The 55,521-nt window shown below is 63.9% G+C and carries 54 protein-coding genes and 7 tRNA genes (1 of these 61 cut by a window edge); 34 read left to right on the forward strand and 27 right to left on the reverse strand.

Features of this window, described 5'->3' with window-relative positions; translation table 11 throughout:
• The 3 genes from CCZ28_RS01165 to CCZ28_RS01175 all read right to left on the reverse strand — a co-directional run.
• Positions 1-98, reverse strand: the 5' portion of a protein-coding gene (locus CCZ28_RS01165; protein ID WP_140215217.1) for a response regulator. 2,005 nt of this gene lie to the left of the window's left edge; 98 of the gene's 2,103 nt are visible here — the first part of the coding sequence; it begins with the start codon at positions 96-98; its stop codon lies off the left edge, out of view.
• A complete protein-coding gene (locus CCZ28_RS01170; RefSeq protein WP_140215219.1) occupies positions 95-1,588 on the reverse strand; it encodes an ATPase domain-containing protein in 1,494 nt (497 codons plus the stop codon). The genes CCZ28_RS01165 and CCZ28_RS01170 overlap by 4 nt, the downstream gene beginning before the upstream one ends.
• Before the next feature lie 261 nt (positions 1,589-1,849).
• Complete coding sequence (locus CCZ28_RS01175; protein ID WP_140215221.1) at positions 1,850-3,454, reverse strand: hybrid sensor histidine kinase/response regulator; 1,605 nt, start codon at positions 3,452-3,454, stop codon at positions 1,850-1,852.
• 239 nt (positions 3,455-3,693) lie between these two features.
• Between CCZ28_RS01175 and CCZ28_RS01180 the strand changes: the two genes are divergently transcribed.
• From CCZ28_RS01180 to CCZ28_RS01190, 3 genes are all read left to right on the forward strand, one after another.
• Entirely contained in the window at positions 3,694-4,080 is a 387-nt protein-coding gene (locus CCZ28_RS01180) for a response regulator (protein WP_058767244.1), read from the forward strand.
• A gap of 207 nt (positions 4,081-4,287) precedes the next feature.
• Positions 4,288-4,776 (forward strand): hypothetical protein, encoded by a 489-nt coding sequence (locus CCZ28_RS01185; RefSeq protein ID WP_140215223.1) that lies wholly within the window; start codon positions 4,288-4,290, stop codon positions 4,774-4,776.
• A gap of 108 nt (positions 4,777-4,884) precedes the next feature.
• Positions 4,885-5,505, forward strand: coding sequence for a LysE family translocator (locus tag CCZ28_RS01190; RefSeq protein ID WP_140215225.1), 621 nt, complete (start codon positions 4,885-4,887; stop codon positions 5,503-5,505).
• A gap of 245 nt (positions 5,506-5,750) precedes the next feature.
• Here CCZ28_RS01190 and CCZ28_RS01195 read toward each other — a convergent pair whose 3' ends face one another.
• The 5 genes from CCZ28_RS01195 to mobA all read right to left on the reverse strand — a co-directional run bounded on the left by CCZ28_RS01195 (position 5,751) and on the right by mobA (position 10,452).
• The gene (locus CCZ28_RS01195) at positions 5,751-6,428 is read right to left on the reverse strand and encodes a DUF2290 domain-containing protein (protein WP_140215227.1); all 678 of its coding nucleotides are present in this window, start codon (positions 6,426-6,428) and stop codon (positions 5,751-5,753) included.
• Positions 6,429-6,436: 8 nt separating this feature from the next.
• Positions 6,437-8,632, reverse strand: a complete 2,196-nt coding sequence (locus CCZ28_RS01200; RefSeq protein ID WP_167509193.1) for a DEAD/DEAH box helicase — start codon at positions 8,630-8,632, stop codon at positions 6,437-6,439.
• Positions 8,633-9,369: 737 nt separating this feature from the next.
• Positions 9,370-9,446: transfer RNA gene (locus CCZ28_RS01205), tRNA-Pro, on the reverse strand.
• A gap of 76 nt (positions 9,447-9,522) precedes the next feature.
• Positions 9,523-9,744, reverse strand: a complete 222-nt coding sequence (locus tag CCZ28_RS01210; RefSeq protein WP_058761025.1) for a YgdI/YgdR family lipoprotein — start codon at positions 9,742-9,744, stop codon at positions 9,523-9,525.
• A gap of 132 nt (positions 9,745-9,876) precedes the next feature.
• Positions 9,877-10,452 (reverse strand): molybdenum cofactor guanylyltransferase MobA, encoded by a 576-nt coding sequence (gene mobA, locus CCZ28_RS01215; RefSeq protein ID WP_140215231.1) that lies wholly within the window; start codon positions 10,450-10,452, stop codon positions 9,877-9,879.
• Positions 10,453-10,673: 221 nt separating this feature from the next.
• Between mobA and CCZ28_RS01220 the strand changes: the two genes are divergently transcribed.
• The 5 genes from CCZ28_RS01220 (at position 10,674) to CCZ28_RS01240 (ending at position 14,789) form a co-directional block, all read left to right on the forward strand.
• Complete coding sequence (locus CCZ28_RS01220) at positions 10,674-11,165, forward strand: hypothetical protein (RefSeq protein WP_140215232.1); 492 nt, start codon at positions 10,674-10,676, stop codon at positions 11,163-11,165.
• Between the two features lie 228 nt (positions 11,166-11,393).
• On the forward strand, positions 11,394-11,933 hold the full coding sequence (gene moaB / locus CCZ28_RS01225) for a molybdenum cofactor biosynthesis protein B (protein WP_058788146.1): 540 nt from the start codon (positions 11,394-11,396) through the stop codon (positions 11,931-11,933).
• Positions 11,930-13,126 carry a molybdopterin molybdotransferase MoeA gene (locus CCZ28_RS01230; protein WP_140215234.1) on the forward strand — a complete coding sequence of 399 codons (1,197 nt, stop codon included), beginning with the start codon at positions 11,930-11,932 and terminating at the stop codon, positions 13,124-13,126. Before moaB ends, CCZ28_RS01230 begins: the two co-directional genes overlap by 4 nt.
• A gap of 177 nt (positions 13,127-13,303) precedes the next feature.
• The gene (gene yegS / locus CCZ28_RS01235) at positions 13,304-14,248 is read left to right on the forward strand and encodes a lipid kinase YegS (RefSeq protein WP_140215236.1); all 945 of its coding nucleotides are present in this window, start codon (positions 13,304-13,306) and stop codon (positions 14,246-14,248) included.
• Between the two features lie 22 nt (positions 14,249-14,270).
• Positions 14,271-14,789, forward strand: a complete 519-nt coding sequence (locus tag CCZ28_RS01240; RefSeq protein ID WP_140215237.1) for a sterol desaturase family protein — start codon at positions 14,271-14,273, stop codon at positions 14,787-14,789.
• 41 nt (positions 14,790-14,830) lie between these two features.
• Here the strand turns inward: CCZ28_RS01240 and CCZ28_RS01245 are convergent, their stop codons facing one another.
• The 6 genes from CCZ28_RS01245 to fni form a co-directional block, all read right to left on the reverse strand.
• Entirely contained in the window at positions 14,831-15,361 is a 531-nt protein-coding gene (locus CCZ28_RS01245) for a gluconate 2-dehydrogenase subunit 3 family protein (RefSeq protein ID WP_140215239.1), read from the reverse strand.
• A 172-nt stretch (positions 15,362-15,533) separates the two neighbouring features.
• The gene (locus CCZ28_RS01250; RefSeq protein ID WP_140215241.1) at positions 15,534-16,469 is read right to left on the reverse strand and encodes a phytoene/squalene synthase family protein; all 936 of its coding nucleotides are present in this window, start codon (positions 16,467-16,469) and stop codon (positions 15,534-15,536) included.
• Complete coding sequence (locus CCZ28_RS01255) at positions 16,466-17,968, reverse strand: phytoene desaturase (protein WP_140215243.1); 1,503 nt, start codon at positions 17,966-17,968, stop codon at positions 16,466-16,468. The genes CCZ28_RS01250 and CCZ28_RS01255 overlap by 4 nt, the downstream gene beginning before the upstream one ends.
• The gene (gene crtY, locus CCZ28_RS01260) at positions 17,965-19,131 is read right to left on the reverse strand and encodes a lycopene beta-cyclase CrtY (protein ID WP_205894626.1); all 1,167 of its coding nucleotides are present in this window, start codon (positions 19,129-19,131) and stop codon (positions 17,965-17,967) included. Before crtY ends, CCZ28_RS01255 begins: the two co-directional genes overlap by 4 nt.
• Entirely contained in the window at positions 19,121-20,389 is a 1,269-nt protein-coding gene (locus CCZ28_RS01265; RefSeq protein WP_240795212.1) for a glycosyltransferase, read from the reverse strand. Before CCZ28_RS01265 ends, crtY begins: the two co-directional genes overlap by 11 nt.
• A 26-nt stretch (positions 20,390-20,415) precedes the next feature.
• A complete protein-coding gene (fni, locus tag CCZ28_RS01270; protein WP_140215249.1) occupies positions 20,416-21,465 on the reverse strand; it encodes a type 2 isopentenyl-diphosphate Delta-isomerase in 1,050 nt (349 codons plus the stop codon).
• A gap of 136 nt (positions 21,466-21,601) precedes the next feature.
• On the opposite strand from fni, the gene CCZ28_RS01275 reads away from it, so the two are divergent.
• A complete protein-coding gene (locus tag CCZ28_RS01275) occupies positions 21,602-22,483 on the forward strand; it encodes a polyprenyl synthetase family protein (protein WP_140215251.1) in 882 nt (293 codons plus the stop codon).
• 64 nt (positions 22,484-22,547) lie between these two features.
• Entirely contained in the window at positions 22,548-22,772 is a 225-nt protein-coding gene (locus tag CCZ28_RS01280) for a hypothetical protein (protein ID WP_058761015.1), read from the forward strand.
• A gap of 18 nt (positions 22,773-22,790) precedes the next feature.
• Here the strand turns inward: CCZ28_RS01280 and pdeM are convergent, their stop codons facing one another.
• Complete coding sequence (pdeM, locus tag CCZ28_RS01285; protein WP_140215253.1) at positions 22,791-23,450, reverse strand: ligase-associated DNA damage response endonuclease PdeM; 660 nt, start codon at positions 23,448-23,450, stop codon at positions 22,791-22,793.
• A 160-nt stretch (positions 23,451-23,610) separates the two neighbouring features.
• Between pdeM and CCZ28_RS01290 the strand changes: the two genes are divergently transcribed.
• The 8 genes from CCZ28_RS01290 to CCZ28_RS01325 all read left to right on the forward strand — a co-directional run bounded on the left by CCZ28_RS01290 (position 23,611) and on the right by CCZ28_RS01325 (position 32,393).
• Entirely contained in the window at positions 23,611-24,369 is a 759-nt protein-coding gene (locus CCZ28_RS01290; RefSeq protein ID WP_140215255.1) for a serine O-acetyltransferase, read from the forward strand.
• The gene (locus CCZ28_RS01295; RefSeq protein ID WP_140215257.1) at positions 24,369-25,256 is read left to right on the forward strand and encodes a VOC family protein; all 888 of its coding nucleotides are present in this window, start codon (positions 24,369-24,371) and stop codon (positions 25,254-25,256) included. Before CCZ28_RS01290 ends, CCZ28_RS01295 begins: the two co-directional genes overlap by 1 nt.
• A 210-nt stretch (positions 25,257-25,466) precedes the next feature.
• On the forward strand, positions 25,467-25,730 hold the full coding sequence (locus CCZ28_RS01300) for a YeaC family protein (protein ID WP_007162881.1): 264 nt from the start codon (positions 25,467-25,469) through the stop codon (positions 25,728-25,730).
• A gap of 85 nt (positions 25,731-25,815) precedes the next feature.
• On the forward strand, positions 25,816-26,658 hold the full coding sequence (locus CCZ28_RS01305; protein ID WP_140221255.1) for a DUF2797 domain-containing protein: 843 nt from the start codon (positions 25,816-25,818) through the stop codon (positions 26,656-26,658).
• A gap of 11 nt (positions 26,659-26,669) precedes the next feature.
• On the forward strand, positions 26,670-29,309 hold the full coding sequence (gene pepN / locus CCZ28_RS01310) for an aminopeptidase N (RefSeq protein WP_140215258.1): 2,640 nt from the start codon (positions 26,670-26,672) through the stop codon (positions 29,307-29,309).
• Positions 29,310-29,733: 424 nt separating this feature from the next.
• Positions 29,734-30,291, forward strand: coding sequence for a hypothetical protein (locus CCZ28_RS01315; RefSeq protein WP_140215260.1), 558 nt, complete (start codon positions 29,734-29,736; stop codon positions 30,289-30,291).
• A gap of 351 nt (positions 30,292-30,642) precedes the next feature.
• Positions 30,643-31,545, forward strand: a complete 903-nt coding sequence (locus tag CCZ28_RS01320; RefSeq protein WP_140215262.1) for a response regulator — start codon at positions 30,643-30,645, stop codon at positions 31,543-31,545.
• Positions 31,546-31,550: 5 nt separating this feature from the next.
• Positions 31,551-32,393: a hypothetical protein gene (locus CCZ28_RS01325; RefSeq protein ID WP_140215264.1), complete on the forward strand. Its 843-nt coding sequence runs from the start codon at positions 31,551-31,553 to the stop codon at positions 32,391-32,393.
• On the opposite strand, the gene CCZ28_RS01330 is transcribed toward CCZ28_RS01325, so the two are convergent.
• Positions 32,381-33,571, reverse strand: a complete 1,191-nt coding sequence (locus CCZ28_RS01330) for a serine hydrolase domain-containing protein (RefSeq protein WP_140215266.1) — start codon at positions 33,569-33,571, stop codon at positions 32,381-32,383. The genes CCZ28_RS01325 and CCZ28_RS01330 overlap by 13 nt on opposite strands.
• Positions 33,572-33,625: 54 nt before the next feature.
• Between CCZ28_RS01330 and def the strand changes: the two genes are divergently transcribed.
• Complete coding sequence (def, locus tag CCZ28_RS01335; protein WP_140215268.1) at positions 33,626-34,165, forward strand: peptide deformylase; 540 nt, start codon at positions 33,626-33,628, stop codon at positions 34,163-34,165.
• Here def and CCZ28_RS01340 read toward each other — a convergent pair.
• Entirely contained in the window at positions 34,162-34,791 is a 630-nt protein-coding gene (locus CCZ28_RS01340; protein ID WP_140215270.1) for a DsbA family oxidoreductase, read from the reverse strand. The two genes, def and CCZ28_RS01340, sit on opposite strands and share 4 nt — an antisense overlap.
• Positions 34,792-35,079: 288 nt before the next feature.
• On the opposite strand from CCZ28_RS01340, the gene CCZ28_RS01345 reads away from it, so the two are divergent.
• The gene (locus CCZ28_RS01345) at positions 35,080-36,018 is read left to right on the forward strand and encodes a bestrophin family protein (protein ID WP_140215271.1); all 939 of its coding nucleotides are present in this window, start codon (positions 35,080-35,082) and stop codon (positions 36,016-36,018) included.
• Between the two features lie 57 nt (positions 36,019-36,075).
• On the opposite strand, the gene cprA is transcribed toward CCZ28_RS01345, so the two are convergent.
• Positions 36,076-37,236, reverse strand: a complete 1,161-nt coding sequence (gene cprA / locus CCZ28_RS01350) for a cationic peptide resistance protein CprA (RefSeq protein ID WP_205894627.1) — start codon at positions 37,234-37,236, stop codon at positions 36,076-36,078.
• 141 nt (positions 37,237-37,377) lie between these two features.
• Between cprA and CCZ28_RS01355 the strand changes: the two genes are divergently transcribed.
• The 13 genes from CCZ28_RS01355 (at position 37,378) to CCZ28_RS01410 (ending at position 43,659) form a co-directional block, all read left to right on the forward strand.
• Entirely contained in the window at positions 37,378-37,617 is a 240-nt protein-coding gene (locus CCZ28_RS01355) for a DUF2789 domain-containing protein (RefSeq protein WP_140215273.1), read from the forward strand.
• Positions 37,618-37,677: 60 nt separating this feature from the next.
• A complete protein-coding gene (locus CCZ28_RS24810) occupies positions 37,678-37,809 on the forward strand; it encodes a hypothetical protein (RefSeq protein ID WP_276613559.1) in 132 nt (43 codons plus the stop codon).
• A 190-nt stretch (positions 37,810-37,999) separates the two neighbouring features.
• A complete protein-coding gene (locus CCZ28_RS01360) occupies positions 38,000-38,989 on the forward strand; it encodes a DctP family TRAP transporter solute-binding subunit (RefSeq protein WP_140215275.1) in 990 nt (329 codons plus the stop codon).
• 73 nt (positions 38,990-39,062) lie between these two features.
• Positions 39,063-40,184 (forward strand): beta-ketoacyl-ACP synthase III, encoded by a 1,122-nt coding sequence (locus tag CCZ28_RS01365; RefSeq protein WP_140215277.1) that lies wholly within the window; start codon positions 39,063-39,065, stop codon positions 40,182-40,184.
• A 70-nt stretch (positions 40,185-40,254) separates the two neighbouring features.
• On the forward strand, positions 40,255-41,133 hold the full coding sequence (locus tag CCZ28_RS01370; RefSeq protein WP_140215279.1) for a ParB/Srx family N-terminal domain-containing protein: 879 nt from the start codon (positions 40,255-40,257) through the stop codon (positions 41,131-41,133).
• Between the two features lie 99 nt (positions 41,134-41,232).
• Positions 41,233-41,308, forward strand: a tRNA-Ala gene (locus CCZ28_RS01375).
• 41 nt (positions 41,309-41,349) lie between these two features.
• Positions 41,350-41,425, forward strand: a tRNA-Glu gene (locus CCZ28_RS01380).
• Positions 41,426-41,464: 39 nt separating this feature from the next.
• Positions 41,465-41,540 (forward strand) — tRNA-Ala (locus tag CCZ28_RS01385).
• A 34-nt stretch (positions 41,541-41,574) separates the two neighbouring features.
• Positions 41,575-41,650, forward strand: a tRNA-Glu gene (locus CCZ28_RS01390).
• A gap of 40 nt (positions 41,651-41,690) precedes the next feature.
• A tRNA-Ala gene (locus CCZ28_RS01395) sits at positions 41,691-41,766 on the forward strand.
• A 34-nt stretch (positions 41,767-41,800) separates the two neighbouring features.
• Positions 41,801-41,876: transfer RNA gene (locus CCZ28_RS01400), tRNA-Glu, on the forward strand.
• Positions 41,877-42,193: 317 nt separating this feature from the next.
• Complete coding sequence (locus CCZ28_RS01405; protein ID WP_140215281.1) at positions 42,194-43,336, forward strand: GNAT family N-acetyltransferase; 1,143 nt, start codon at positions 42,194-42,196, stop codon at positions 43,334-43,336.
• Positions 43,330-43,659, forward strand: coding sequence for a YnfA family protein (locus CCZ28_RS01410; RefSeq protein ID WP_140215282.1), 330 nt, complete (start codon positions 43,330-43,332; stop codon positions 43,657-43,659). Before CCZ28_RS01405 ends, CCZ28_RS01410 begins: the two co-directional genes overlap by 7 nt.
• 12 nt (positions 43,660-43,671) lie before the next feature.
• Here CCZ28_RS01410 and CCZ28_RS01415 read toward each other — a convergent pair whose 3' ends face one another.
• From CCZ28_RS01415 to CCZ28_RS01430, 4 genes are read right to left on the reverse strand one after another with little or no spacing between them, the layout of a single operon-like run.
• The gene (locus tag CCZ28_RS01415; RefSeq protein ID WP_058760991.1) at positions 43,672-43,902 is read right to left on the reverse strand and encodes a YheU family protein; all 231 of its coding nucleotides are present in this window, start codon (positions 43,900-43,902) and stop codon (positions 43,672-43,674) included.
• 54 nt (positions 43,903-43,956) lie between these two features.
• Positions 43,957-45,144: an osmoprotectant NAGGN system M42 family peptidase gene (locus CCZ28_RS01420; protein ID WP_058760990.1), complete on the reverse strand. Its 1,188-nt coding sequence runs from the start codon at positions 45,142-45,144 to the stop codon at positions 43,957-43,959.
• Positions 45,141-46,880 carry an N-acetylglutaminylglutamine synthetase gene (gene ngg / locus CCZ28_RS01425; RefSeq protein ID WP_140215284.1) on the reverse strand — a complete coding sequence of 580 codons (1,740 nt, stop codon included), beginning with the start codon at positions 46,878-46,880 and terminating at the stop codon, positions 45,141-45,143. The genes CCZ28_RS01420 and ngg overlap by 4 nt, the downstream gene beginning before the upstream one ends.
• Before the next feature lie 13 nt (positions 46,881-46,893).
• On the reverse strand, positions 46,894-48,666 hold the full coding sequence (locus CCZ28_RS01430) for an N-acetylglutaminylglutamine amidotransferase (RefSeq protein WP_140215286.1): 1,773 nt from the start codon (positions 48,664-48,666) through the stop codon (positions 46,894-46,896).
• Between the two features lie 397 nt (positions 48,667-49,063).
• Here CCZ28_RS01430 and CCZ28_RS01435 point away from each other — a divergent pair, with 397 nt between their 5' ends.
• Complete coding sequence (locus CCZ28_RS01435) at positions 49,064-49,324, forward strand: type B 50S ribosomal protein L31 (protein WP_058760987.1); 261 nt, start codon at positions 49,064-49,066, stop codon at positions 49,322-49,324.
• 23 nt (positions 49,325-49,347) lie between these two features.
• Here CCZ28_RS01435 and metR read toward each other — a convergent pair whose 3' ends face one another.
• From metR to CCZ28_RS01460, 5 genes are all read right to left on the reverse strand, one after another.
• Positions 49,348-50,265 carry a transcriptional regulator MetR gene (metR, locus tag CCZ28_RS01440; RefSeq protein WP_058760986.1) on the reverse strand — a complete coding sequence of 306 codons (918 nt, stop codon included), beginning with the start codon at positions 50,263-50,265 and terminating at the stop codon, positions 49,348-49,350.
• Positions 50,266-50,447: 182 nt separating this feature from the next.
• On the reverse strand, positions 50,448-51,974 hold the full coding sequence (gene glpD / locus CCZ28_RS01445) for a glycerol-3-phosphate dehydrogenase (RefSeq protein ID WP_140215288.1): 1,527 nt from the start codon (positions 51,972-51,974) through the stop codon (positions 50,448-50,450).
• Between the two features lie 154 nt (positions 51,975-52,128).
• Positions 52,129-52,893: a DeoR/GlpR family DNA-binding transcription regulator gene (locus CCZ28_RS01450; protein ID WP_058767274.1), complete on the reverse strand. Its 765-nt coding sequence runs from the start codon at positions 52,891-52,893 to the stop codon at positions 52,129-52,131.
• 171 nt (positions 52,894-53,064) lie between these two features.
• Positions 53,065-54,573, reverse strand: coding sequence for a glycerol kinase GlpK (gene glpK, locus CCZ28_RS01455; protein ID WP_140215290.1), 1,509 nt, complete (start codon positions 54,571-54,573; stop codon positions 53,065-53,067).
• Positions 54,574-54,603: 30 nt separating this feature from the next.
• Positions 54,604-55,476, reverse strand: a complete 873-nt coding sequence (locus tag CCZ28_RS01460) for an MIP/aquaporin family protein (protein ID WP_140215292.1) — start codon at positions 55,474-55,476, stop codon at positions 54,604-54,606.
• Positions 55,477-55,521 lie beyond the last annotated feature (45 nt).

Genomic DNA, 55,521 nt, shown 5'->3' on the forward strand with positions numbered 1-55,521 from the left:
TGGTAACCCTGGGTGAATAGCCGCTGCAGGCTGGCTGCGTCACCCCGTAGCGGTGCGCAGATGATGAGCTCGCAGGACGGCGCCGCTGTCTCGGTCAATCGCGCTGTTCCATCAGGGGTTGCGTGGCACCGAAGTATTCCGGCGTACCGGTGAGGACGCCGCGGAATTCCACCAGGGGTTGGCCCACCCGGATTCCTCGGGTATCGATGCGCAGTTCCCGGATCGCATCTTCGTGACCGCCACCGCGGTGCTTGAGGATGGAAATCGCCTTGCGCAGGCGCCCGTGGGCTTCGAAGAAGCGAATCAGTACCACGGTGTCGGCGATGTAGGAGATATCGAGATTGGTGGTCATCGAACCGACCAGGCCGTGCTGGGGATTGAGGAGAAAGGTCACCACCCCGGATTGACTGAGGTAGGAGAGCAGCTCATGCATCTGCAGGATTAGCTGCTGTTCCTGCGGCATGGCGGCGAGGTAGCCATTGAGACTGTCCAGCACCAGCATGCGGCAGTCGTGCTCTTCGACGTCCCGCCGCACGCGCCAGGCGAATTCGCCGGGAGAGAGCTCGGCGGGATCGATCTGGTGGACCACCAGCAGGCCCTCCTCGATATAGCGCAGCAGCGGCATCCCCATACTTTCCGCCCGCTTCATCAGGGTACCGATGCGCTCGTCGAACTCATAGACGGCGCAGCGCTCGCCCCGGGCGCAAGCGGCCACTACGTACTGCAGGGCCAGGGTGGTCTTGCCGGTACCGGCCGGGCCGGTGATCAGGGTGCTGGTGCCGCGCAACGGTCCGCCATGCAGCAGGGCATCCAGGTCGGGAATATCGCTGGGTACCGGGGCGCCGACGAAGTCTTGGTGGCGCCCCGCCGCGATCATGCGCGGATAGACTTCCAGGCCCCCACGGCGGATGGTGAAGTCGTGATAGCCGGCGATGAAGTCCACGCCGCGCAGCTTCTGCACCTGCAGGCGCCGGCGGGCGGCGCCGAAGTCCAGGGTCAGGCGCTCCAGGGTCAGTACCCCATGGCAGAGGCTGTGCAGGTGATTGTCCCGCTCGCCGCCGCTGGTGGTCAGGTCATCCACCAGCAGCACGGTCAGGCCACGCCCGGCGAAGAAATGCTTGAGCGCCAGCACCTGGCGCCGATAGCGCAGCGGGTCCTGGGCCAGCAGGCGCATCTCGGACAGGCTGTCGAATACCAGGCGGCTGGGCTTGATTTCATCCACCCGGGCCTGGATCAGCTCGATGGTATCGCCCAGTTCCGACTCCCAGGGATGCAGGATGGTCTGCTCCTGCGCGCCCCCGAGTACCGCGTCGGCAGCCGACAACTCGAACAGGTGCACGCCCTCCAGGCTCCAGCCATGGGATTCGGCCACGCTCTGCAACTCTTCGCTGGTTTCCGAGAGGGTGATGTAGAGCACCGACTCGCCCTGGCGCACCCCTTCGAAGAGAAACTGCAGGCCCAGGGTCGTCTTGCCCGAGCCCGGAGTGCCTTCCAGCAGATAGAGACGATCTCTCGGCAGGCCGCCGCGCAACACCCCGTCCAGGCCGGGATTGCCGGTCGCGATGATTGAGTGACTGGGGGAGTTCATGGCTGAGCGGACCTCGCGGCGGCGCAAACGAAAGGGCAGGAAACGCCGGGTGGCGAGGCCTTGGTGCCGACTCGCAACGTGCGGCGGCAACCTGCAGGACCCGCTGGAGCTTGGCCTGAGGACGACGACAGGGTAGGTGAAGGGCCTTCCCGTGCCGCAACAATCGTCAGTCTAATACGCTAGATCGCTCCAGGCCACTTTGGTACACCGGCGGTAACCTTTGCCGCTATCTTCCGCCATCCGCGCCAGGCACCGCCCCGCTCAGGTGACGCCGCTCGGACCGTCCAGTACCCGCCGCACCTTGCGCGCCAGATCGTTGGGAATATAGGGCTTGGAGATCACCTCGAATTCCGAGCCGCCGATATCGGTGCGCTCCAGGGAATTTTCCGCGTAGCCGGTGGTGAGCAGCACCCTGGTGTCCGGGTACAGCCGCTTGACCTCGCGGGCCAGCATCACGCCGTTCATGCCCCCCGGCATGATCAGGTCGGTGAACACCAGGTCGAACGGCTGCTCGGTCTCGCGCAGGATGCGCAAGGCTTCGCTGGCATTGATGGCGATCTGCGCGGTGTAGCCATAGTCTTCCAGCACCAGCTTGGCCAGGTCGGCGACATCCGGCCGATCTTCCACCACCAGGATGCGTTCGGTGCCGCTGCGTCGGTCGGAGCGCTGTTCCTGTTGCTGATAGGTGATGTGGCTATCGTCCACCGGGAAATACAGACGCAGGGTAGTGCCGACGTCTTCCTCCGAATAGATGCGCACCGTCCCGCCGGATTGCTTGGCGAAGCCATAGACCATCGACAGCCCCAGGCCCGACCCCTTGCCTTCCTCCTTGGTGGTGAAGAAGGGGTCCATCACCCGATCGCGGATGCTGGCCGGCATGCCATGGCCGTTGTCGGTGATGGCCAGGCTGACGTAGCGACCTGGCATCAGGCCGTCATAGGACATATTGGCCAGCTCGCGGACCTCGACGTTGCGCGTCTCGATCCCCACGCTGGCCTTAGGGCGATCCGCCAGAGCATCGCGGGCGTTGATCAGGATGTTTAGCAGCGCCACCTCGGCCTGGGTCGGGTCGATCCGGCAGTTCCACAAGTGGGGGTCCAACTGGGTGCGGATTTCCACGTCGCCCAGGGTGCGTTCGGCCAGCTCGTGGGAGGTACGGATCAGGTTGTTCAGATTGAGCACCCGACCCTCCAGCTTCTGCTTGCGCGAGAAGGCGAGCAGCTGCTGGGTGAGGGTGCTGGCCCGTTCGGCGGCCGACTTGGCATGGGTGGCGCTGCGCAGGATGCGCTCCTGATCAAAGCTGGGCTTCTCCGCGGTGCGCTGGATGATGTCGATGTAGCCCATCATCACCTGCAGCAGGTTGTTGAAGTCGTGGGCGATACCACCGGTGAGCTGCCCCAGGGCCTCCATTTTTTGTGCCTGGCGCAAGGCATCCTCGGCATCGCGGCGCCGGCTGACGTCGAGTTGGGAGGCGAAGAAATAGATCAGCTCGCCCGCATCGTTGTACACCGGCGAGATGAACAGCGCGTTCCAGAAGCTCGAGCCATCCTTGCGGTAGTTGATGATCTCCACCGACAACTCGCGCTTCTGCTCCACCGCCTCGCGAATCTGGCTGACCACCGCGCGATCGGTCTCCGGGCCCTGCAGAAAGCGGCAGTTCTGCCCGATCAGCTCGTCCACCTGGTAGCCGGTCATCTCGATGAAGGCGTTGTTGGCGAAGATGATCGGATTGTCCGGCTGCGACGGGTCGGTCACCAGCATCGGCATCCGCGTGGTTTCCACGGCGGCGAAGAAAATGTTCTTGCCCTGGTGCGAAATATCGCCTGTCGCTGAATTGTCGACCCGCGCCTTGCGGGACTTGGGCATCTGGCTCACGTATGCGGGATCCTTGCGCGGCAAATGGGCGTCTTGGCCCTCAGACAACCCAGCGGCAAAAAAACTTCATCGACGTCGCGCTTGAGCCTCTCTAGGGCGGCCCTTGTCGGGCTGTAAGCCAGGCGGAGTGCGGCTTTGGCGGCCAGTGGCCAGCGTACCGCTCACCCGCCTCAGGTGACCGTTAAGGAAGTCCGCGGAGAATCTCGCACTCATCCGATGTCTGAGCTGCCATGAAGCCGAGAAGCCTTGATATACAAAGACAAATCCTTGTTCTGGAAGACGATCCGGGGCAGCGCGAGCTGCTGACCGAAGTCCTTACCGAACAGGGACTGGATGTCGTCGCCGTCGCCTCCAGCGACGAGGCCCTGGCTCACATGGACGCACACAGCGGTGACACCAAGCTGGTCATCGCCGATGTGAACGTACCGGGCATCCTGGATGGCCTGGCCTTCGCGCAACTGGCCGCGGCCAGCTGGCCAACGGTGCCCTTCATCATCATCTCCGGCTACATCGACCAGGATCTCGCCGTCCTGCCACGCCGCGCCGCCTTCCTGCCCAAGCCCTGGGGTGTTGCCGATCTGCGCCAGTTGGTCGAGAGCCTGCTGCCGCGTCGCTAGCCTCCCGCCGCCAACGGGCGTCTTTTCCCCCGCGATTACCTCCTCGCAAAACGGTGCGATCGCCCCGTTCGGGTGCCTTTCGTGCGCTACACCGGGGCAACAATGGCCAAATGATATGACGTTCGTCGGCAAGTTCTTCGAGCCTGGAACCAAATGCCCTGAACACTATCAATGTGCCATCTATTCCCGACTGGCAAGGAGCGCTTCATGGACGCAGTCATCACCCAGATTACTCAGATCACCGATTGGGAATTCCTCATCGCGCTGGAGCGCAGCCTGGAAAGTCGCGGGCGCCTGGACATGGCGGCGCGCGAAGCCCTCGAACGCCAGGGGCATCTGCTCTCCCGGCGTTACCTGCAGCAGAAGTGCAAGCTCGGCAACGGCCCCTTCAGCCCGGTCGAGGACGAAATCCTCGACGTCCTGACCACCGCCACCGCAGCCCTGCGCCGTAGTCGCCGCCTGCCGCACAACATCGTCAAGAGCGTGCGCCTGGGCGGCCTGATCGAGGCGGTCGAGCGCAATGTCTGCCATGCCGGCGCCTTGCTCTGCCGTACCGACTTCGAAGCCGATGGCATTCCGCGCGGCACCCTGGAACGCCTCGTCGACCGCAATCCCCAGGCGTTCGAACTGGAAGCGCGCCGCGCCGCTGCCCGCTACATCGCCGAGAACGAACCCGCCTTCCGCGCCGCGGGTTGAAGCCACCTCCAGGCCGCCTAAGGGCAGCCTGATGGGCTAGGCGCCTAGGTTCGAGCTGCCGCTATCCCGTGCTACCGTTGCGGCGTCACCGCCGCAACGAGCCCCGCCATGTCCATCGTCGACAATCTCTTCGCCTTCACCCTCGCGGCCGCGCTGCTTACCCTCACGCCGGGCTTGGATACCGCGCTGGTACTGCGCACCGCCGCCGTCGAAGGCCGCGCCCAGGCCTGGAGGGCGGCCCTGGGCATCAACCTGGGCTGCCTGCTCTGGGGCGCCGCGGTGGCCTTCGGCCTGGGCGCGCTACTGGCCGTATCGGAGCTGGCCTACACCCTGCTCAAATACTGCGGCGCCGCCTACCTCTGCTGGTTGGGCCTGAATCTGTTGCTGCGTCCGCGTACCACCTTCACCAGCGCCTCGGCGGAGCAGGGCACCTCTTCCAAGTGGTTGCTCAAGGGCATGCTGGGCAACGTGCTCAATCCCAAGGTCGGCATCTTCTACGTCTCCTTCCTGCCGCAATTCATTCCCCAAGGCCAACCCCTGATCGCCTGGACCTTCGGCCTGGTCGCTATCCATGTGGTGTTGGGGCTGCTCTGGTCCCTCACCCTGATCGGCGCTACCCGCGCGCTGGGGGAGGTGTTGCGCAAGGCTGCGGTGATCCGCTGGCTGGATCGGACGACGGGGGTGGTCTTTCTAGCGTTTGCGGCGCGGTTGGTGGTGAGTAGGAGGTAGGGGGCTCCTAGCAGGAGTGCAGAAGAAGTCTTCAGAAACGACGAGGCGCGCACTAAGCGTGCCTTGAGGTGATCCTGGTAGATCGGATTTGGTCGAGCGACTACGTCAAGCCTAAGCGCTGCAGGCCGCATGAGAGTTGAGATTTGAGGCCGTGGTGGCTTGTCGGCATACAAGCTGGCATACACGGTGCTTAACCTGCGCCCTGGCTGAGGCCATTCGATCCATTTGGCCGGCGGTTCAATTCCCTATTCTGGCCAGTTGATGAGATGGATCAGGGAGCCCGGTTTATCTAGGTTCAAAGAATGTCTTCGCTCAAAGGACAGATCGGCCATTCGCATTGGTGAGAGGCCATGAACCACAGCCTCGCAAATTTGTACGAAGGCTAACGGTTGAGGGAAGAAATCAGCTGCAATGCGGAGCTCTTGAACACCGCTAATTTGCATGTGGGATTGACAGTGAGCTGTCACCGCAGCGTCAAAATCAAACCTAATATGAGATGTATTGCATGGGCTGTGACCCTGGCTTTCCATAAGCTCGGTCCAGTTGTAAAGGTGATTATAGAGGTCAAGATCTTCTCTATCGAGAGCCTCTTCTGCTGCTACAAAGATCTCGTCTTGACTTGATGAGCTTTTTATCGGTGAAGGGTAAAAGGCTAATCTCCCTTTTTGTAGTTTCTCTGTAGCATCAAAGCCATAATAAAACTGGAAAAATGATCCGTCCGATAAAAGAACTGAATATTGTTGGCTGTCTAATAGCTTTTGATACTCAATCGGGTAGTACGAGTTTTTGTAGATACCTGGCTTTCTGCCTTGCCAAGTTATTTGAAGCTCATCATGGATTATACAAGAGTTCTGAACTTGGGTATGCGATGCAAGATGCCGAATCGCATTTCGTATGCCTTGCTCTGCATGTGCAAATTTCATATGGCATCCTACTTGCGTCGCTCGATGTTTATCGAAAGTTCCGGATGCTTCTCAATAATCTCAAGGGCACGTTGTAACTCATCAAGCTCTTTGTCGGTTTTGTTCAGGAACGTTTTGTTGCTATTAACAATCGCTGGGTCGGGGCAGGCAAACTTAAATCTAGGGAAGTCCTGCTTGATGGCTTCAATTTCATTTGTAAGTGATGCCATATTAGTGCCGTAGCCAGTGATGTAGCACCATCCCCTAGATCGAGTGACTGCCACAAAGAAAGCGTTTCTCATTCTCAGTGTAAAATCGCTCACAACTAGTTGGGCATTTAGCACAAATACTATATTTGCCTCATTTCCTTTTGCTCGGAAAGGAGTGGTGATTGTGACAAAGCCTTTTGGCTTGAAAACATCGGCACTTTCCACATAGCCAGGAAGTACGGATTTCACTCCGGCATTAGTGAGGGCTCTTTGAATTGCCAGCATTGCGCTCTTGTTATTTCCTGAGCGGAGATTGATTACTATTATTTCTTCTGGTGCAACGGCATGTTCGTCTATCAGACGTTTAACGCTTTGGCTTATGTACGTAAGCTGATCATCTTCGTTTTCAGCTGTGTGAGTTTGTATAAGGTTCAGCGGTTTGCGTCGGTTGTCATTTAGAATTCCTTCAAGAAGGTTTTTACTGTTTTCGTCCGGTCTTTCTATGTCAACTTGATCGCCTTGATGAATTTCCAAGGTTCTTGGTTCGTTTACTCTGTAGCCAATGGCATTCCATTCGGCAGCGTAATAGAACATTTCGCTGGGCTGCTTAGAGTAAATGCCCATTGCGACCCCATGTGCAGTCATCAGAACAGGTCGTGGAGTTCGATAGCAGTTTGGTAGAACGAAGTCTTTGGGAATCCCGCCCTCATACGATCCATTGAGTATCGTGTCAGGTAGGTTTGGTTTTCCGTCAGTGCCTGACCCGAACAATTCTGACGGCCCTTTAATGAAAGAGTCACGAAGAGATTGGAATTCGTCGTATGCCCATATAATACGCTTTTGTTGGCCCTCACCCTTGGCCAACTTGTAAGCTACTTGGAAGATTTCATTTGAAAAATCCTGTGCCTCATCTATTAGTACCAAGTCGTATTCAGGCTGTATCTTGTCTCCAACTTTTAGGAGAAGATCTCTATAGATGGATCCCAAAGCGTCGCTCGATCCTCTTACATCTTGAAATGTTAGAGGCGTGATGCCCATTTTTTGGCATAGGCTTGAGTAAAGTCCAGGTCTCTGTCTTCCACCCCATGCATGGTAGACATCTATCCTTGTATCAAAGTCGGGTGCTTTTTTCGCTTCTAAGGTATAGTACCTCGAGATTAAGCTCTGAACATGCTGGTAAAGACTTTGGGTATTAAAAAGATAAAGTATTTTAAAATCTGGAAACTTTTTGTGTGTGATGGCTGCTTTCAAGCAGAGGACAATGGTTTTTCCTGTTCCTGCTAGCCCCCGTATCCTTTGTGGGCCAGGAGGTAGCTGCATCGCTGCCCTTCTTTGTGCATCGTCCTGTTTGAAAGTCGTCTGTAATGATTTTTGGATGTAGTCATTTATGGTGGTGAGCGGCTTTTCTTCTATCGGTATATCTTTGTTTTCATATACAAAGGTTCCCTCAATTAAAGAGTATATTTTTCCTAAATCTTCCTCGGAGCAGTTGTAATCGAGAGGTATGTTGTCTAGATATGCATCGATCTCATCGAAGCTTAAATTTTCTATTGAAGTTAATTCGATATTAACCAAGTCTGATTGCTCAGCCTTGTCATTTGCACAGAAAACTATAACGCTTCGGACTGGTACTTTAGAGCGGCGTGTTTTTCGATCATAGAGTGCTAAGTCGTTTTTAAGGCGGCTTTGTACTTCTTCTTCGTATATTTCGTTAATTATAACTCGAGAAGTTGTTATATGTCCGGACTCTGCCCTCCAGTAATCTGCGTCTCTGCGTTCTATTACGTCGATTATCCTGTCCTCAACAACATCGATTAGCAGTATGCCAATTTGCTGAGAAACTACTATGAAAGATGGTACGTCTTGGTCTGAGGATCTGCCAAGAGTAGTAAGTTTATAGCCTACATACCCCTTGTGGTCTTTAAGCTTGTTTTGGATGGTTCCAGCTATTTGAAAATGAAATGGCTTATTCTCAAGCGCTAATGATCCGGATAGAAATGAAAATTTGTCGTCCATACGTGCGCCCGAGTGAATTGGTGGAAAAAAGGCCATGGTGACGATGAAATGGCCTACCAGCGTGCCTAGGATAGCTAGGAATACGTACTATTTTAGCTCGACTACCGGTTGCCAGATAGCAACTGACCAAAATGCTTGGGGGGGCAAGGATCCGCAGGGAAATTCCAGGCTGCCATCTGCCTTCCTAGGCTGCGACTGGCGCAGCTTAAGGGCGAATACAGGGGTACAGAAAAAGCGACACGTTTAGCCCGCAGGTGTGGCGGGGTGACAACGGCGCGCGCCTGGTGCAGAGCCCTCCGGCGCGGCCTCTGGCGGCCAAGGTGTGGGGCCGGTTGCCCCGACACTGCCGCGCCGCCACGCCGCCCGTCGTCGGCCTTTCGCTGGCCAGGGAGGGCTGATCGGTGCGGTTGGTCGGCTGCACACCCTGTGGCCCTCTAAAGGCAGGAAGATTTAGGCGCTGCTAGTCCCTGGGGCTTCGGCGTGCTCGCGGTTCAGTATACAAGAGGGAGTGCAGGGCGTCTCCGTCAAAACAGGGCAGACGGTAATCGCGTCCAGCGATGAAAAGGAGAATGAAGAGGGGGAAGGGAGCCTGCTTTTGGCCTTTCCGTTACCTGGCTAGGGCAAGCATTTCCCAACGCAGGAATCAAGGCTCGGAAAGAGCGGCGCCCACACAAAACACCCAGAAACGACAAGGCCCGCACTAGGCGGGCCTTGGGGTGATCCTGCTGGATCGGATTTGGTCGGAGCGACTGGATTCGAACCAGCGACCTTCTCGTCCCGAACGAGACGCGCTACCAAACTGCGCTACGCTCCGTAATGGATGGCGCGCATTCTACCTAAAACTCATGCAAGCACAAGGGGTTAGGCGAAAAAAACGCGCCGGGCAGGAATCACAGTTCCTTGATGGTACGGATCTGGTCCTTGTTGATGCGGGTCGGCTTGCCGTCGAGCTGCTTGAAGGTATAGAAGCCCGAGTCTTCGTCGTATTTCGGCGTGTCGGTGGCCTGGATCTCGCGGCCATCGTTGAGGGTGATGACGCTGGGCGTGGAGCAGCCGGCGAGCAGGGCGCTGGCAACGACCAGCAGGGCGGCGGGGAGCAGATGCTTGTTCATGGGGCGGTCTCCTTTCTTGGCAACCAAGCGGGCTTAGGACCGCGGGTGAGGGGGTGAGTTCGTCCGGGAACCGGGCGGTCACGCAACCATTGTGGAAAGGACCCGCCTGCGCCCAGGTGAAGGCGCGAGCCTTTAGACGGGTCTTTCCAGCGCCGTGGGGTCGTTGAAGTTGGCCAGGCGTGGGTCGTCCTCGGCGAAGTCGACGGCAGTGAGCCCCAGGGGCAGCAGCGCTCCGCGCGGGCTGCGTTCGCCCTGGGCCCAGGCGCTGCGCAGTGCGGGCAGCAGGTGCCGGGGCAGGGCGGTGAACAACGGCTGCCAGTAGCCGCCCTGGCGGGCCATGACCGGTCCCTGGCTCGCCTGGGCGGCCGCCAGCAGTTGCTGGGCGAGAGCCGCATCGATACGGGGCGCATCGCAGGGTAGCAGCAGGACCCAGTCATGCCGGCTCGCGGTGATTCCGGCTAGGATGCCGGCCAGGGGGCCGGGATAGTCCGGTTCCTCGTCGGCCACTACCTGGTCGGCCCATTGGGCGTAGCGCTCGGCGTTGCGGTTGCAGGAGATGACCAGATCGTCGGTGAGCGCCCGTACCGCGCGCTGCACGTGGGCGACCAAGGGCTGGCCCTGCCATTCCACCATGCCCTTGTCGCGCCCACCCATGCGTTGCCCGCGGCCGCCGGCGAGGATGAGGATGGAGGCGGGCGGGAGCGGCATGCAGGAGACCTCGGCTGGGCGCCTGGGCGCAGGCCCAGGGCGGAATCGGGTCGTCATGCTAGCCCAGTTCAGGTTGGCTTGCTGGCAGGGGAGCGGGTTGGTCCTGGGCAGGACCCTGGGCTAGACTCGGGCGCGCTCGCTTAAAATCGGCGTGCTAGACACCTTTGATCCCGCTCCAGCTGCGAGTGGGAGTCCCTGCCCAGAAAGGAGTTTGTGTCACGATGAAGACGATGCTGCTGTCCATCCTCACCCTTGCGGCACTGCCCGCCTTCGCCGCAGGCGGCGGTGAGCCTCCCTCGGTCAAGGTCGAATTCGGCAAGCCGACCATCCGGCAGAAGCTCTTCTACGAAAAGATGTATGAGAAGAAGCCCTATCCCGACGCCACCCTCTATTACTACGACAATGGCGTGTACAAGATCATCTCGCCGGGTGAGGAGCATTACGGCGTCTACGTGGTACACGGCAAGCTGACCGACGATAAGTACGAGGTGGTTTTCATCTCCCTGCCATCCTCGGACTGGGGCAACAAGACGGCCCAGCACGTCCTCAAGTTCGACCGCAAGGCTGGCACCTTCACCCAGCAGGCGACCTGGGCGGATGATCCGAACATCGCGCCGCAATACGGCCGCTTCTCTCAGGACGCCAATACCATCGCCGATCCGCGGCCGATCAAGTGGGACACCCACGCCGAAGGCGAGCAGCGCCAGCGCTGAGCCCAGCAGCGGCGCCCCTTCGGTTGAAGGGGCGTCGGCTTTTCCTCTAGGCTGTACCCATGCAGATCCCGCGGACCCTCCGGCAGAGCCACGCCGGTCAGCGCCACCGGCACGGTCGCCCTCCTGGCCGCTGCCGATCCGGGTAACGGCGCTGCCGGGAAACCCAAGGTCCTTCCGGTGGTCTTCCGCTGCACTCCTTCTTTCCTCGCACTTCGGAAACCCAAGCAGATGAGCCACAAAGCCGAGGCGGTTTTCGTACCGCTGAACATCGCCGTGCTGACGGTCAGCGACACCCGCACCTTCGAGACCGATACCTCGGGGCAGTTGTTCGTCGACCGCCTGGAGTCCGCCGGCCATTTCCTCGCCGCGCGTGTGCTGCTCAAGGACGACCTCTATAAGATCCGCGCCCAGGTCGCCCAGTGGATCGCCGACGAGCAGGTCCAGGTGGTGCTGATCACCGGCGGCACCGGCTTCACCGGCCGCGACAGCACCCCCGAAGCCGTGGCCTGCCTGCTGGACAAGCAGGTGGATGGCTTCGGCGAGCTGTTCCGGCAGATTTCCGTGGCCGACATCGGCACCTCCACCGTGCAGTCCCGCGCCCTGGCCGGGCTCGCCAACGGCACCCTGGTCTGCTGCCTGCCCGGTTCCACCAATGCCTGCCGCACCGCCTGGGACGGCATCCTCGGCGAGCAGCTGGATAATCGTCATCGCCCGTGCAACTTCGTGCCCCATCTCAAGCAGGCCGAGCCCTGCGGGCCGCGCGGATGAGCCTGCTGTCCCTCGAAGAGGCGCTGGCCCGGCTGCTGGCCCTGGCCGCCGAAGACGGCCCCTTGCCCCAGGAGCGCGTCGCCCTGGAAGAGGCCGACGGCCGCATCCTGGCCGCGCCGCTGATCGCCGACCTGGACCTGCCGCCCTGGGACAACAGTGCCATGGACGGCTACGCCCTGCGGCTGGACGACTGGCAAGGCGAGCCGCTGCGGGTCTCCCAACGCATCTTCGCCGGCCAGGCGCCTGCGCCGCTGGAGCCGGGCACCTGCGCCCGGATCTTTACCGGCGCGCCGATACCGGCGGGTGCCGACTGCGTGGAGATGCAGGAAAACACCGAGGTACAGGACGACGGCCGGGTGCGCTTTCTCGAAACCTTGCGTCCGGCGCGCAACATCCGGCGCCGTGGCAACGAGGTGAAGGTCGGGGACGAGGTGCTGTCGGCCGGTACTGCCCTGGGGCCGGTCGAGCTGGGCGTTGCCGCCTCCCTCGGTCGCGCCCGGCTCGACGTCTATCGACGCCCCAGGGTCGCGGTACTCTCGACCGGTGACGAACTGGTCGTGCCCGGCCAGCCCTTAGGGCCGGGGCAGATCTACAACAGCAATCGGGCCCTGCTCATCAGCTGGCTGAAGCGCCTGGGCTGCGAGGTGTCGGACCAGGGCATCCTGCCGGATGACCTGGAGCATACCCGTACCCGGCTGGCGTCGCTGCAGGCCGATCTCATCCTCTCCACCGGCGGCGTTTCGGTGGGCGAAGCCGATTTTCTCGGCCAGGCGTTGCGCGAAGCGGGCGAGCTGACCCTCTGGAAGCTGGCGCTCAAGCCGGGCAAGCCGCTGACCTGCGGTCGCTTCCGCGGCATTCCGGTGATCGGCCTGCCGGGCAACCCGGCGTCGACCCTGGTGACCTTCGGCTTGCTGGCGCGGCCCTACCTGCTGCGCCGTGCCGGCAAGATCGATGTGGCGCCCTTGAGCATCGAGGTGCCGGCCGGTTTCGACTGGCCCCGTGCCGGTGCCCGCCGCGAATACCAGCGGGCGCGTCTCGAAGGGGGGCGGGCGGTCCCCCATCGTAACCAGGGCTCCAATGTGCTGCAGACGGCGGCCTGGGCCCATGGCCTGGTGGAGATTCGCGAGGATCGCACCTTCGGCGTCGGCGATCCGGTGCGCTTCATTCCGCTGGCGGAGTTGTTCAAGGCCTAGCGCCCGGCGGAAAAGTTGCCACGCGCCGACACTTTTCCGCCAAAGCCCAGCGAGCCAGCCGGCGGGACTGAACCGTGGCCGGCGGCCCACAGTCCTAGTCTGCAGAATCGCATGCCGGGCGCTGCCCGGCGCCTGACGTGGCATCTCGCCGCGTAAAGCCAACCTTGGACGACGATCATGACGACTACAGGCACCCTGGCTGACGCAGCCCTGGTCATCCTCAATGGCAAGGAAACCGGTAACGAAGAGGTCCGCTCCGCGATCCTCGAACGGCGCGAGGCCGGTCATCGCATCGACGTGCGGGTGACCTGGGAAGAAGAGGATGCGGCCCGTTTCGTCGAGCAGGCCACCCGGGAAGGCTATGGAACCCTGGTTGCGGCGGGTGGCGATGGCACCCTGCGCGCGGTCGCCGAAGCCATGGCCCAGAATCACTCTCAGGCGCGCCTCGGCCTGTTGCCGCTCGGCACCGCCAACGATTTCGCCCGTGCGGCTGGCGTACCGGTGGAGCCGGCCGCCGCCCTGGCCTTGCTCGATGGGCCGACCAGCGCCATCGATCTGGTCGCCGCCGACGGCCAGCTGTTCCTCAACATGGCAACCGGCGGCTTCGGCTCCCAGGTGACCGCCAACACGCCGGGTGAACTCAAGCGCCTGCTGGGCGGCGCGGCCTATCTGCTCACCGGCCTGACCCGCTTTGCCGAGGTGCATTCGGCCAATGGCCGCTTCCGCGGTCCGGGTTTCGAATGGGAAGGCGAATTCCTCGCCCTGGGTATCGGCAATGGCCGCCAGGCCGGCGGCGGCCATGTGCTCTGTCCCACCGCCCTGGTCAACGATGGCCTGCTCGACGTCGGCATCCTGCCGGCGTCCCAGGATGTACTCGGCACCCTCGGGGAATTTCTCAGCAAGGGGTTCAGCACCGAGGAGATGTTCATTCGGGCGCGCCTGCCCTGGGTCGAGCTGGAAGCGGCTGAGGGGCTGGACATGAATCTCGACGGTGAACCGGTCAAGCGTGACCGGGTGAGATTCGAGGTGCGTCCGGGTATCCTGCAAGTCCACCTGCCGGTGGATTCGCCTCTGCTGGGCGCCACCGCCGGCACCTTGACCGAACCGGCGGCGACATCCTGACCGAGCGCCCGCGGAGGTAACGTTGGAGCTACTGATCAATGCGGGAATCGTGCTGGCGACCGTGGCGGGCATGGAGGGCTTCGCCTGGTGGTCGCACAAGTACATCATGCACGGCTGGGGCTGGGGCTGGCATGAGTCGCACCATCGGTCGCGCACGGGCTGGTTCGAGAAGAACGATCTCTACGCCGTCGTCTTCGCTGGCCTGGCGATCCTGCTGATCGCCCTGGGCAACGCCGGCTATTGGCGCCTGGAATGGATAGGCGCGGGCATGACGCTCTATGGCTTGCTGTACTTCATCGCCCACGACGGCCTGGTGCATCAGCGCTGGCCGTTCCGCTACGTGCCCCGCAGCGGCTATCTCAAGCGGCTCTATCAGGCGCACCGCATGCATCACGCGGTCGATGGGCGCGAGGGCTGTGTATCGTTCGGCTTTCTGCTGGCGCCTTCCACCCAGAGACTCAAGCGACAGCTGCGCGAGATTCACGGCGGCGCCTTGGATTCCTCGCGCGAACGCAAGGCCCGTGAGCCGGTGCAGGAGTAGTAGAGAGGAGGGCGCGCCTCCGTAGAGGCGCTACCGAAGGATCAGGCGACGGCGGGAGTGTCGTAGGCGGCGAACAGCGAATGGGCGTACTGGCTGCGCTCGCTTTCGTTGCGCAGCAGGTCGATGAATTCCTTGGCCGGCGGATTCAGGCTGCCCGCAGCGGCGGCGCTCACCACCTCGGCCTGTTCACCCGCGGCCAGCTCGGCGAAGCCGACGCCCAGGCGGTCCAGGCAATAGGCATCCACCACGGCCAGGCCGTCGCGCAGCAGATCGCGCAGGTTGGCGCCCTGCTGGACCTGGGCCTGCTCGTCGAAGGGATCGACGATGTTGGAGCGATCGCCGTGGGCATAGGGGGTGAGCATGTGGCGGTCGATGAATTCGGGCAAGCGGGTATCGGCCTGCTCGCTGTCGGCCTGCAGGTGGACGCACAGGGCGACCAGGGTGCGCCACTGGGTGGCGTTGAAGAATTCGGGTTTGTAGCCGGACTGCGCGTTACCGGAAAGGCCAAGGGCAAGTACTGAAGAGGAGGCAGCGAAGCTAGCGTGCGAAACAGCCATTTCCGTCTTGTGCATGTGCAAATCCCATACTCTTAGGCTGACTACCGGATGCGGCCCTCTGGCTCAGGCATCCATCCATCCGCGTCCCGCGTGGGGTCGCTTTAATCCGACCCGTTTATCGCATAAAAGTTTGCTGGCGTGCACCCCCAAGGTGCGCACAAATGTGACCGCCGCGAGACGGCCGACGTCAGCGGCGCGGTCGGGTCCAGAGTTCGGTCGGGCGCGGCTCGTTGCGCTGGTGCCGGGAGAGCATGGCGCGGGCTGCGCCGCGACAGACCAGCCGCAGCTTGTCGGCGGTGCTGGTGCTGACCCGCTGGTCCCAGGCGTGGGCGCCCAGTTGCAGTACGTGTACGCCAATCTCGCGATAGACGCCGCGGGCGGTGGCGATGGCCCAGGCCGAGCGCAGGGGGAGGGCGGCGATGCCCTGGCGCGCCGAGTCGTAGTAGGGCTCGGCGAGGCGCACCAGGCGCTCGGCCAGTTGCGCCACGGCCGCGCGGTGCTGGGGTTCCGCCAGCTCGGCAGCCGGCACGCCGAGTTCGTCGAGCCACTGCCGGGGCAGGTAGATGCGGCCGATGCGGGCGTCCTCGACGATGTCGCGGGCGATGTTGGTGAGTTGGAAGGCCAGGCCCAGGTCGCAGGCGCGATCCAGGGTTTCCTCGTCTTCCGCGCCCATGATGCGCGCCATCATCACGCCCACCACCCCGGCGACGTGGTAGCAATACTCCAGGGTGTCTTCCAGCTCCACATAGACCCGCTCTTCCACGTCCATGCGAAAGCCGGCCAGATGGTCCAGCGGCAACGCCAGGGGGATGCCGTGGCGCTTGACCACGCGCTGGAAGGCGGCGAAGGCCGGGTCGCTCAGGGGCTCGTCGGTGTAGGCGGCCCGGGTCAGGCGTTCCAGCTCGGCCAGCCGTGCCTGGCCGGCGCTACGGTCGCCGTCGACCTGGCCATGGCCCAGTTCCTGGCCGTCGATGACGTCGTCGCAATGGCGGCACCAGGCATAGAGCAGCACCGCGCTCTCGCGGGTCTCGGGGGCGAACAGCTTGGCGGCGGCGGCAAAGCTCTTGGAGCCGACGGCGATGCTCTGTTCGGCGTGGTCGACGACGTCGTTCGTGGCGGTCATGGCTGGCCGTGCTCCTCGAGGATGACGCTGGCGGTGGCCTTGGCCGACCCCACCACGCCCGGAACGCCGGCCCCGGGATGGGTGCCCGCGCCGACCAGGTAGAGGTTGGGAATGACACTATCGCGATTGTGCGGCCGGAACCAGGCGCTCTGGGTAAGGATGGGCTCCAGGGAGAAGGCCGAGCCGACATGGGCATTGAGTTCCTGGCGGAAATCGGCCGGGGTGAAGATGCGCGAGGTGACCAGGTTGGCCCTCAGACCGGGCATGTAGCGCTCTTCCAGGTAGGCGAAGATCTTGTCTCTCAGGAGCGGGCCCTCCACGCCCCAGTCGACGTCGGCATTGCCCAGGTGCGGCACCGGCGCCAGCACGTAGTGGGAGCTGTGCCCGGGCGGTGCCAGCGACGGATCGGTGACGCAGGGCGAGTGCAGGTAGAGCGAGAAGTCGTCCGGCACGCCCGGGCCCTTGAACAGTTCGTCGATCAGGCCGCGATAGCGCTGGCCGAAGCAGACCATGTGGTGCTCGAGACCCACCGGCGGCTGGCTCAGGCCGAAGTGGATGACGAACAGCGACATGCTGTGTCTCTTGCGCTTGAGGCGATTGCCCTCGACCACGCCATGGGTGTGATGGCCGAGCAGCTTGCGATAGGTGTGCACCACGTCGGCGTTGGAAGCCACCAGATCGGCCGCGAGCTGGCTGCCATCGGCCAGGCAGACACCGGTGGCGCGATTGCCCTCGGTAAGGATGCGTTCCACCGGCGCGTTCAGCCGCAGCTCGCCGCCCAGGTCGGCGAACAGCTTGAGCAGCCCCTGTACCAGCGCATGGGTACCCCCCTTGGCGAACCAGACGCCCCACTTGCGCTCCAGCGCGTGGATCAGGGCGTAGATCGACGAGGTGGCGAAGGGGTTGCCGCCCACCAGTAGAGTGTGGAACGACAGGGCCTGGCGCAGTTTTTCGTTCTTCACGAAACCCGAGACCTGGGTATAGACACTGCGCCAGGCGGTGAGCTGGGCGAGCTTGGGCGCGGCGGCGAGCATGTCGCCGACCTTGAGGAACGGCTTGGCGCCGAGGCGGAGATAGCCTTCTTCGAAAACCGCCTGGGAATAGGCCAGGAAGCGCTGGTAGCCGGCCACGTCGTCCGGTTCCAGGGCGCGGATCTGTTCGTCCAGCCGGGCCTGGTCGTTGACGTAGTCGAAGCGGGTGCCGTCTTCCCAGCACAGTTGATAGAAGGGACTGACCGGCAGCAACTCGACGTAGTCGCTCATCCGCCGACCGCTGAGGGCGAACAATTCTTCCAGCGCCGAAGGGTCGGTGATGACGGTGGGGCCGGCGTCGAAGGTGAAGCCGGCGTCGTGATAGACGTAGGCACGGCCGCCGGGCTTGTCGCGGCCCTCGATGAGGGTGGTGGCGATGCCGGCCGACTGCAGGCGAATCGCCAGGGCGATACCGCCAAAGCCAGCGCCGATGACGATGGCCCGCTTGGGCGCGTTACCTTGGGTCATGGTGCTTCCTTGAACTGAGGAGGACGAGCCAGGGCGGCATCCAGCGCTGGTTTCAGCGGTACCGGCGGTTTGCCGGAAAGGATGCGCAGCCGATCGAAGGCGGTGAGGCGGCCGGCGTAGAAGCGCTGGATCAGCGGTTCGGCGAGGCCGTAGAAGCGTTGCATGACGCGCACCCGATGCTCGGGACGGCCGGCCAGGAACAGCATGCGATTGAGCAGGCGGAAGAAGCCCTGGCGCTGCCAGCGTCGCCGCGCATAGGCGTGCAGGCTGTGGCGTAGCGCCTCGGTCGAGGTGAAGGCTTGGGCGGCCAGGTGTTCGGCCAGTTGCACCGCTTCGGGCAGCGAATAGCCGGTGGTGGGATGGAACAGCCCCGCTGCCAGCCCTATGGGGGCGCCGGCCTCGACGTTGCGCCAATAGTGTTCGAGGTCGCCGCCGAGGGTGATGGGCAAGACGCCCTGTTCTTCGCGCAGCACCTCGGCGATTTCCCAGCCTTGGTGATCGGCGTAGTCACGGAGGTGTTGGCGCAGGCGCTCGACTGGCAGGCTCTCGCCGTCGGCGTAGTAGGTGTCTTCGATGAGCAGCCGATCCGGCGCCAGGGGCAGGCTGTAGACGAAGCGATAGCCATCCAGCTGGTTGACCGTGGCGTCCATCACGATGGGTTCGGCCAGGCCATGGGGCCGCGTCACCCGCACCTCCTGGCCGAGGAATTTCTGGTAGCCCAGCCAGAGCGCCGGGTCGCTGCGCGGCCCGCGCGCATCGATCACGACGCTGGCCTGCAAGGCGGAGCCATCGGCGAAGACCACGCCGTCGTCTTCCAGGCGTGCCACCGCGCGCCCCAGCAGCAGGCGCTCGGCCGGCAGCCGCGTGCGCAGGACCTCGTCGAAACGCTCGGCACTGATGCTGGCATAGCCACTGCCGAGGTGGCGTCGGCGATGGGGGAAACGCACCTCGTAGCCGGGCCAGCGATGGGCGACCAGCGGCGCGATCCAGGCATGTTGCGCCGGCGTCAGGTCCGGCTGGTGGAACGACCAGGTATGGTTGCCGCCCAAGCGTGGCTCGGCTTCCACCAGTCGCCAGTCCACTTCCGGACGGGTCTCGGCCAGGCGCAGGGCGAGCAAGCCGCCGGCCAGGCCGCCGCCGACGATCAGCAGGTCAGGACGCACGATCCAGTCCTCGCTGCGTCAGGCCATCCACCAGGTGCGCCGCCGCAGCGACGCCACCGGCAGCTGCGGCGATGGGCACGAAGCGTTCGGCGGCCCGACGATAATCGGGGTCGGCCAGCACCGCGCCGAGTGCCTGGGTGATTCGTGCCCGGCTGGCCAGCCGCGGCGCCAGGCAGAGGCCGGCGCCCACCCGCTCCAGGCGGCGGGCGATGCCGGGTTGGTCGAACACCATGGGCAGTGCCAGCATGGGTTTGCCGGCCGCCAGGGCGTCCAGCACGGTGTTGAAGCCGCCGTGGGTGATGACGGCGTCGGCGCGGGCGATGGCGGCTTCCTGGGGGGCGAAATCGGTGACCCAGGTCGCGCCGTCGTCCAGCAGGCGACGCTCGGCATTGGCATCGAGGCGACCGCAGTGGGCGATCAGCACCTGCACGTTCAATTGGCGACAGGCCTGGGCGATGCGGCGGAACAGCGGCAGGCGTCCGCCCTGTAGGGTGCCGAAGGAGGCGAAGACGAAGGGCCGGTGCGGATCGATGTCCAGCGTCAACCGCTGCTGCTGGACCTGGGGCGAGCGCAGGGGGCCGACCTCATGGAAATTCGGCGGCGGCGCACGCCGCGGGAAATCGAAACCTGGCAGGCACTGGCTCAGTTGCAGAAGGGGCGAGAAACAATCATCCAGTGTCCGCCGGTCGCCGAGGCCGAAGGCCTGGGCGTGGCGCTGGATGACCTTGCCCTGGGCACGCATCATCAGGTCGAACACCTGGGTCGCGCCCTGGACGATCTGCCGGTCCCGCTCGGTGCTGGGATAGGCGAAGGGCAGGGTGGGCAAGGGCAGATGGGGCTCGCGATTCATCGGCACGGCGCAGGCCAGGGACGCATAGGGCAGGCCGAGGTGCTCGCCGAGCAGGCCACCGGCGGGCTCCATCTGGTCGGCGATCAGGCAGTCGACGCCCAGGTCGCGCAGCGCGGCCGGGCCTTCGCGGCAAAACAGCTCGGTATTGCGCGCCATGTCGCCGATCACCCCGAACACCGCCCAGGGTTGGCGGCTGGCGGTGCGGGCCAGTAGTGGCGCCAGGCTGCCGCGCGGATGGCTATCCGCGCCTATGGCCTGGAAGTCGATGCCGGCCGGCCGGGGTCTATCACCGACATCCGCCTGGTGCAGCAGCGTAACCCGGTGGCCCAGCGCGACCAGGGCCTCACCCAGGACCATGTGGGTAGACAGGTGGCTCGGCAGCGGTGGCGAGATCAGGGCGACATGCATGGCGGCGTCCGGTCGGGTATCGGCCACTATGGGCACTGGGGCGCCGCAGCGTCCAGCAGCTCGGCCTGGCGTAGCTGGGCGAGATCGGCCGAGCCGGTGCAGAAGCAGGCGATGCGCAGTTGCTCGATCACCACGCGAAAATGCGCGATCACCGCCTCGCTCGACTGGGTCGCGCCCGGGAGGGCGGCGGCGGCCTGCCCGGCGAGGTCGGCACCAAGACGGATGGCCTTGGCCACGTCGATGCCATCGCGGATGCCGCCCGAGGCGATCACCGTCGCCTGCGGGCAGGCCGCACGTACCTGGCGCAGGCTTTCGGCGGTGGGAATGCCCCAGTCGGCGAAGGCGCGGGCGATGGCGCGCTGCCCATCGTCGCGGGCACGCTCGGCTTCCACCGCGGCCCAACTGGTACCACCGGCACCGGCCACGTCGAGCACGGCCACGCCGACATCGGCCAATTGGCGGGCGACCCGGCCCGAAAGGCCCGCGCCCACCTCCTTGACGACGATCGGCACGGCGAGATGTGTAACCAGGTTTTCCAGGGCTGCCAGGATGCCCTGCCATTGGCGGTCACCGCCGGCCTGCACGGCTTCCTGCAAGGGATTGAGGTGCACGATGAGGGCATCCGCCTCGATCATCTCCACGGCGCGGCGGGCTTCGTCGAGCCCATAGCCGGCCACCAGTTGCGCGGCGCCGAAGTTGGCCAGCAAGGGTATGTCCGGGGCCAGCCGGCGCAATTCGCCGGTCAAGCCCTGATCGCCGCCTTGTTGCAGCGCGATGCGCTGGGAGCCAACGGCCAGGGCGATTCCCAGGGCCTGGGCCGCCTCGGCGAGGTGGCGATTGATCAGCGCGGCCCGCTCTGGACCGCCGGTCATGGAGCTGATTAGCAGGGGCGCCGCCAAAGGGCGATCGAACAACCGGCTGCTCAGATCGATCTGATCCAGATTCAGTTCGGGCAGGGCGCAATGGTTGAAGCGATAGGCATCGAAACCCGTGGTGATGGCGCTGCGCGCCTTGTGGGGATCCAGCACGATGTCCAGATGGTCGTTCTTGCGACTTGCCAGTTCCCAATCCACCATATCTTCTTGAATCCGCCCTGAGTGACCTTTCGTCGGTCGTTGTGGTCTGGTAGGGGACTGCGGGTTCGCTATGCGAAGAACCTAATCCACCGAGGTTTGACCGTTCGTCGGTCCCTCACCTGGAGTATCTCGACTGATGGCGACCGTATTAGTGCCGAACGCGACAGACAATTTTGCCGCCTCGCTGCAGTGGCAGCGTACCCGTATCGACGAGCGTCTGGCAGAGCTGTTACCGGCCGGCGACGATCCGGTCGCCGCCGCCATTCGCGATGGCGTCCTCGCCCCCGGCAAACGGCTGCGTCCGCTGTTGATGATCCTGGCCGCCGAGGACCTCGGGCAGCCGGATGAGGCCGTCCTGGATCTGGGCTGCGCGGTGGAAATGGTGCATGCGGCGTCGCTGTTCCTCGATGACATGCCCTGCATGGACAACGCCCGCCTGCGCCGCGGCCGTCCCACGCTGCACGTCCAGTACGGCGAGGACATCGCCATGCTAGCCGCGGTGGCGCTGCTCAGCCACGCCCTGCGCCTGGTCGCCGGGCTGGAGGGCGTACCCGCAGAAACCCGTACCCTGATGGTCTGCCAATTGGCCGATGCGGTCGGCACCGCGGGCCTGGTCTGCGGCCAGTATCACGACCTGCACGGCGGTCGCCAGGCACGTCCGGCCGATGCCATCGCCCTGACCAACCAGCTCAAGACCGGCGCGCTGTTCTCCGCCGCCCTGGGCATGGCCGGCGCCACTCTGGTGACCACTGCCCAGCAGCGCGAGGCCTTCCACGTCTTTGCTTGCCAGCTGGGCCTGGCCTTCCAACTGCTCGACGATCTGGACGACGGCAAGGGCCTGGGCAAGGACGCTGGCAAGGACGGCGACAAGTCCACCCTGGTCAGCCTGCTCGGTCGCGAGCATGCCCAGCGCCAATTGCAGAGCCATCTGCGCCAGGCCCATGAGGCCCTGGCCGAGGCCGGTTGCGCCGATGGGGCCCTGGCGGGGGTGCTCGATATCGTCTTTCGTCCGCGCTAGGGCGAATTCCCTGGCATCTCGCCGTCTAACCCCTCGATAGCCTTTTTTCGAGAGGAGCGTTGAGATGTCGAAGTGGAAGATTGCCTACAGCAACACTGATGGCAACACCTCGGTGGTTTCCATCGAAGCCGACCAGAAACCCGACATGGAGCGCGTCGCCCAGATCGTCCGTGACGATGCCCTGGAAGAGTACGACGACAGCGAAGTACCGCGGGACTACGACGAGCCCACCGTAGCCCTGCTGGAACGCCACGGGATCACCATCACCGGGATCACCGAAGAAGGCTAATCCTTGCGGTATCTGGCCCTAGCGCAGGGGCCAGATGCCGCCATCCCCCACCACAAAGATCTTGCGCGCCGGGTCCGGCGCCAACAGGTGCCCACCGGTGAAGTCGCCGAAGGCCGGCAGGATCAGCACCTCTTCGTTCTCCAGGCAGAAGCAGGGCAGGCGCAACGCCTGGCGTCCGCGACCCTGCAGGCGAAACGCCGGATGGATATGCCCGGCCAGTACCGGCAGGCGCGGATGGGGATCGGGCTCGTGTTGCAGCGACAGGCCGTCCAGCTCCAGCGGCTCACCAACCACGTCGATGCCCAGCGCCGCCGGCGGATCGCCAGCGCGTCTATCATGGTTGCCGCGGATCAGCAGCATGCGCAGGCGAGACTGGCGCTCGCGCCAGCGCTCCAGGGTATCCAGCGTCAGGGGCGCGCGGGATTCGGGGGCATGGAGGAAGTCGCCGAGGAAGATGATCTCGCGACAGTCGTAGCGCTCCAGCAAGCCATCCAGGCGCGCGATATTGCCTGCCGTGGTGCCATGGGGCACTGGCTGGCCCAGGGCGCGAAAGGCCGCTGCCTTGCCGAAGTGGATATCCGCCACCAGCAGCGCCTGGCGCGCCGGCCAGTAGATGGCTTTTTCGGCGAGCAGCCAGAGTTCGACATTGGCGAGGGTGAGGGCGTGATGGGCAGGCATGACGGATCCGCTGTTGACTCCATTTCTGATGATGCCAGCCGCTCAGGGTTCAGCTGCGTTGCGTCTGGCGCAACACAGGCGCCGTGATTCCTTATTGGTTGGCCTTTAACGGCACACCATACTTGGGCTAGAACGCCACGGCACTTAGGGAGCGGAGTCTATGACGGCACTGTGGACACGGCTGTACCAGCAGGCACAAGAGCAGGCGGCGCGTACGCCGCGACTGGCCGGCTATCTCGAAACCCGGGTATTGCGCCACGACTGCTTCGCCGCCGCCCTGGCGGATCGCCTGGCCCAGGGGTTGGCGCAACCCGCTGCGGGTGTCGAGCTGCAGGGCTGGTTCGCCGAACTGCTGGATCCGGACATCCTCGCCGCGGCGAGCGCCGATCTCGAGCGCCTGGCACGGATCAATCCCGCCTGCCCGGACGAACTCTGCGGCTTCCTCGAATTCCGCGGCTTCCTCGCCGTCCAGACCCAACGCCTGGCGCACCGACTCTGGCTGGTCGGCGAGCGCCACGCGGCGGTGCTGCTGCAAAACTGGAGCGCCACCGCCTGGGGCCTGGATCTGCATCCGGCAGCCCAATTGGGCAAGGGCCTGTTCGTCGATCACGGCCTGGGCCTGGTGATCGGCGAGACGGCCGTGGTGGAAGACGAGGTGAGCCTCTGGCACGGCGTCACCCTGGGCAGCACCCTCAACGAAAGCGGAGATCGTCATCCGAAGATTCGCCGGGGCGCCCTGATCTGCGCCGGAGCCACGGTGCTGGGCAATATCGAGGTGGGTGCCGGTGCCCTGGTGGCGGCTGGCGCCGTGGTGACCCGACCCGTGCCTCCAGGGCGGGTGGTGGGCGGCGTCCCGGCGCGCGACCTGGGACCTGTCCCCGCGGCGCTGGGTGCGTTGCAAGAAACGGAGGAAATGTAATGGCACTAGCTCAACGACGCTTCGGTATCGATCATCCCCTGGTCAGCGTGCGGGACCATGCCGCTGCTCTGGCCAATTATCAGCGCCTGGGCTTCGCCCCTTCGCCCGTCAGCTACCACCCCTGGGGCACCGTCACCAGCCTGATGATGTTTCCCAGCAACTTCATCGAGCTGATCGGCGTGGCCGATCCCGCCAAGTTCGGCACCGGCGCGGTGGACGGCTTCTGCTTTGGCCGGCGCCTGGGTGAATTCCTCGCGCGAGAGGAGGGCGTGTCCCTGGTGGCGCTGCACAGCACCGATTGCGACGGCGACCATGCCGAGCTGGTCGCCCGTGGCCTCGCCAGCCAGGGCCGCATCGATTTCCGCCGCGCCATGCGCCTGCCCGATGGCAGTCCCGGCGAGGCGGTGGTCTCCCTCGGCCTCTTCCTCGATGACCAGTTGCCGGACGTATCCAACTTCATCTGCCACCAGCACCGCCCGGAACTCATCTGGGTACCCGGCTGGCAGCAGCATCCCAACGGCGCCCTGGGCATCGACGCCCTGGCCTATGTGGCAACCGAGCCCGAGCGCCTCGCCGCCCGCTGGCGGTTGATCTACGGAGAGGATGCGGTCGGCCAGGTCGCCGGACAGGTCCAGGCCGACAGCGGCTGCGGCCTCCTGCGGGCTCTCACGCCGGAGCAGACCGCCGCCGAGTACGGCGCGGTCGGCCTGCCGCAAGCGCGGGCCGAGCGGCCCCATGCCATCGCCATCCGCGTAGCGGTGGCCAGCCTGGCGCGGGTGCGCGAAGTGCTGAGCGCCAGTGGTATCGAAGGCAGGGAACAGAACGGCTGCCTGCAGGTGGCGCCTGAATACTGCGGCAACATGATCCTGGAGTTCGCCGAGCGCTGAGGTCGGTTGCCAATGTGAATGCTCCTGAGGCTACACGTCGTCCTATCGCGGCCATGGGCCGCTCCTACGGAAGCAACTGTAGGAGCGGCCCATGGCCGCGATCCGCTTCGCTACCGCGCTAGTCCACCTATTACCACCATTGAGCCACGCAGGATGCGCCGCCGCCGGTAGCCCGGTAAACTGGTCCTTCCCTAGAGTCCGGAGCGACCCATGTCGACGTCCTTCGCCCAGATGCTGGAAAACATCACCCCCGATATCTACGAGGGCCTCAAGCTGGCCGTGGAAATCGGCAAATGGCCGGATGGCCGCAAGTTGAGCCGCGACCAGGTGGAGCTGTGCCTGCAGGCGGTGATCGCCTACGAGGCCAAACACCTGCCCGAGGACCAGCGGACCGGCTACATGGGTCCGCAGGAGTGCGCCTCCAAGTCGGTGCCCATCGAGAACATCCTGTTCAAGTCCGACGCCATTCACTGATCGTCCGCGCGTTGCCCGACGAGGTGCCCTTCGCTCAGCGAAGAGGCACCTCGCGCATTTTAAAGAATCGAGAAACATCACCGTGATGACCGAACTGGGCCGTGGCGCCCTGCGCAAGATGGCCGTGACCCTGGCCGACCCCGTGAACTACGCCTTCCGTCTCGATGACCGCGAGGTGCCGGTCAATCCGCTGATCGGGCGCCACGTGCGGCTCGAATACCTGGGCGCCATCCATTGCACCCACTGCGGCCGCAAGACCCGCAAGAGCTTCAGCCAGGGCTACTGCTATCCCTGCTTCACCGCCCTGGCCCAGTGCGACAGCTGCATCGTCAGCCCCGAGAAGTGCCACTACGAACACGGCACCTGCCGCGAGCCGGAGTGGGGCGAGGCCCATTGCATGGTGCCCCACGTGGTCTACCTGGCCAACTCCTCGGGCCTCAAGGTGGGCATCACCCGCGCCACCCAGCTGCCCACTCGCTGGATCGACCAGGGCGCCTACCAGGCGCTGCCGATCCTCAGGGTCGCCACCCGCCAGCAGTCCGGCCTGGTGGAAGACCTGCTGCGCAGCCAGGTGGGCGACCGCACCAACTGGCGCTCCATGCTCAAGGGGGTGGCCGCACCGGAGGATCTGGTGGCGGTGCGCGAGCGCATATTCGACGCCTGCGCCCAGGGACTCGACGACCTCCAGGGCCGCTTCGGCCTGCAGGCGATCCAGCCGGTGGTCGACATGGCACCCATCGAGATTCATTATCCGGTCACGGTCTATCCCACCAAGGTGGTCAGCCAGGATCTGGAAAAGACCCCCGTAGTGGAAGGCACGCTCTTGGGCATCAAGGGTCAATACCTGATGTTCGACACCGGCGTGATCAACATTCGCAAGTACACGGCCTACCAACTGGCCGTGTCCGCCTCCGCAGCAGAGATGTAAGGACGTAAGCCATGCGCACCGACCAGCCCCAGACCATCTACCTAAAGGACTACCAGGCGCCCGAGTACCTCATCGAGGAAACTCGGCTGAGATTCGAGCTGCACGATGACCAGACCCTGGTGCACGCCGAATTGCGCTTGCAGCGCAATCCAGCGCGGGGCACTGGCTTGCCGCCCCTGGTGCTGCATGGCGAGGAACTGGAACTGCTGGCGGTGGCCCTCGATGACCAGGCCCTGGCGGCCGGCGACTACCAGGTCGAGGCCGGCAGCCTGACCGTGCACCCGCAGGGCGACGCCTTCGTGCTCAAGACCTCGGTGCGCATCCATCCGGAAAGCAATACCGCCCTCGAAGGGCTGTACGTGTCCGGCAAGATGTTCTGCACCCAGTGCGAGGCCGAGGGCTTCCGCAAGATCACCTACTACCTGGACCGGCCGGACGTGATGAGCGTCTTCACCACCACGGTGGAAGCCGACAAGGCCAAGTACCCGATCCTGCTCTCCAACGGCAACCCGGTGGCCAGCGGCGATGCCGAGGGCGGCCGCCACTGGGCCACCTGGGAAGATCCCTTCCCCAAGCCGGCCTACCTGTTCGCCCTGGTCGCCGGTGACCTCTGGTGCGTGGAAGACAGCTATCGCACCGGCAGCGGCCGCGACGTGGCCCTGCGCATCTACGTCGAACCGGAAAACATCGGCAAGCTGCAACACGCCATGGACAGCCTGAAGAAGTCCATGCGCTGGGACGAGGAGGTCTACGGCCGCGAATACGATCTGGACATCTTCATGATCGTCGCGGTGAACGACTTCAACATGGGCGCCATGGAGAACAAGGGCCTCAACATCTTCAACTCCAGCGCCGTGCTGGCCAGCCCGCGCACCGCCACCGACGCCGCCCACCAGCGCGTCGAGGCCATCGTCGCCCACGAATACTTCCATAACTGGTCGGGTAACCGCGTGACCTGCCGCGACTGGTTCCAGCTGTCGCTCAAGGAAGGCTTCACCGTGTTCCGCGACGCCGGCTTCAGCTCGGACATGAACTCGCCGACGGTCAAGCGTATCGAGGACGTGGCCTTCCTGCGCACCAACCAGTTCGCCGAGGATGCCGGCCCCATGGCTCACCCGGTGCGCCCGGACCACTTCATCGAGATCTCCAACTTCTACACCCTGACGGTGTACGAGAAGGGCGCCGAGGTGGTGCGCATGCTGCACACCCTGCTGGGCCCGGACGGCTTCCGCAAGGGCACCGATCTCTACTTCGAGCGCCATGATGGCCAGGCGGTCACCTGCGACGACTTCGTCAAGGCCCTGGAAGACGCCAACGGCGCCGACTTCAGCCAGTTCAAGCGCTGGTACAGCCAATCCGGCACCCCGCGCCTGGCGGTCAGCGACAGCTATGACGCCGCGGCCAAGACCTATAGCCTGACCTTCCGCCAGAGCTGCCCGCCCACGCCGAGCCAGCCGACCAAGGAACCCTTCGTCATCCCGGTCCAGCTGGGCCTGCTGGATGGCCAGGGGCGCGAGCTGCCGCTGCGCCTGGCAGGCGAGGGCGCGGCCCAGGGCACCGACCGGGTCCTGTCGGTCACCCAGGCCGAGCAGACCTTTACCTTCGTCGACGTGCCCGAGCGGCCGCTGCCCTCGCTGCTGCGCGGCTTCTCCGCACCGGTCAAGCTCAGCTTCCCCTACAGCCGCGAGCAGCTGACCTTCCTCATGCAGCACGACAGCGACGGCTTCAACCGCTGGGATGCCGGTCAGCAACTGGCCGTGCAGGTGCTGCAGGACAGGCTCGCCGGCCAGCCGCTGGATACCCGCCTGGTGGAAGCCCTACGCACCGTCGCCGCGGACGAGTCCCTCGATCCGGCCATGGTTGCCGAGATGCTCTCGCTGCCGGCCGAGGCCTATCTGGTGGAACTGGCCGAACAGGCCGATCCGAGTGCCATCCACGGCGCCCGCCGCCAGGCGCGCCGTGCCATCGCCGAGGCCCTGCGTGACGTGCTCTGGCAGCGCTATCGCCGTGCCCGCGAGGAGTCCCGCGCCACGCCTTACCAGGCCAGCGCCGACCATATCGCCCGCCGCAGCCTGCAGAATGCCGCGCTCGGCTATCTGATGCTGTCGGAAGAACCGGAGGCCCGGGACGCCGCCCTGGAGCAATTCGATAACGCCGACAACATGACCGAGCGCCTGGCCGCCCTGAGCGCCCTGGTCAACTCCGGCTTCGAACAGGAGAAGGCCGACGTCCTGGCGCGCTTCTTCGAAGAGTTCAAGGCCGATCCGCTGGTCATGGACACCTGGCTCAGCGTCCAGGCGTCCAGCCCGCTACCCGGCGGCCTCGCGCGGGTTCAGGCGCTGATGGAAAATCCGGTCTTCACCCTGAAGAACCCCAACAAGGTACGGGCCCTGATCGGCGCCTTCGCCAACGCCAACCTCGTCAACTTCCATGCCGAGGACGGCAGCGGCTATCGCTTCCTGGCCGACCAGATCATCACCCTCAACCGCCTCAATCCGCAGATCGCCTCGCGCCTGCTCACGCCCCTGACGCGCTGGAAGAAGTACACGCCGGAGCGTCAGGCGCTGATGCGGGCCGAGCTGGAGCGCATCCTGGCCAGTGGCGAACTGTCCAGCGATGTCTATGAGGTGGTGAGCAAGAGCCTGGCGTAATACGCCCCGATCGAGCGTTGGTCTGCGGCGAGCCGCAGACCAACGCTTCAGCTGCGCTATCTCCCTCTTGCATTTTCCTGCTGCCTTCTTCGGTACCCATCACCGCCCCGTACGCTAGCGAGCGGCTGTGGCGGGTCGCCCGCAGCCGCTGTCGCGCCGGGTTGACGCCGTCCCGCCCAGCGCCCTCCGCTGAAAAAGCCCTCGTTCACGCTCAGCACAGGCGAATCGTCCCCGCAAATCCGCCGCTTGGCTGCTGGAGATGATCTAAGGTGATGAATTGTATTCAAATCACTTTCTTTCGGGCTGAGCGTCCGGCGTGGATCCTATCCCGCTGAAAGGTGCCGGCCAGCCACTGGGGCAAGGTCTTGAGATTGAGTTCAAGACCCACCAGTCGGCGTTCCCGGTGTAGCGAACGGAGCAGCAGATGGATCATGCACGGCTGATGGATTGGGGATTCTTCCTGATTACCCTGTGCAACATATTGCTGATCGCCCTGGTCGTGTTTCTCCTCTGGCAGCGCTATTTCCCCAGCGACGCCGCGCCCAAGGTCGAACACGATAGCGAAGGCCCGGCCCCTGCCGTCCCGGAGGTAGTTGACAGCGCGCCTGCCGATGTCCAGCAGGAGCCACCACCCAGCCGTCCTGCTGCGAAACGGAACCTCGACCTCTTCGACGAAGGTCCAGAAGAGGTTTACGACGAAAACTATCCCGCCTGGAAGAAGAGCGACGATCCCTATGTCGTGGAGTTGCTGTCGCATCGCGAAGCCTTGGAGCTCAAGGTCGACAATATGGTCGCGAAGCTCGCTCGCGCCCATAAGGTGGTAACCGGGCTGCGTGCCCAGAATCGCGAGCTGCGCGCCTCCGAAGCCCACGCCCAGCGTCTGCAGGAAGAATTGACTCGGACCCAGACCACCCTGAGCCAGATCCGTCAGGAGCGTGATGCCTTGATGGCGGAGGTCCAGCTCGTTCGCAAACCGGACTGAATTGCGCAAGGTCCAAACGGCGCCGTAGTGTAGGCGCCCGGCACGGGAGCATGCTCTGTTCCCGTCGGGGCATTGGCACCCCAGGTGCGTACGTTGGTCCTGGAGGGCTTGATCTCGCGGATCGAAGCGGATAGCAGGTGAAAAGCGTCGAGTTAGAGCTGCTGGGACTGTTCTGTACCGTGTTGGAGCTGCCGTTTTTGCTGATTGAAGATAGAGTTCCGCCAACCGATGACCTGATATCGCCAAAAGGCAGCCTTCTGGCGACTAGTGGCTAAGTGCCGTCGGCTCAAGTTGGCTTCCGTGGCGTATGCTCGCCGCGGGGATAACGGGTTCTCAAAGCAAGGAAGGGTCATGAAGTTCCTCGTGGTAGACGATAGCAAGGCGGTGCAGACCATCATCAAGCGCATCCTCGCGAATACCGGCTACAAGGATGCCGAGCTACGTTTGGCTTCTACGGGAGAAGAAGCCCTGACATTGTTGCAAACCTGGACGCCCAACCTGGTGCTGACTGACTGGCATATGCCTGGCATGACGGGCCTTGAATTGCTCCAGGCGATTCGCCAAAGCTTCGGTACCGATATCCACGTTGGCTTCGTCACTACCGAATCCTCGGCGCGCCATGTCGAGGAGGCTTATCGCAATGGTGCTTCTTTCGTCGTCACCAAGCCCTTCGCCCAGGAAACCCTGCAGCAGGCGGTGCTCACGGTGCTGCAGGACGGCGCCAGTGCCGAGAAGGCCATCGAATCTTCGGGACGGGAAAGCCTGTCGGTACCGGTACGCTTCAATCCCGATCCGCAGGTCATCAACAAGCTCCTGGGGCTGTCGTCGATCGTCTGTCATATCGAGCCCATGGCGCCCATTCCCGTGGACCGCCTCAGCTTGCCTTACCTGATCGGTATCTACAGTCATCCGCAGAGCAAGGCGTTGGAAGCGGTGTGTCTGCTGGATCTCAATGCGGCCTGTATCCTGGGTGGATCGCTCGCCGGATTTTCGCCTGCGGTCATTCATTCCGCTATCGCCAGTGCCACCTTGAGTCGGGAGATCTATGAAAATGCCGCGGCCTTCCTGGCTGATCTCAGTGGGATGATTTCCGCAGGCAAGGGCGGCACGCCGCTGGTACTCAGTACCAGCCATCTGGTCCAGAAGCCCTTCGAGAAGCTCTACAGTCTCTGGCGACAGAACAACGGGCGCGCCGATTTCAGCCTGTCCTTCCCGGGACTGGGTGACGGCTTCATTGCCTTGCTGTTGAGCTAAACGCCATGGCCGACTCGCGCTTCGTCGAGTGGGGTTTTCTGCTGGTTACCGCGTCCAACGTCCTGCTGATCGCGTTGGTCTTGAGTTTGCTCTGGCAGCGGCTTTTTCCACGTGCTGCCCAGGTTGTGGTCGCGGAGGCCAGTGAGGCCAACACAGTGCCCGCGTCCGATGCGCCGGCCCAGGTAGCCGCAGGATTGATCGAGAATGTCCAACGACAGAATGTCGGGCCCTTGGGACAGGCCATGACGGATAGTCTCGATCTGGTCGGCCGTCTCGACGAGGTCGATGGCGCCGCCTATCCCGACTGGAAGAAGACCAACCAACCGCATATCGACGACCTGCTCTCCAATCGCCAAGAGTTCGAATTCAAGTTGGAAGATCTCAAGGCCAAATTGGATCGAGCGCACAAGCTGGTGACCAACCTGCATAGCCAGAATCGCGAGATGCGGGGTGCCGAAACTCAGCTGCACCGCATGACCCTGAAGCACGACCGCCTGCAGGATCAACTGGCCGAGACGCGCCGCGAGCGCGATGGACTCAAAGCGACCGTGGAGCAGCTCGGTATCGAGTTGGCACAGTTGCGGCGGCGGCACGAGGTTCCGGCGGCGGTAGCGGCGCCCGCGGTGGACGAGGAGGTCAAGCACGAGCTGGAAACCCTGCGCGAAAGCCTGGAAGAAGAGCGCGCCAAGCTGTCGCGTACCCTGGTGGAAAAGCAGTTCATCGAGCAGGTGTACATCGATACCGATGCCGTCACCGACGACTACCAGGCCTTGCAGCGCGAACACGCCGCGCTGCGGGAGCAAGTGCAGCTCCTGCAGGCCCGGTTGGAGGCGGGTCAGTCGGCGTAGACGGCATCACGTATGGCGTCGGGGAAGGGGCCGGCCATACCGGCGATGGCCGTATTGGTCAGGATCACCACGCTCAGCTCGCGGGCGGGATCGATGAACCAGGCGTTGCCGTAGACGCCACCCCACCGCAAGGTGCCTGGCGTCTGCGGAGTCTTCGCCAGCTGCGCATCGCGCAGCACGGCGGCGCCGAGGCTGAAGCCCCAACCCGGCGCATCGTCGCGTTGCAGCCCGGGGATCTGGTCTTCCACGAACAGCCGCTGGCTGGCCGGCGACAGCAGCAGGCCCTGCCGCACGCCCTCCAGAAAAATCAGATAGTCCCCCGCGCTGCCTTGCATGCCGCCGCCACCGGAAGGAAAGGCGTCCGCCGAGAAGGCCCGTGCCGGCGAATAGAGGATGCCACCCGTCGGCATGGGCAGCAGATAGGGTTCGCTCATGGGCTCGGGACGGGGATGGCCGTCGCGATAGGCGGTGGCGAGACGCCCGGGATCGGTCACCTGGAAAAAAAGGTCGTGCAACCCGAGCGGCGCTGCCACCTCGCGGCTCACTACCTCGGGCAGCGGCAGGCCGGTAGCCGCCTGCAGGACGCCGCCCAGCACATCCAGCCCGAGGGAATAGCGCCAGGCACTGCCCGGTGGGAAGTCCAGCGGGACCCCGGCCAGGCGGCGCAGATTTTCATCCAGGGTCAGGGTAGCGCCGTCGAGTCCGTCGGACACCCCGGCGCGATGGTAGGGGCCGTCCGCCTCTTCGCTGAAGCCGTAATGCAGACCGGAGGTGTGGCTCAGCAATTGCGCCAAGGTCGGCACTGCCGGAGTGCCATCGGCCAGTCGCGTGGTGAAGTAGGGCAGGTAACGGCTGACCGGGGCGTGCAGGTCCAGACGGCCCTGATCGGCGAGCCGCAACGCGGTGACGGCCACCAGGGGTTTGGTCAGGGAGGCGAAGCGGAACAACTGGTCCTCTCGCATCGTGCGTCCCGCTTCCCGATCGGCGAAACCCGCCGCTCGGTGATACACCAGTCGTCCCTGGCGAGCGACCATGACCACGGTACCGACGATGCGTTGTTGGGCGATGGCGCGCTCCAGGATCGGGTCCAGGCGGGCGGCCAGTTCGGTGTCCTCGGCCTGGGCGAGGGGGGCGCCCAGGCCGAGGCCGAGCGCACTGGCGAGCAGTAGGGAAGACATCTGGTTTAAGCTCCTTGCCGATACCGGCAGACCAGCCAAAGGAGGAATCCTCGCATGATTCGCGACATTTTGAAGATGGGTGATCCACGCCTGCTGCGCGTAGCGCCGCCGGTTGCGGCCGAACGCCTGGGCTCGCCTGAGCTGCAGGCGCTGATCCAGGACATGTTCGAGACCATGGCCGCCGCCTCTGGCGTGGGCCTCGCCGCGCCGCAGATCGGCGAAGACCTGCAGCTCATGGTGTTCGGCTTCGAGCGCAATGCGCGCTATCCGCACGCGGCACCCGTGCCTCTGCAAGTCCTGATCAATCCGCGCATCGAGGTGCTGGACGCCACCGAGGAGCTGGGCTGGGAGGGTTGCCTGTCCATTCCCGGGCTACGCGGCGAGGTGCCCCGCGCGCGGCGCATCCGTTACCTGGGTGTGGATGGTGAGGGGCGACCGGTGGACCAGGAGGCCGAAGGCTTCCATGCGCGGGTGGTGCTGCACGAATACGATCACCTGATCGGTCGTCTCTATCCGTCGCGCATCCAGGATTTCGCCCGCTTCGGCTTCAGCGAGGTGCTGTTTCCCGAGTTGGAGCCCAAGGCGCAGCGCTAGGCTTCGAGTTGGGCCCTTACCGCTGCTGCCAACTGGGCGAAGGGTACGGCGCCGTCCAGGGCCTCGGCCGCTTCGATGGGCGCCGCCGCGGGTCGCAGCAACAGGGTCGGTACCGCGGTGATACCCAGGGCTTCGGCGCGATCCTCGGCATGCAGGACCAGGTCGGTGTAGTCGCCGCGGCTCAGGCTGGCTTCCAATGCCTGGGCGTCGAGTCCGCTGCGCCGGGCCAGCTCGCTGAGTACGGCCAGGTCGCCGATGTCGCGGCCATCCTCGAAGAATGCCTGGAACACCGCCAGGTGGAAGGGCTCGAAGCGGTCATGCTCACGCGCGAATTCCGCCGCCTCCAAGGCCAGCCGGCTGCGCGGTTGCACCGGCGGCAGTCGTAGCGTCATGCCGAATTCCGCCGCCAGCGGATAGACGGCCCGGTCCCAGGTGCGCCGCAGATAGTCACCCGCCGGATCGAGGGTGGGGGTTGGGTCCGGCCGCAATTCGAAGGCGTGCCACTCGATCGCCAGGCGGTCGCCGAACTCCTTTTGCAGTCGTGCCAATTGGGGCAGTGCCAGGTAGCAGAAGGGGCAGACGTAATCGCTCCAGACATCCAGACGAACGCGCGGGGAGGCGGTCATGGCAGTGCTCCGGAAGGGCATGGTGACCGTCGGACCACCATTGGCCGCGGACGTTCGCTTAAAGCGCCGATAACCGGTGGCCCTTGGTTGCCGGACTAGCGGTGTTACAGCTGGTGTTGGACCGCGTTTCCAGCGCTCGTCAGCCAAGGCTTCACATCTGGAAACCAAAGTGTCCGCCGCCTTGCCAGAAATGCGCGGCGAGCCTCGTTCCAGGGGCCTGCGCTGAACCTGCGTCGACCTCGGGGTTCGTATGCCAGCACCTTCTTTCTGGCGATAAGGGCTGACACCGTGGGTTTCATCGAACGCAAACTGACCTTCCTTCGGCAAACCTTTTCCTACGTCGGCTGGTCGGTCTTCTGGCTGTTGTTGTGGGACATCGCCGTGACGGTCGACTACATGATCTTCGTCGACCACCGGGCCCAGTTGCCCAGTATTCCGCTCACCTTGATCGGCTCGGCGCTCATCGTGCTGACCAGCTTTCGCAACACCAGCGCCTATCAGCGCTGGTGGGAAGCGCGGACCCTCTGGGGCGGCATGGTCAACAGCTCGCGTAGCTTCGGTCGCCAGGTATTGACGCTGATCGACGATGGCGATGAGCGTTTCAACGCCATCAAGACGGTACTCATCGAGCGCCATCTGGCCTACGTACGCTGCCTGGCCTGCCAGCTCAGCGGCGATTCCCTGCCCAAGGAAGTGAGGAACTACCTGGGCAAGGAAGAATGGGCCATGCGCAAGGAAACCAACAACTTCGCCAATGCCATCCTGAGTGGTTCGGCCAACCTTATCGCCATGGAATACCGTGCACGACGGCTGGACAGCATTCGCCTGGAGCGCCTGGAAGCCACCTTCGTCGACATGTCGAACTGGCAGGGCGGGATGGAACGGATCGCCAATACGCCCTTGCCCTATCCCTACGTCAATTTTCCCCGGCTGTTCATCTTCTTGTTCTGTGTGCTGATGCCCATCGGCCTGGTCGAGAGCCTGGAGTGGTATACCCCGCTGGCCTCCACCGTGGTGGGCTTCATGTTCCTGGCGCTGGAAAAGGTCGGCACCGATCTGCAGAGTCCCTTCCAGCGCAGCCGGCACCAGATCACCATGGGTACCATCTGCAATACCATCGAAGGCAACTTGCGCACCATGCTGCGTGATGCCCGCGGTGGCTACGCCTCGGTCAGCGAGATACTCGAGGATTCGCGACTGACGTCCCCGGAGAAGGATTCCGTCTGATGGGCAGGTAGCCGTTCGGCGGTCGGCTGCAAAGACGACCACCGAACGTTCTCAACGCTACTTGAAGTCCCACTGCATCTGCATGGGGATGCTGATGTCACGCGAGGAATGCACGCAGACATCCAGATAGTCGGTGAAGCGCGGCGGAGCGGAGATACCTTCTTCCAGCAGGCGCTGGTTGTCGAACAGGTAGTTCAGGTCGGCGAAGCCGCCATAGAGCTTCAGCGCGCGCAGCACCAGGCGGGGGTTGGCCGGGCCGATGCGTTCGTTGAAATCAGCCGCCAGCTCCTTGAGATCGGCACTGTCCACCTGGCGATAACGCTCGCCTACCGGGGCGTCACCCATGGCACCGGCATAGGCCTGGTCGATTTCGCCGAAGGTACAGGCGCCGGCATGGCCCGCGGAGATGTGGTACAGGCTGTAGTTGAGCGAGGGCTTGAGTGCCAGCTCCACCAGCGCCTCAGCACAGTAGTCCACCGGGATCACGTCGATCTGCTCGTCCAGCCCGCACGTGAAGCGCTCCAGGGCGAAGCCCATGCGGAACACCCAGAAGATACTGCCCGACGCCTTGCAGCCGGAGCGGCGATGCCCTACCACGATGGACGGACGCGCGACCACCAGTGGCAGCTGCGGCAGCTCGTTGCGCAACTTCAGCTCGATGGCTGCCTTGGAGGCGGTGTAGTCCACCAGTTGCTCTTCCGGCTCCGGGAAATCCCAGGTCTCGGCGACCGGCGACTCACGCTGCGGACCGCAGGCCATGGCCGTGCTGACGTGCAGGAAGCGTTTCAGGCGCTTGGACTGGGCGCAGGCCTGGGCCAGGGCGAAGGTGCCGTCGACATTGACCGGCCAGATCTTCGGATTGCGCGAGAAGGAAGCCACGGCCGCGCAGTTGATGACCTCGTCCAGCGCCGTCAATTGCGGTAGCGCTGCCTCGATCCACTGGGTATCCAGCAGGTCGCCACAAAGGATCTGCTCGGGCGTCAGCCGTTCAGCCACGCGTTCATCGATATCGTGTACACGCAGGTTCTGCAGCAAACGCTCCAGCCCTTCCGCCTGGCTGGCGGCGCGGACCAGGAATCTCAGCCCCTCGACGTGTCCCAGCTCCATCAGACGCAAGGTCACAGCCCCGCCGAGAAAGCCGGTGGCCCCCGTGACGAGAATGCGGCGTGGGGCGGGGGAAAAGTGGATCGAGGAATTGGACGAAGCGGAAAGCGGCATGGCGATGGCCCTGGTTGGGTGGAACGTGGCTGTAACCTTAAGGCGCAACGCTGAAGGATCCCTTAAGACAAGGGAACCCGGTGCGCCCAGTACCTTTCTAGATGAATACCTTTACCGTTAGGCATTCGCCTGGAGACCGTCATGGAACTGCCCGTTCACGACCTGACCACCCTTTTCGAGCAACTGGGACTGGATTCGGACCCTGCCAGCATCGACGCCTTCATCGCCCGTCACTCGCCATTGCCCGACGAGGTGAAGGTCTCCGAGGCCGAATTCTGGTCTTCCGCGCAGAAAGCCTTTCTCAAGGACGAAATCATGGAAGACGCCGATTGGGCACCGATTGTCGACGAGCTGAACGTCCGCCTGCATAAGCGGGACTAACGATAGGGCCGGAGTGATCCGGCGCCCCTATTTGGCTACCGTTATACCCGGAGAACTGCCATGAATGCCGTCTACGCCCAGCAACAGCCCCAGGATCCGCCCGTCGCCGACGATGAGGACGAAGTAAGCGAAGATCAGCTCGACGAATCCATCGAAGAAACCTTTCCCGCCAGCGACCCCATCTCGCCCTGATGACTTTTTGGCGCCGTTTCAACGGCGCTTCCTTTACCCTTGATCCTGTTTTCCTGCGCATTCGTCGTCCGGACCGTCTGGTCCGACAAGCCCCTTTCCATCCGACTGCTAAGGTATCTGCGTCGCAATCGCACCGCGATCCGAGGTCGCCACGGGCGACTCGATGGACAGTTCATTCGCAGGGATTCCAATGACCAAGACCCTTCTCGCCACGCTGGCAGCCGTGCTGCTCGCTATCTTCGCGCCCTTCGTGCTGGCCGATCCCATTGTCATCAAGTTCGCCCATGTGGTGACGGACGACACCCCTAAGGGCCGTGGCGCGCTGCTGTTCCAGAAGTTGGTCGAGGAGCGTCTGGCAGGCAAGGTCAAGGTAGAGGTGTATCCGAACTCCTCTCTGGTGGGGGATGCGAACGAACTGGAGGCGTTGCGAACAGGGAAGGTGCAGATGCTGGCGCCCTCCGTGTCCAAGCTGAATGCCCTGTCCAAGCCCTTGCAGGTCTATGATCTGCCCTATCTGTTCGATAGCCTCGAAGCAGTGAAGCGTTTCCAGCACCGCGACAAGAGTCGCGAACTGCTGGGCAGCCTGGTGACCCACGGCTTCACCGGTCTGGCCTACTGGAACAATGGCGGACGCCAGCTCTCCGCTACGCGGGACATCCGTAGTCCCGCGGATCTCAAGGGGCTTACCGTTCGCGTTGAATCGTCCGATGTCTTGGCCGCCTACTATCAACTGCTGGATGCCCAGCCGGTGAAGATGCCGTTCGCCCAGGTTTACGAGGCCCTGCGGACGGGTAAGGTGCAGGGGGCGGAGAATCCCTGGTCCAACCTGCTGGGGCAGAAGATCAATACCGTGCAGCCCTATATCGTCGAGGACAACCACAGCTTCCTGACCTATATGCTCATCACCAACACCAGCTTCTGGAACAGTCTGCCCTTCGAACTCCGTAGCGAGCTGGAGGCCATTCTCGACGAGGTTACGCAAGTGGTGAACCGCGATGCCGAAGCCATCAATGCCAAGGCCCGCGAGCGGGTGGTGGCGGCCAATACCAGCAAGATCCTGGTGCAGACTCCGGCAGAGCGCGAGGCCTGGCGTGCGGCCGTGGCGCCCTTGATCAAGAGGTACGAGAGCGAGGTGGGCAGCGATGTCCTGCGTGCTGCCGAGGCCGCCAATCGCCGCTGAGATTGCGCGGGCGCCGCTCCCGGATTTGCGGCAAACTGGCACGGCTTGAATCCTGACAACAAGAGGAATAGCCGTGCAGCACGCGGTCATCAGCGGTAGCGGGCTCTATACGCCGCCCGAGAGCATTTCCAACGACGAACTGGTTGCATCCTTCAACCAGTGGGCCAGCCAGTGGAATGCTGAGCATGCCGAAGCCATCGCCCAGGGCACCCTGGCGCCCCAGCCGGAGTCCAGCGCCGCCTTCATCGAGAAGGCCTCGGGCATCCGTAGCCGCCATGTGGTCGACAAGGCCGGCATCCTCGATCCGGCGCGCATGGTGCCGCGCATTCCCGAGCGCTCCAACGACGAGCCTTCGATCCTCTGCGAGATGGGCGTCGCCGCGGCGCGCGAAGCCCTGAAACGCGCCGGGCGCACCGCCGCCGACATCGATGGTGTCATCGTCGCCTGCTCGAACCTGCAACGTCCCTATCCGGCAGTGGCCATCGAAGTCCAGGCCGCGCTGGGCATCCAGGGCTATGGGTTCGACATGAACGTCGCCTGCTCCTCGGCCACCTTCGGCCTGCAGACCGCCGCCAATGCCGTGCAGCTCGGCCAGGCCCGGGCGGTGCTGGTGATAGATCCGGAAATCTGCACCGGTCATTTGAATTTCCGCGATCGCGACAGCCATTTCATCTTCGGCGATGCCGCCACTGCCCTGGTGGTGGAGCGCGCCGACCAGGCGACCTCGGCGCACCGCTTCGAGATCCTCGGTACCCGGCTGTTCACCCAGTTCTCCAACAACATCCGCAACAACTTCGGCTTCCTCAACCGGGCGGCGGAGGAGGGCATGAGCCATCCGGACAAGCTGTTCGTCCAGGAAGGTCGCAAGGTGTTCAAGGAAGTCTGCCCGCTGGTGGCCGAACTGATCGCGGATCACCTCACCGAACTCGATATCCCGGTCGAGCGAGTCTCGCGCTTCTGGCTGCACCAGGCCAACCTGGCGATGAACCACCTCATCGTCAAGCGTCTACTGGGGCGTGAACCCAAGCCCAACGAGGCTCCGGTGATCCTGGATACCTATGGCAACACCAGCTCCGCCGGCTCGGTCATCGCGCTGCACCTGCACCACGAAGACCTGGCCAGCGGCAGTCTGGGTGTACTCAGCTCCTTCGGTGCGGGTTATTCCATCGGTAGCGTGGTATTGCGCAAGGTCTGATCGACGGCAGGAGTCTTCCCGAGTCGACCGTTGTCCGACTTGGGAAGGCAATTCAGACAGGGGAGGCCATGTGCAGCCAGGACGCCTGCTTCGGGTACAGCTGCGAGAGCTGCGCCCCACCCAGCCCGCTATCGGCCACGACCAGGTGCTGTACAAGCTCGGCAAGTACGCCAGCGACCGGCGCAAGCTGTTCGATGACTATTGCGAGGCCAATGGTCAACACCTGAGCAAGGGATTCCAGCCGAGCACCACGCTGCGTTCGGCGGGGGACGGCCTGGGCGTTCGGCCGCCCGGCAGTTGCCCGGACGAAATGAAGACCGTCGTCATAGGGCCGGGACAGCAACTCTATCTCACCGATGGTCACCACACCTTTTCCGCCTTCTGGGAGCACCCCGGCGGTGGGCCCGAAACCTTCGTCTGGGTACGGGTGACCGACGATTTCAGTGCGTCCGCCAGCATGGCGGAGTTCTGGATTCGCTTGCTCGACGAGCGCAAGGCTTGGCTCAAGGATCCCCAGGGGCGACCGATCCTGCCCGAGCAATTGCCGGAGTGCCTGGGGCTCGCCGCGATGGCGAACGATCCCTATCGCGCTCTGGTGTATTTCACCCGGCAGATCGGCTATGACAAGCCGCGTACGGCGGATGGCCGGGTACTGCCGTCCGAGTTCCTCGAGTTCTACTGGGCCGAGTGGCTGCGCATGCTGCTGCCCTTGCAGAATTACGATCTGAACGATCGCAAGAGCTACGCCAAGGCCGTGGAACAGGCGGCCAAGCTGATGGTGGCCAATCCCAACATGCTGATCGGCAGTTCCGGACGCACCGCACTGGAGATGGGCGCCTATCGGTCGCTGGACAAGAAGGTCCTGCGCAAGCTCGCGGCGAGCGATGGCAAGTTTGCCTATCTGCTGGCAGCTCGTGCCCAGCGCACGGCACTGTCCCGGGCGATTTGAGCGGAGCGGGGCATAAGTGTCTGTTACTAGCAGCTTTTTTGCTTTTTGGTGTTGACAGTGAGGACGAGGCCTCTTAACATGCGCCCCGTCCTGACCGACGGGGCTATAGCTCAGCTGGGAGAGCGCTTGCATGGCATGCAAGAGGTCGACGGTTCGATCCCGTCTAGCTCCACCAAATTTCGGTTTCGCCTGCGGGGGAAATCGGTAGAAGGTTTCGTCCCCTTCGTCTAGTGGCCTAGGACACCGCCCTTTCACGGCGGTAACAGGGGTTCGAGTCCCCTAGGGGACGCCATATCAGTCACGTATCCCAGGCGTGGCGAACGTTGTACGCGGGGCTATAGCTCAGCTGGGAGAGCGCTTGCATGGCATGCAAGAGGTCGACGGTTCGATCCCGTCTAGCTCCACCAAATTCGCGGTCCGCAAGGATCGCACCAGGGTAACGTCCCCTTCGTCTAGTGGCCTAGGACACCGCCCTTTCACGGCGGTAACAGGGGTTCGAGTCCCCTAGGGGACGCCATATCAGTCACGCATCCCAGGCGTGGCACGACGCTGTACTTGGGGCTATAGCTCAGCTGGGAGAGCGCTTGCATGGCATGCAAGAGGTCGACGGTTCGATCCCGTCTAGCTCCACCAAATTCGTGATCCGCAAGGGTCGCACCCGGGTAACGTCCCCTTCGTCTAGTGGCCTAGGACACCGCCCTTTCACGGCGGTAACAGGGGTTCGAGTCCCCTAGGGGACGCCATATCGAAGAAAACCGCCTCACGGCGGTTTTTTTTCGCCTGCACGAAAGCTGGTTTGGTGTTTCAGAAGTTATCTACACAATTTTGGCGGCGCTTTTGGTCCCTGAGCGGCGTTGCTGCTCCTCGCCATAGCCCTGCTATGACTCGTCCCGGCGCCTGGCTCAGAAAACAAAATCACTCGCCAATTCTTGCGCGAACTTCTGAAACACCACACCAGTCGCCAGGGTCTCTCCACAGATGCCGTTTCGGCGTCCGTCTGTGTTAGATCTGTACCACGAGCACAGGCTCTTTTCAGACAAAGCCAAGCAAGGGGAGTGGGATGATCGTCGAGTATCTCTACAGCCTGGCCCAGGTGCCTGCGGCGCAATGGAACGGCTTGCTGGCGGGCGACCAGCCCTTTCTGCGCCATGAATTCCTCGCCACCCTGGAAGACAGCGGCAGCCTGGGCAAGGGCACCGGCTGGCAACCGGCGCACCAGATTCTCAAGGATGCCCAGGGTCAGGTGCTGGCGGCGATGCCCGCCTATCTCAAGATGCACTCCTATGGCGAATACGTCTTCGATTGGGCCTGGGCCGATGCCTGTCGGCGGGCCGGCATCGACTATTATCCCAAGTTGCTGGCCGCCGTACCCTTCTCGCCGGTGCAGGGCGCGCGCCTGCTGGGCGATCCGGCGGCCTGTGCCACCTTGCTCGATGCGACTACCGGCAGCCTGGCGGGCCTCGAACTCTCCAGCCTGCACGTCAACTTCACCGATCCCAAGGCCGACGCCCTGCTTCAGGAGCGCGACGGTTGGCTGGCAAGGATCGGCTGCCAGTTCCATTGGCATAACCGTGGCTACCGGGATTACGGGGACTTCCTCGCCGCCCTGACCTCACGCAAGCGCAAGCAGCTGCGCAAGGAACGCGATCAGGTCGCCGGGCTCGGGGTGAGTTTCGAGTGGCGCAAGGGCGGCGAGCTGAGCGAGGCGGAGTGGGACTTCGTCTACGCCTGCTACGCCAATACCTACGAGGTACGCGGTCAGGATCCCTATCTGACGCGGGCTTTCTTCAGCCTGCTGGCCGAACGACTACCCGAAGCCATTCGAGTGGTGCTCGTTCGCCAGGGCAGCCGGCCGGTGGCCATGGCGTTCTACCTGCAGGACGGCACTACCCTCTATGGTCGCTACTGGGGCTGTTTGCAGGAATTCGACCAGCTGCATTTCGAGACCTGCTTCTACCAGGGCATCGAACACGCCATCGCCGAGGGGCTGCAGCGCTTCGATGCCGGCGCCCAGGGTGAGCACAAGCTGATCCGCGGTTTCGAGCCGACCCTCACGCACTCTTGGCATTACCTGGTGCATCCGGGGCTGAGAGCGGCGGTGGCGGACTTTCTCGAGCAGGAAAGGGCGGGGGTTCAGGCCTATGCACGCCAGGCGGCCGAGGCCTTGCCCTATCGCCAGGAGGACGGTACGGCGCCATGCTGAACTACCTCTGGTTCCTGTTGGCCGCACTGTTCGAGATCGCTGGCTGCTACGCCTTCTGGCTGTGGCTGCGGCTGGATCGCAGCCCCTGGTGGATAGCGCCGGGACTGGCCAGCCTGGTGCTCTTCGCCCTGTTGCTGACCCGCATCGAGGCCGCCTACGCCGGTCGGGCCTACGCGGCCTATGGCGGCATCTATGTAGTGGCGTCCCTGGGCTGGCTGGCGCTGGTCGAACGCACCCGACCGACCTGGACGGATCTGGCTGGTGGCTTGCTCTGTGTGGCAGGGGCGCTGGTGATCCTATTGGTGCCGCGGGGTAGTGCCTAGTGGTCTTAGGCCCTAGTCGTCCAGCAGCTCGCGAGGTACGTCGCGGCGCAGCACCAGCTGGCAGAGGGTGCTGTCCGGATCGAAGAGAATGACCGCCTCGCCGGTTTCCAGCGCCCGGCGCGCGCGCTGGGTGCGGGTCGCCAGGGGCGTGTCGTCGCCGTTGTCGGTGCCTTCGCGGGTGACGAAGTCCTCCAGCAGGTTGTCGAGCGTGGCGGCGGCGAGTTGGTCGTGGGGAATGATCATGGTGTGGTGCCTGGAAAAAAGCGCCCAGGATACCCCAGGCGCAGGTCATGGCTCTTATTTGCTGCCGTCGCCGACCACCTCTTCCAGGGGTGGCAACTGGGTCTGGTTATCCAGGTGCGTGTCCTCGGGCAGCAACTGGTGGCCGAAGCGTTCCAGGGAGCTGTCGGCGGGCTGGGCATCGCTGTCGAACACCGGCGGGCTGAGGATGTAGCCGGTCAGCAACTGGCTGAGCGCGGCCAGGCTGACGATATGGGTACGCTCGTAGCCGTGGGTCGCATCGCAACCGAAGGCCAACAAGGCGACCCGCACGTCCTGCCCGGAGCTGATCGCCGAGTGGGCATCGCTGTAGTAGTAGCGGAACAGATCGCGCCGTACCGGGATGTCGTTACGCTCGGCCAGACGCAGCAGGTGGCGTGACAGGTGATAGTCGTAAGGCCCCGCCGAATCCTGCATGGCCACGCTGACGCGATGCTCGTCGGATCTCTGCCCCGGGGCGACCGGGGCGATGTCGATGCCGACGAATTCGCTGACGTCCCAGGGCAGGGCGCCGGCGGCCCCCGAGCCGACCTCTTCGGTGATGGTGAACAGCGGATGGCAGTCGATGGGCGGCGTCTGGCCGCTTTCCTTGAGCATCTTGAGCGCGGTGAGCAGGGCGGCGACGCCGGCCTTGTCGTCCAGATGGCGCGAGCTGATGTAGCCGCTATCGGTGAATTCGGGCAGCGGATCGAAGGCGACGAAATCGCCGATCTGGACGCCCAGTTGCTCCGTCTCGTGACGGCTCTTGGTCACGGCATCCAGGCGCAGTTCGATGTGATCCCAGCTCACCGGCATCTTGTCGATTTCGGTGTTGAAGGCATGACCCGAGGCCAGCAACGGCAGCACGCTGCCTCTCAGGGTGCCATCGTCGGTGAACAGGCTGACGCGGCTGCCCTCGGCGAAGCGGCTCGACCAGTGGCCGACCGCCGCCAGGCCCAGGCGGCCGTTGTCCTTGATCTCGCGGACGATGGCGCCGATGGTGTCCAGGTGCGCCGAGACCGCGCGATCCGGGCTCTCCTTGTGGCCCTTGATCGTAGCGCGGATGGTGCCGCGGCGGGTCAGCTCGAAGGGGATGTCCAGTTCGTTCAGCCGTTCGGCCACGTACATGACGATGGTGTCGGTGAAACCCGTGGGGCTGGGGATCGCCAGCAGGTCCAGCAGGACCTTGCGCAGGTAGTCCAGATCGGGTTCGGGTAGTCGAGTCATAGCGGAACCTCCCGAGAGAGCGGGAACAGCAGGTCGATGAAGCGTTCGGCGGTGGGATGTGGCTCGTGATTGGCCAGGCCCGGCCGCTCGTTGGCTTCGATGATGACGTAGTCGGGTGCATCGGCAGCGCTGACCAGCAGGTCCATGCCGGTCACCGGAATGTCCAGCGCCCGCGCCGCCTGGATGGCCGCATCGGCCAGTACCGGGTGGAGGATGCCCGTGACATCTTCGAGGATGCCACCGGTGTGCAGGTTGGCGGTCTTGCGCACCGCCAGGTGGGTACCGGTGGGTAGCACACTGTCCCAGTCATAGCCGGCACCCCGGATCACGCGTTCGGTTTCTTCGTCGAGCGGAATGCGCGACTCGCCACCGGTAGCCGCCTGACGCCTACGACTCTGGGCCTCGATCAGCTCCCTGACACTGTGCTGGCCGTCGCCGACGATTTCCGCCGGACGCCGAATGGCAGCGGCCACCACTTCGTGGCCGATGACCACCACGCGCAGATCGAGTCCTTGGTGGAAGCTCTCCAGCAGGACGCGGTCGTCATAGCGGCGGGCGGCCTGGATGGCTGTGGCGAGGTGTTCGGCGTCGCGGATATCCACCGCAACGCCCTTGCCTTGCTCGCCATTGACCGGCTTGACCACCAGGGCGCCATGCTTTTGCAGGAAGGCGGCATTGTCTTCGTCACTGCCCGCCAGGCATTGCTCCGGCACCCGCAGGCCGGCGCGGGCCAGGGTGCGGCTGGTCAGCACCTTGTCGGCACAGAGGGTCATGGTCACCGCGGAGGTGAGGTCGGTCAGGGACTCGCGGCAGCGGAGGCGCCGGTTGCCCTGGATCAGGGTGAAAAGACCGCCTTCGGCATCGTCCACCTGCACCTCGATACCACGTCTCAGGGCTTCGTCGACGATGATCCGCGCATAGGGATTGAGGTCGGCGGCCGGACCGGGGCCGAGGAACAGCGTCTGGTTGATGCCGTTCTTGCACTTGATGGCGAAGGTCTGCAGCGGCCGGAAACCCAGCTTGTCGTAGAGCCGCTTGGCCTGCTGGTTGTCGTGCAGCACCGACAGATCCAGATAGGCCAGGCCACGGCTGGCGTAGTGCTCGACCAGGTGGCGCACCAGGGCTTCGCCGACGCCGGGACGGCTGCATTCCGGCGAGACGGCCAGGCACCACAGGGAGGAACCGCCATCGGGGTCTTGGAACGCCTTCACGTGATTGAGGCCCATCACCGAACCGATGATGGCGCCGCTATCGTCGTCTTCCGCCAGCCAATAGACCGGACCACCCTTGTGGCGGGGCGTCAGCCGCTCGGTATCGACGGGCAGCATGTGGCGTTGCTGGTAGAGGCGGTTGATCTCGCTCCAGTCCTGCGCGGAGCAGGCGCGCCGGATGCGGAAGCCGCGATAGATGCGCCGCGCGGGGCGGTAGTCGCTGAACCAGAGGCGCAGGGTATCCGAGGGATCGAGGAACAGTTGCTGGGGCGCCTGGGCCAGCACCTGGTGGGGCGCGGCGACATAAAGCGCGATATCACGCTCGCCCGGCGTTTCGCTCAGCAGCTCCTTGGCCAGGCTCGCGGGATCGGGATAGGTATGGCCGATGAGCAGGCGCCCCCAGCCGCAATGCAGGCAAAGAGGCTGGGAGGTGGGGTGGTCGCCTTCCGCCAGGCGGGCCTGCAGCCGCTCGTAGGAGGGCGTCTGGGCGCGCTGGAGGCGTTGGTTGTAGCTGGTCGCTTTCATGCGTCTTGCACCCTCACAGTCCGTGCTCGCTCAGCCAAAGGTTGAGCGCCGCCAGTTGCCAGAGCTTGGAGCCGCGCAGCGGAGTGATGCGGTCGGCTGGATTGGTCAGCAGGCGATCGATCTCCGCGGTCTCGAACAGGCCGCGATCCTGGCTGGGGTCCAGCAGCAGTTCGCGTACCCAGGTCAGGGTGTTGCCTTCCAGGTGTTTGAGGCCCGGCACCGGGAAATAGCCCTTGGGCCGGTCGATCACCTCATGGGGGATCACCTTGCGCGCCGCCGCTTTCAGCACCTGCTTGCCACCGTCGCCCAGCTTGAACTCGGCCGGGATGCGCGCTGAGAGTTCGGCCAGGCGATAGTCGAGGAAGGGCACCCGGGCTTCCAGGCCCCAGGCCATGGTCATGTTGTCGACCCGCTTGACCGGGTCGTCCACCAGCATCACGGTGCTGTCCAGGCGCAGGGCCTTGTCGACCCCGGCGCTGGCACCCGGCTTGGCGAAGTGCTGGCGGACGAAGGCCTCGGCGGCGTCTTCCTCCAGGCGCACGCCGGCCTGCACGGTGGCGGCGTACTGGGCGTAATCCCGGTCGAAGAAGGCCGCGCGATAGGCGGCGAAGGGATCGGCAGCGCCGTGCACCTGGGGATACCAGTGGTAACCGGCGAAGAGTTCGTCCGCACCCTGGCCGCTCTGTACCACCTTGCAGTGCTTGGAGACTTCCCGCGACAGCAGGTAGAAGGCGATGCAATCGTGGCTCACCATCGGCTCGCTCATGGCGGAGAAGGCGTGCGGCAGCTGCTGGATGATCTCGTCTTCGGCGATGCGCAACTGTTGGTGGCGGGTGCCGTAGTGGTTGGCGATCAGATTGGAATACTGGAATTCGTCGCCGCGCTCGCCGCCGGCATCCTCGAAGCCGATGGAGAAGGTCAGCAGGTCCTTGACCCCCGCGTCGTGCAACAGGCCGACCAGCAGGCTCGAATCCACGCCGCCCGATAGCAGCACGCCCACTTCCCGCGCGGCGCGCTGGCGGATCGCCACGGCGTCTTTCAGACCGTGCAGGACGCGCTCGGCCCAGTCGTCCAGGGTGAAGCGGCGTTCGTCTTCGTGGGGGCCATAGTCGAGGGTCCACCAGGTCTCCTGGTGCTGCTTGCCGGAGGCGTCCACGGTCATCCAGGTCGCTGGCGGCAGTTTCTGTACGCCTTGCAGGATGGTCCGGGGCGCCGGGACCACGGCGTGGAAGTTCAGGTAATGGTTGAGGGCGACCGGGTCGATGCGGGTATCGATGTCCCCGGCTTCCAGCAGGGCGGGCAGGCTGGAGGCGAATCTCAGGCGCTTGTCGGTGAAGGACAGGTACAGCGGCTTGATGCCGAGGCGGTCACGGGCGATGAACAGCCGGCCAGTGTCGCGTTCCCAGATGGCGAAGGCGAACATGCCGTTGAGCTTGGGCAGCATGTCCTTGCCCCAGGCGTGATAGGCCTTGAGCAGGATCTCGGTGTCGCCGCCCGAATGGAAGCGATAACCCTTGGCCTCCAGCTCGGTGCGCAGTTCCGGGTAGTTGTAGATGGCGCCGTTGAACACCATGGAGAGGCCCAGCTCCGGCTCGATCATGGGTTGGCCCGAGGCCTCCGCCAGATCCATGATCTTCAGCCGCCGATGGCCGAGGGCGACCGGCCCCTGGCTGTGGAAGCCCCAGGCATCGGGGCCGCGCTGTTCCAGGCGGTGGGTAATGCGCTCCACCGCGCTGATGGCTGCGGGTTGTTGATCGAAACGAAGCTCGCCGGCGATGCCGCACATGGTTGGGTGCCTCTTGAGTCCTTGGGATGCGGCGCGGGGAGTTCAGTCCTGAACCCGGCGTGCGCATCCAATGCGTGTGGACTTCTCGGATCCTTGAAAAGCCAGTGCAGGGCGTGGTGCGTACGGGTAGGCGCGGAAGAGGGCAGCTCGTCTGCCGGAGTTCATCGGCCTGGCCGCACGCATCGACCGACGACGGGTCTCATGCAACGTGGAGATGCCGCCAGTCAGGGCCTCAGGTTACGAGCCCCAAGCGCGGCGGATGGTTCCATGGCGAGGCTCAGAGCTGTCGCTGACGTCACAGGCAGGGCTGCGAGAGTCCTACTTATATGTTATAATGTATCTTTATCGAGCGTGCCGATGGACATCCCGTCACAGGCGCCAGAGCAGGAGACGCAACATGAAACCCGGTATCCATCCCAACTACCGCCCCGTGCTGTTCCACGACACCACTTCGGACACCTACTTCCTGATCCGCTCCACCGCCGAGAGCGACCGTACCCAGGAGTACGAAGGCCAGGTCTACCCCTACATCAGCCTCGACGTGTCCAGCGCCTCGCACCCCATCTACACCGGTGAGCAGCGTCAGATGAAGGTGGAAGGTCGCGTGTCGAGCTTCAACAAGAAGTTCGCCGGCTTCCCGGGCGGCAACAGCAAGTAAGCCCCCGAGAGCAGCGCGCCGGTTCAGCGCGCGCTGCTGACCCCTTCGAGGGTGGCGAACGAGGTGTCCTTCGCGGTCAGCAGGAAGTCCTGCATGAAGGGCGCCTCGAGCATGTCTTCGCGGATCGCCGCGTAGAGCGTTGCATAGAGGCCTTTTTCACCCAGCCTGCGCGCGGTGACGTACCCGCGCGAGCTGTATTCGTGGATGGCCCAGTTGGGCAGGCAGCAAACGCCGCGACCCGACGCCACCAGCTGCAGCATCATCACCGTCATCTCCGCCGTGCGTATCGACAACGGCTCGACATCGGCCGGATCGAGGAAGCGGGTGAAGATATCCAGGCGATCGCGCTCCACCGGATAGGTGATCTGGGTTTCCGCAGCCAGGTCCTGGGGCACGATAAAGGGACGCTGCGCCAGTGGATGCTGGTTGGCCACGGCCAGCAGGGCTTCATAGGTGAACAGCGGCACATAGGTGACCCCGGAGAGGTCCACTGGATCGGCCGTCACCACCAGGTCCAGATCACCGCGTGCCAGCGCCGGCAGTGGCGCGAAGGAGAAGCCGGACGCCAGGTCCAGCTCCACCTCCGGCCAGGAATCGCGGAATTGATCGATGGTCGGCATCAGCCATTGGAAGCAGCTATGGCATTCGATGGCCATGTGCAGCCGGCCCGCCGTGCCCCCCACCAGTCGCGCCAGGTCCCGCTCGGCGCTGCGCAGATGCGGCAGCACCGCGTCCGCGGTCTGCAACAGGCGCAGGCCGGCGCTGGTGAAGCGAATCGGCTTGGTCTTGCGGATGAACAGCGGGGTACCCAGGCGTTCCTCCAGTTCCTTGAACTGGTGGGAGAGGGCGGACTGGGTCAGGTGCAGGCGTTCCGCAGCTTCCACCAGACTGGAGGATTCGCGGAGGGCATGCAGGGTCTTGAGATGGCGGAGTTCGAACATGGAGCGGACACTGGAAATAAAGGCGCATCATGAACGTATTTCATGTGGCTGCCTATGCCTAGGCCGCTCTGAATGAACTGGCTACGTCGCGTTGGCCGTGGCTAACCCGAATGGAGCTACGCGAGCATCTCTGTCGCAAAAAAGTAGACCCGGACACTTCGAGTGTCCGGGTCTTGGCCGGCTCAGGCTGCGTTGCTGCCTTTCGCAGCCTGGGTTTCGGCATGAGCCAGAACGTGCTCCAGGGCGATCCGCTCGGCCTCGCTGAACACCAGGCCCAGCTTGGTCCGGCGCCAGAGGATGTCATCGGCGCTCGTCGCCCATTCCTGGCGCTGCAGATAGTCCACTTCACGCTCATGCAGGTCCGCACCTATCACCGCTCCCAGCTCTTCTACGGACCGGGCTTCGCCGAGCAGCGTCCAGACGCGGCTGCCGTAGGTGGTGGCCCAGCGGTGGGCCAGGGCGGGCGTCAGGCCGCTGACTTTCTCCAGCAGTTCGCGGGTCAAGGCTTGCGGGGTGCTCATGTCTTCGCCACCCGGTAGCGGTGCGGCAGCGGTCCAGCTATCACCGAGTGTGGGGAAGTAGGGCTGCAGTTGCGCCATCGCCGACTCGGCCAGCTTGCGATAGGTGGTCAGCTTGCCGCCGAACACCGACAGCAGCGGCGCGCCCTGTTCCTCGGCCAGCGACAGGGTGTAGTCGCGAGTGATGGCCGAAGGGTTGTCCGATTCGTCGTCGCACAGCGGACGCACACCGGAAAAACTGTGCAGCACATCGTCTCGGCTGAGCTGCTTGCGGAAATGGGCGTTGGCCACGCCGAGGACATAGTCCATTTCCTGCTCGGTGATGCTCACCTTGGCCGGATCGCCCTGATACTCGCGATCCGTAGTGCCAATCATGGTGTAGCGCCCCAGATAGGGGATGGCGAAGACGATGCGGCGGTCTTCGTTCTGCATGATGTAGGCCTGCTCGCCTTCGTACAGCTTGGGCACGATGACATGGCTGCCCTGGATCAGGCGAATACCATAGGGTGATTTCTGCTGCAGATCCTGGCGGATGAAGCTGGCCACCCAGGGGCCAGCGGCATTGACCAGCGCCTTGGCGCGAATCTGCCGACGACCCTGCGGGCCTTCGAGTTCGACTTCCCACTGCCCCTCTACCCGACGGGCGCTCAGGCAGTGGGTACGGGTGACGATCTCGGCGCCTTTTTCCCGGGCCTGCATGGCATTGAGTACCACCAGGCGGGCATCGTCCACCCAGCAATCCGAATACTCGAACCCTTTCTTGATCTCGGCCTTCAGCGGGCCATGGGCATCGAACTTCAGGCTGCGCGAGCCCGGCAGCTTTTCGCGCTTGCCCAGGTGGTCATAAAGGAAGAGGCCGGCGCGGATCATCCAGGCCGGACGCAGATGCGGACGGTGCGGCAGCACGAAGCGCATCGGCTTGACGATATGGGGGGCCTTGGCCAGGAGCACTTCGCGCTCGGCGAGGGCTTCGCGCACCAAGCGGAACTCATGATGCTCCAGATAGCGCAGGCCACCATGGATCAGCTTGCTGCTGGCGGACGAGGTATGGCTGGCCAGATCGTCGCGTTCGCAAAGGAACACCGACAGCCCCCGGCCCGCGGCGTCAGCTGCGATGCCTACGCCGTTGATGCCACCGCCGATGACGGCGAGATCGTAGGTAGGAGAGGTTGCGGTAGGTGCCTGGGCCATGGTGTCTCCTTTGAAACGAACATAATTATTCGGTTTCGAACATGATAGCCCAGTAAAAATCCAGCTTCCAGCAGGGCTCCCCTTTTGAGACCGCTAAAACGAACAAAAACGAATATTTACGAAGGTTGCCCGACGAGTGGTCGGTACCCAGGAGTCAGCGTGGCCGGGCAATCTCCACCTTGACCTGCCATTCCTTGAGGCAGCGGGCAAAGGCGGGCGAGGGTTCGCGCTCGGTGAACAGTTGATCGATCTGTTCGAGGCTGCCCAGGCGAATCATGGCGTTGCGACCGAACTTGCTCGAATCGGCGGCGAGGAACACCTGGCGGGCGTTATGGATGATGGCCTGGGAGACGCAGACTTCCTGATAGTCGAAGTCCAGCAGGGTGCCGTCCTCGTCGATGCCGCTGATGCCGACCAGGGCATAGTCGACCTTGAATTGCTTGATGAAGTCAGCGGTGGCCTGGCCCACCACACCGCCGTCGCTGCGCACCTTGCCGCTGGCGATCAGGACATCGAAATCGTCCTTGGCACTGAGGATGTTCGCCACGTGCAGGTTGTTGGTGATCACCTTGAGGCTGCGGTGCCCGAGCAGCGCATGGGCGATGGCCTCGGTGGTGGTGCCGATGTTGATGAACAGGGAGGCGTGATCCGGTACCGCGGCGGCGACGGCTTCAGCGATCAGGCGCTTTTCCTCGCGCATCTGGCCGGCTCTCATGCTGTATTCGGTGTTTTCCACGCTGGAGTCGTGGGCGGCACCGCCATGGTAGCGGCGCAGCAGTCCGGCTTCGGCGAGCTGATTGATGTCGCGGCGGATCGTCTGGGGAGTGACGGAGAAATGCTGGGCCAGTTCTTCGATACTGACGTAGCCACGCTCACGGACCAATTCGAGAATCTGCTGTTGGCGAGGCGCCAGGCTCATTGCGGCTTCCTTGGATGTTCGACTAAACCCGCAGAGGATGCCGTAGGTGATCGATACTGAAAAGCGCTTGTCGCGCAAAGCAAGACCGGCGTCGGGAAGACGCCGGTCTTGGCTAGGGCTTGGCTGAACAATCGCCCTGCCAGAGCAGAGGCGTTTCAAGCCGGGCCTGGGTCAATCGAGCGCCCAGCCGCGGGTCCGCTCCACTGCCTTCTTCCAGCCCTTGTACAGGGCATCACGCTTGGCGTTGTCGCAAGCCGGTTCGAAGACGCGCTCTATGGTGCTCTTGCTGCGCAACTCGTCCAGGCTGCTCCAGAAGCCGGTGGCGAGACCGGCCAGGTAGGCCGCACCCAGGGCGGTGGTCTCCTTCATTTCCGGCCGCTCGACGCGGGTACCGAGCACGTCCGACTGGAATTGCATGAGGAAGTTGTTGGCGGTGGCGCCGCCGTCCACGCGCAGGGACTTCAAGGCTTCGCCGGCATCCTGCTGCATGGCTTCCAGTACATCGCGGGTCTGGAAGGCAATGGATTCCAGGGTGGCGCGGATGATGTGGTCGACCTTGACGCCACGGGTCAGGCCGAACAGGGCGCCACGGGCATAGGGGTCCCAGTAGGGGGCGCCCAGGCCGGTGAAGGCCGGCACCAGGTAGACGCCATTGCTGTCAGCGACCTTGGTGGCGAAATACTCGGAGTCCAGGGAGTCGTTGATCACCTTGAGCTCGTCGCGCAGCCATTGCACGGTGGAGCCGCCATTGAAGATGGCGCCCTCCAGGGCGTAGTTGACCTCACCGCGAGGACCGCAGGCGATGGTGGTCAGCAGGCCATGCTGCGATTGCACGGCCTTCTCGCCGGTATTCATCAACAGGAAGCAGCCGGTGCCGTAGGTGTTCTTGGCCAGGCCCGGTTCCACGCACATCTGGCCGAACAGCGCGGCCTGCTGGTCGCCGGCGATACCGGCGATGGGGATGCCGGTGGTCTGGCCGCTGCCCAGGTGCGCCTGGCCATAGACCTCGGAAGAGGATTTCACTTCCGGCAGCATCTCGCGGGGAATATCCAGTACCTCGAGCAGGGTGGCATCCCATTCGCGCTTGTGGATATCGAACAGCAGGGTGCGCGAGGCGTTGGTGTAATCGGTCACATGGGCCTGGCCCTGGGTCATCTTCCAGATCAGCCAGGTGTCCACGGTACCGAACAGCAACTCACCGCGACGGGCACGTTCCCGGCTGCCTTCGACGTGGTCGAGGATCCACTTGATCTTGGTGCCCGAGAAGTAGGGATCGATCACCAGGCCGGTGGTCTTGCGGATATGGTCTTCCATGCCGTCGCGCTTGAGCTGGTCGCAGATCGCGGTGCTCTGGCGGCTCTGCCAGACGATGGCGTTGTAGATGGGGCGGCCGGTGGTCTTGTCCCAGACGATGGCGGTTTCCCGCTGGTTGGTGATGCCGATGGCGGCTACCTGTTCGTTGCTGATGCTGGCCTGGGCCAGTGCCTCGACGAAGACGGCGCTCTGGGTGGCCCAGATTTCCATCGGATCGTGTTCCACCCAACCCGCTTGGGGGTAGATCTGCGCGAATTCACGCTGGGCGATGGTCACCACGTTGGCATTGCGGTCGAGCACGATGGCGCGGGAACTGGTGGTGCCCTGGTCGAGTGCGACGATGTACTGCTTGTTCTGGTCGGTCATGGTCGTATTCCTTATTGTGATTCGCGGCGATCAGGACGCCTTGGAAACGGGAGTCGCTTCGCTAGGGGCGCTTTCCTCGGTTTTGGCCGGCACCTCGCAGGCACCCGACCCCAGGCCGGGCAGGTGGCGGCAGATCAATGCCTTGTAACCGGCGGCGCCCAGGCAGGCCCCGACGATGGGTGCGAAGATCGGTACCAGGAAGTAGGGGATCTCCCGACCGCCGGTGAAGGCGATCTGACCCCAGCCGGCGAAGAAGGTCATCAGCTTCGGCCCGAAATCCCGGGCAGGGTTCATGGCGAAGCCGGTCAGCGGGCCCATGGAGCCGCCGATCACGGCGATCAGCAGGCCGATCAGCAGGGGAGCCAAGGGGCCACGGGGCAGGCCGTTGCCGTCGTCGGTGAGCGCCATGATCATGGCCAGCAGGATGGCGGTGATGACGGCTTCGACCAGGAAGGCCTGACCGATGGACAGTGCGGGATTGGCGTAGGTGGAGAAGACGCCGGCCAGCTCCAGGCTCGCCTGACTGCCGCGGACGATATGGTGCGTCTGTTCGTAATCGAAAAAGAGACTGCTATAGAGGCCGTAGACCAGCGCTGCGCCGCAGAAGGCGCCGGCCACCTGGGCCAGGATGTAGGCGGGTACCTTGCGTCTTTCGAAGCCGCCGAACAGCCAGAGGGCGATGGTCACGGCCGGGCTCAGATGGGCGCCCGAGACCCCGGCCGACAGGTACACGGCCATGCTCACACCGACGCCCCAGATGATGCTGATTTCCCACAAGCCAAGCGTGGCGCCGCCTACCTTCGCCGCCGCGACGCAACCGGTACCGAAGAAGATGAGCAGGGCGGTGCCGAGGAACTCGGCGATACATTGACCGCGTAACGTTGGAGCGAGAGGAGTACTCATGGGGAGCCTCGTGGTTGTTGTATTTATAGGTGGCCGTTGAGCCAT

Source organism: Pseudomonas oryzihabitans, from assembly GCF_006384975.1.
Lineage (GTDB): Bacteria > Pseudomonadota > Gammaproteobacteria > Pseudomonadales > Pseudomonadaceae > Chryseomonas > Chryseomonas psychrotolerans_B.

Coding starts and splice junctions, on each gene's coding strand:
- CCZ28_RS01170 (WP_140215219.1), bottom strand. CDS start 1,588: ATGAACTCCCCCAGTCACTCAATCATCGCGACCGGCAATCCCGGCCTG.
- CCZ28_RS01195 (WP_140215227.1), bottom strand. CDS start 6,428: ATGAAATTTGCACATGCAGAGCAAGGCATACGAAATGCGATTCGGCAT.
- CCZ28_RS01295 (WP_140215257.1), top strand. CDS start 24,369: ATGGCACTAGCTCAACGACGCTTCGGTATCGATCATCCCCTGGTCAGC.
- CCZ28_RS01355 (WP_140215273.1), top strand. CDS start 37,378: ATGGAACTGCCCGTTCACGACCTGACCACCCTTTTCGAGCAACTGGGA.
- CCZ28_RS01185 (WP_140215223.1), top strand. CDS start 4,288: ATGGACGCAGTCATCACCCAGATTACTCAGATCACCGATTGGGAATTC.
- CCZ28_RS01190 (WP_140215225.1), top strand. CDS start 4,885: ATGTCCATCGTCGACAATCTCTTCGCCTTCACCCTCGCGGCCGCGCTG.
- CCZ28_RS01255 (WP_140215243.1), bottom strand. CDS start 17,968: ATGACCCAAGGTAACGCGCCCAAGCGGGCCATCGTCATCGGCGCTGGC.
- CCZ28_RS24810 (WP_276613559.1), top strand. CDS start 37,678: ATGAATGCCGTCTACGCCCAGCAACAGCCCCAGGATCCGCCCGTCGCC.
- CCZ28_RS01290 (WP_140215255.1), top strand. CDS start 23,611: ATGACGGCACTGTGGACACGGCTGTACCAGCAGGCACAAGAGCAGGCG.
- CCZ28_RS01420 (WP_058760990.1), bottom strand. CDS start 45,144: ATGACTCGACTACCCGAACCCGATCTGGACTACCTGCGCAAGGTCCTG.
- CCZ28_RS01435 (WP_058760987.1), top strand. CDS start 49,064: ATGAAACCCGGTATCCATCCCAACTACCGCCCCGTGCTGTTCCACGAC.
- def (WP_140215268.1), top strand. CDS start 33,626: ATGATTCGCGACATTTTGAAGATGGGTGATCCACGCCTGCTGCGCGTA.
- CCZ28_RS01265 (WP_240795212.1), bottom strand. CDS start 20,389: ATGCATGTCGCCCTGATCTCGCCACCGCTGCCGAGCCACCTGTCTACC.
- CCZ28_RS01360 (WP_140215275.1), top strand. CDS start 38,000: ATGACCAAGACCCTTCTCGCCACGCTGGCAGCCGTGCTGCTCGCTATC.
- mobA (WP_140215231.1), bottom strand. CDS start 10,452: ATGCCGCTCCCGCCCGCCTCCATCCTCATCCTCGCCGGCGGCCGCGGG.
- CCZ28_RS01220 (WP_140215232.1), top strand. CDS start 10,674: ATGAAGACGATGCTGCTGTCCATCCTCACCCTTGCGGCACTGCCCGCC.
- CCZ28_RS01300 (WP_007162881.1), top strand. CDS start 25,467: ATGTCGACGTCCTTCGCCCAGATGCTGGAAAACATCACCCCCGATATC.
- CCZ28_RS01410 (WP_140215282.1), top strand. CDS start 43,330: ATGCTGAACTACCTCTGGTTCCTGTTGGCCGCACTGTTCGAGATCGCT.
- CCZ28_RS01415 (WP_058760991.1), bottom strand. CDS start 43,902: ATGATCATTCCCCACGACCAACTCGCCGCCGCCACGCTCGACAACCTG.
- CCZ28_RS01275 (WP_140215251.1), top strand. CDS start 21,602: ATGGCGACCGTATTAGTGCCGAACGCGACAGACAATTTTGCCGCCTCG.
- CCZ28_RS01230 (WP_140215234.1), top strand. CDS start 11,930: ATGAGCCTGCTGTCCCTCGAAGAGGCGCTGGCCCGGCTGCTGGCCCTG.
- ngg (WP_140215284.1), bottom strand. CDS start 46,880: ATGAAAGCGACCAGCTACAACCAACGCCTCCAGCGCGCCCAGACGCCC.
- CCZ28_RS01330 (WP_140215266.1), bottom strand. CDS start 33,571: ATGTCTTCCCTACTGCTCGCCAGTGCGCTCGGCCTCGGCCTGGGCGCC.
- moaB (WP_058788146.1), top strand. CDS start 11,394: ATGAGCCACAAAGCCGAGGCGGTTTTCGTACCGCTGAACATCGCCGTG.
- CCZ28_RS01320 (WP_140215262.1), top strand. CDS start 30,643: ATGAAGTTCCTCGTGGTAGACGATAGCAAGGCGGTGCAGACCATCATC.
- fni (WP_140215249.1), bottom strand. CDS start 21,465: ATGGTGGATTGGGAACTGGCAAGTCGCAAGAACGACCATCTGGACATC.
- CCZ28_RS01175 (WP_140215221.1), bottom strand. CDS start 3,454: ATGCCCAAGTCCCGCAAGGCGCGGGTCGACAATTCAGCGACAGGCGAT.
- glpK (WP_140215290.1), bottom strand. CDS start 54,573: ATGACCGACCAGAACAAGCAGTACATCGTCGCACTCGACCAGGGCACC.
- yegS (WP_140215236.1), top strand. CDS start 13,304: ATGACGACTACAGGCACCCTGGCTGACGCAGCCCTGGTCATCCTCAAT.
- CCZ28_RS01210 (WP_058761025.1), bottom strand. CDS start 9,744: ATGAACAAGCATCTGCTCCCCGCCGCCCTGCTGGTCGTTGCCAGCGCC.
- CCZ28_RS01430 (WP_140215286.1), bottom strand. CDS start 48,666: ATGTGCGGCATCGCCGGCGAGCTTCGTTTCGATCAACAACCCGCAGCC.
- CCZ28_RS01405 (WP_140215281.1), top strand. CDS start 42,194: ATGATCGTCGAGTATCTCTACAGCCTGGCCCAGGTGCCTGCGGCGCAA.
- cprA (WP_205894627.1), bottom strand. CDS start 37,236: ATGCCGCTTTCCGCTTCGTCCAATTCCTCGATCCACTTTTCCCCCGCC.
- metR (WP_058760986.1), bottom strand. CDS start 50,265: ATGTTCGAACTCCGCCATCTCAAGACCCTGCATGCCCTCCGCGAATCC.
- CCZ28_RS01460 (WP_140215292.1), bottom strand. CDS start 55,476: ATGAGTACTCCTCTCGCTCCAACGTTACGCGGTCAATGTATCGCCGAG.
- pdeM (WP_140215253.1), bottom strand. CDS start 23,450: ATGCCTGCCCATCACGCCCTCACCCTCGCCAATGTCGAACTCTGGCTG.
- CCZ28_RS01305 (WP_140221255.1), top strand. CDS start 25,816: ATGACCGAACTGGGCCGTGGCGCCCTGCGCAAGATGGCCGTGACCCTG.
- pepN (WP_140215258.1), top strand. CDS start 26,670: ATGCGCACCGACCAGCCCCAGACCATCTACCTAAAGGACTACCAGGCG.
- CCZ28_RS01280 (WP_058761015.1), top strand. CDS start 22,548: ATGTCGAAGTGGAAGATTGCCTACAGCAACACTGATGGCAACACCTCG.
- CCZ28_RS01250 (WP_140215241.1), bottom strand. CDS start 16,469: ATGACCGCCACGAACGACGTCGTCGACCACGCCGAACAGAGCATCGCC.
- CCZ28_RS01315 (WP_140215260.1), top strand. CDS start 29,734: ATGGATCATGCACGGCTGATGGATTGGGGATTCTTCCTGATTACCCTG.
- CCZ28_RS01325 (WP_140215264.1), top strand. CDS start 31,551: ATGGCCGACTCGCGCTTCGTCGAGTGGGGTTTTCTGCTGGTTACCGCG.
- glpD (WP_140215288.1), bottom strand. CDS start 51,974: ATGGCCCAGGCACCTACCGCAACCTCTCCTACCTACGATCTCGCCGTC.
- CCZ28_RS01340 (WP_140215270.1), bottom strand. CDS start 34,791: ATGACCGCCTCCCCGCGCGTTCGTCTGGATGTCTGGAGCGATTACGTC.
- CCZ28_RS01450 (WP_058767274.1), bottom strand. CDS start 52,893: ATGAGCCTGGCGCCTCGCCAACAGCAGATTCTCGAATTGGTCCGTGAG.
- CCZ28_RS01200 (WP_167509193.1), bottom strand. CDS start 8,632: ATGGACGACAAATTTTCATTTCTATCCGGATCATTAGCGCTTGAGAAT.
- CCZ28_RS01180 (WP_058767244.1), top strand. CDS start 3,694: ATGAAGCCGAGAAGCCTTGATATACAAAGACAAATCCTTGTTCTGGAA.
- CCZ28_RS01245 (WP_140215239.1), bottom strand. CDS start 15,361: ATGCACAAGACGGAAATGGCTGTTTCGCACGCTAGCTTCGCTGCCTCC.